This is a genomic window from Paraburkholderia piptadeniae (assembly GCF_900007165.1).
Lineage (GTDB): Bacteria > Pseudomonadota > Gammaproteobacteria > Burkholderiales > Burkholderiaceae > Paraburkholderia > Paraburkholderia piptadeniae.
The window spans coordinates 1-56,657 of record NZ_CYGY02000004.1 but is presented as its reverse complement, the minus strand read 5'-3'; the positions used below and the strand labels follow the sequence as shown (position 1 = coordinate 56,657).

The window sequence follows — 56,657 nt, the reverse complement described above, 5'->3', positions numbered from 1 at the left end:
CGTGAGGACCTGGCTGCCCACGCAACAAATGCGTTTAAGGCAGCAGTGACGAAAGCCATAAGACGGCTCCTCTGCACAGCGCCTGACGAGGCATAAGGAAATTCAATGAAATCAAAGTCGTACCATCAAGTCCGGATTGTATTTCCGGCATGCGCTCCCTATGCTTGAAAGAGAAGGCACAGGCGCCCCGGGGCGTATCCACGCAGACAGAGAGCGCGTGCGGCTCTTTCCTTGTTTGCGAGACGACCATGAGAAACAACGCACGCGTTACCGGGCTCCGTAACCTATACGCACGCTGCACAGGCTCCCTCATCGATCAGCGGCGCCGCCGCGTCATGAAGGCGGCAGCAGCAGCCGCGCTCGCCACGGGACTTGGCCCGTTGGGGCGCCCCCGCCCCGCGCGTGCCGCCCCCACGCGCACGCTCAGAATTCTCCAGTGGAATCACTTCGTGCCGGGCTACGACAAGTGGTTCGATGGCACCTACGTGAAGGAATGGGGCCAGCGCCACGATACCGAGGTCATCGTCGATCATGTCGGAATTCCGGCGTTGGCCACGCGTGCCGCCGCCGAGGTTTCGGCCCAGAAAGGCCACGATCTCTTCATGTTCCTCTCGCCGCCGCCCGTGTACGAAGACCAGGTGATCGACCACCGTGAGATCTACGAAGAGTGCCAGCGCAAGCATGGCAAACCGGTGGAACTGGCGGTGCGCAGCACCTACAACCCCAAGACCAAGAAGTACTTCGCGTTCTCAGACAGCTTCGTGCCCGATCCCATCAACTACCGCAAGGACTTGTGGGATGAAGTCGGCATGCCGCCGCCGGACAGCTGGGACGACGTGCTGAACGCCGGGCGCAAGATCAAGCAGACGAAAGGCATTCCGGTGGGCATCGGGCTGTCGGCCGAACTGGATACGGCCATGGCCATGCGCACCATCCTCTATGCCTTTGGCGGCTCCGTGCAGGACATGCACGGCAATGTGGTGTTGAACTCGCACAACACGCTGGAGGCAGTCAAGTTCGTGCGGACACTTTACCTCGACACCATGACGCCGGAAGTGTTGGCGTGGGACCCATCCTCGAACAACCGCGCGATGCTGGCGGGCTCGATTTCGCTATGCCTGAACGCCATATCGATTACGCGCGAAGGAGAAAACAAGAATATCCCCGTCACGCCCGACATCTGGCTGACACAAGCCCTGAAAGGGCCCGCACAACGCATTTGCCTCGAGCATGTGATGGACTGCTACGTGATCTGGAAATTTGCCGAGAACATTGCCGGCGCGAAACAGTTCCTGGTCGACTATATCGACAATTTCCGCCAGGGCTTCCTGGGCAGCGAGTTCTATAACTTCCCGTCCTTCCCAAGCACGGTGCCGGACCTCATGAAATTGATCGAGGTCGACTCCAAGGCCAAGCCGCGCGACAAGTACAAGGTGCTGGGCACCCTGATGCAGCAGGCCACCAATGTCGGCTACCCGGGCTACGCCAATGCCGCCATCGACGAAATTTTCAATACCTGGGTACTCAACACCATGTTTGCCAGGGCCGCAACCGGCAACGCTACGCCAGAGGACGCTATCCGCGACGCCGAAAGCGCCTGCAAGCGGATCTTCGCCAAATGGCAAGCCAGAGGGCTGGTGTGAGCGGCGCATGACGTTGCCAACGCTGCAGGGCGCGAGGCGTCCGCAGCGATTGGCACGACACCGCACATCGCTACCCGAGCGCCATGGCCACAGTGGAAACCCGCTCCCTGACGAAGCGCTTCGACGGCACCACCGCCGTCGACGGCATAAGCCTCGCCGTGCGCGAGGGAGAATTCCTGGTACTGCTGGGGCCATCCGGTTCCGGCAAGACCACCCTGCTGCGCATGATTGCCGGCCTGGAAACGCCTACCTCCGGCGATGTCCTGGTTGGCGGGCGCATCGTCACCGGCCTCCCGCCGTGGGCGCACAACATGGCGATGGTCTTCCAGAGTTATGCGTTGTACCCCCACCTCACAGTGGCGGACAATATTGCCTTCCCGCTGCAAGCGCAGCACGTGGCACACAAGACGATCGCCAGCAAGGTCGGATGGGCCGCCACGCTGTTCGGCATCGACCACCTGCTGACACGCAAGCCGCGCCAGCTCTCCGGCGGCGAACGCCAGCGCGTGGCGCTCGCTCGTGCCGTCGTGCGCGATCCGGTGGCCTTCCTGCTCGACGAACCGCTCTCCAACCTTGACGCCAAACTCCGCGCCTCTGCACGCGATGAACTTCAGCAAATCCACCGCCGCCTGGGGACCACGACCATCTACGTGACCCATGACCAGATCGAAGCACTGGCACTGGGCGACCGCGTCGCGGTGCTGGACCATGGCGGCATGCGTCAGCTCGACACACCGCAGCATGTCTACGCGAATCCCGTCGATCGCTTCGTCGCCACGTTCATCGGCTCGCCGCCGATGAACCTGATTGCCCGCGACAACGTGGAAACCGGCTTCCGTCCTGAGCATTTCCTGCCGCGTGAGGTCTTCGACGGAAATGTGCAACTCGAACTCCTGCTGCTCAACATCACCCGCATCGAAAACCTTGGCGCCGATCGCCTCGTGTACGGATTGCTGGAACCGCCACAGCCCCCCGTCAAGGTCATCTCCCGGATACCGTGTACGGTGAGCTTGACGCTGCAGGCTGGCACACGGCACCTCTTCGCCGTACGACGCGCCGATCTGCACCGCTTCGACGCGCTTTCCGGCGCCAGCCTGGGCGCGGCCCCGGATTCGCCATGAACGTGTCCCCAAGCCGGCCGCGAACTTCCCGCGCCGACGTTGCGCACGCGCCGTGGGACGAGCGCTGGCTTGGCCCCCTGCTGATGGCGCCGGCGCTCGTCTATATCGCGCTGCTGCTTGGCTTCCCGTTCCTGCTGTCGATCTGGTACAGCCTGACTGACGTAACGGTCGGCGGCCAGGTGCCTCGATTCGTCGGGCTGGAGAACTTCCGGCGCGTCGTGCAAAGTCCAACGTTCTGGCAGTCGCTGCGCAATGCGCTGGTATTTACACTCGTTTCGCAGGCATTGGTCGTGGTGCTTGCCAACATTCTTGCACTGGCGCTGGCGCGCGATTTTCCCGGCAAGTGGCTGGTGCGTCTCATGATCCTGCTGCCGTGGGTCGCGCCGATCTCACTAGGGTCGATCGGCTGGCTGTGGATCTTCGACCCGATCTACAGCATCATCAACTGGACTTTGCGCGCGCTCGGCGTGTTCGGCCCCCGTGTATGGCCTGTATGGCTCGGACAGCCCGATCTGGCGATGGCGTCCGTCATCGCGGTGGATGTCTGGCGGCTGCTTCCGCTCGCCACCGTCATCATCCTGGCCGGCATGCAAGGCATCCCGCAGGACCTGCACGATGCTGCCGCCATGGATGGCGCGGGCTTCTGGCGGCGACTTTTCCGGATCGACGTTCCGTTGCTGACGCCCGTGATGCTGGTGGCACTGTTGTTCGGCATCGTCTTCACGCTGACAGACATGATCATCATCTACGTGCTGACGCGCGGTGGCCCCTACGATACGACCCAGGTGCTCGCCAGCCTGGCCTTTTTCACCGGCATCCAGGGCGGAGACCTCGCCGAAGGCGCGGCCATTTCGCTCTTCCTGTTCCCGCTGCTGGTGGCCGTTGTCGCGCTGCTGCTAACGGTGGCGCATCGCTCCGAGGTGACCTGACATGCCCTCCGATCTGGCGACGGGAGGTTGGAAGCTCGCATGGATGAGCTCACGCTGGCGCGCACGCGGCGCGCAAATTGCCGCGTTTACCACGCTGGCTGCCTTTGCCGTCTTCTGCGCCTTTCCCTTCTACTGGATGCTGATCACCACCTTCAAAGACGTGCACGACCTGATCAACACGGCCAACAACCCCTTCCTGTTCAATCTGCCACCCACCCTGGAGAACCTGCGCGTCCTGTTCGAGGACACCCAGTACCTTCGCTGGCTGTTCAACACGCTGCTGGTGGGCGTGCTGGTGGTGGCCATCACGCTCGTGCTGGCAGTACCGGCAGGCTACAGCCTGGCGCGGCTCGCCGGGCGACGCGGGCGGCAACTGGCGATCGCCATCTTCCTGACCTATCTGATCCCGCCCACCATCCTGTTCATCCCGTTCTCACGCATCATCGGCGTGCTCGGCCTGCAGGATTCGCTGTGGTCGCTCGTCCTGGTGTACCCCGGGTTTACCGTGCCCTTCTGCAGTTGGCTGATGATGGGGTTCTTCAAGGCTGTGCCCCGCGACATCGAAGAAGCTGCAATGATGGATGGCCTGAGCCACTTCGGCGCTTTCCTGAAAGTCGTCGTGCCCCTCTCGTCGCCCGGCATCCTGACCGTCGTCATCTTCACCCTGACACTGGTCATGCAGGAATTCGTCTATGCCCTCACCTTCATTACCAGTTCCTCGCAGTACACCGTCAGCGTTGGCGTGCCGACCTTTCTGGTGCGCGGTGATGTCTACTTCTGGGGCTCAATGATGGGTGCGTGCCTGATCGTCAGCCTGCCTGTCGCGCTGCTCTACAACCTCTTCCTTGACCGCTTCGTGGCCGCTTTCACCGTCGGTGCAGTGAAGTAGGGACGCCCGCGCGGATGCAACGGGTGCAGGTGTTCGTCGGCAAGGTCATGCGCAGTCGAACGCTTCGCCATGAAGCGTTCGGCCGTGCCTGTCACATCAGCGGCATCATCGTCGGATAGCTCAGATGGGCGCACGCTTCCTTGACGCCCCTCACCTCCAGCGCGGCGATACACAGGGCTCGTTCCTCTGCTTCGGATTGAATCGCGCCCCAAAGGTGCGCCACGCCATCCTTGACGATCACGTTTTCCTTCGCCAACGCCCATCGCTTGTCACGCAATGCGGCGAAGATCGCGTCCGCGATCTCGCGGTCACTGACTGTCGAACCTTGCTGCGCCGGAGCCGGTGCGCTGGCCAGTGCGCGTATCAGGTTCGAACGCGTCACGATCCCAACCAGCTTCCCTTCGCGAAGCACGGGCACGCGCTTGACGTGGCGCTTTTCCATCACTTCCGCAATCTCGACGACGGGAGTGTGTTCATCGACGGAGATCACGGACGTCGTCATCACATCGGCAACCACGCGTCCATGCTCCTTCACAAACGTGCTGGCGAGGTCCCGCGTCGATGAAAACAGCTCGATCCATCGGGATCTTCTCGTCTCAGTCCCGGTTTCGATCCTGTGCAGCAGATCTCCCTCGCTCACGATGCCCACAAGCGCACCGCTGGCGTCAGTGACAGGCATCCCGCTGATCCTGTTTTCCACGAGACGCTTTGCAGCCTCTTGCACCGTCATCTCCGGCTGCGCACAAATCACGGACGGTGTCATGACATCGATTGCTTGCATCGTTTTCTCCTTGGCAGACGTATCCACCCTGCGCGCCCTGCCACCCAACGACCTGATGGCAATCGGCGATTCCATCGAGGAATCCCGCACGCGCACAATCACCCGACAGCAAGTCGGTCGACGACGGCCTGCACCCTCGCGTCGAACGCATAGCCCCACATGCGATCGACGGTTCGACCGGCGTACCGATGGGGTCCATCAGCGTGACCATTCCGGCGTCGATTTCTACGCCGATAACCATCAGTTTATGATCTGTACGAGCCCGTATACCCCTCTTCTGCATACGATATTCGATATCGGCGGCAATTCCGGAATCGCGGATTCTGATGTTGTTCGCCAGTCCCATGACGTCCCTCATCGATGTCAAACGGGAGAACTGGGCGACGGGTGGCCGTCTGTGGTCCGATCCTGCCTGACGAAACACACTCGCAACGCCTCGCGCGAGACCCAAGGCCTCATCTGCGACAACGGACCGCAAGTGCTTCCGCGCTTGCGGCCTTTCTGTTTTCGATCCCGCCATGCGAACCGTCGCGCAACCGTCACGCACTCGATGCTGCGACGCGGTTGATTGACGCACTTTCCGCTTGAGCGCGCGCAACAGGCGCGCCGATCGCCGCAGCAAAAACCTGATCGCGATCAACGATTTATCTCGCCAGAATGCTCGCGTGGAAGCACAGTTCCGCGCCATATCGACGCAGCCCGCGCCGCAGCAAAACCGTCCGCAATCCCCTACGCTTGCCTCACCTGCACGACGCGGTGGCACCGGCATCCGCCGACGCGCGCCGTGTCTCTTTTTCGGATTCGGACACATGAACACCGCAATCTCCGCCTTCGACCTCGCGCGCATGCAGTTCGCGTTCACGGTCTCGTTTCACATCGTCTTTCCTGCGCTCAGCATCGGTCTCGCGAGCTTCATCGCAGTGCTCGAATGGCGCTGGCTGCAAACGGGCAAGGCCTACTACAAAGACCTTTGTCTGTTCTGGTCGAAGATCTTCGCCGTGGCCTTCGGCATGGGCGTCGTGTCGGGCGTCGTGATGAGCTACGAGTTCGGCACCAACTGGTCGGGCTTTTCCGCGTTCGCTGGCCCGGTGACGGGTCCGCTGCTGATGTACGAAGTCATGACCGCGTTCTTCCTCGAAGCGGGCTTCCTCGGCATCATGCTGTTCGGCTGGCAGCGCGTGAGTCCGCGCGCGCACTTCGGCGCGACGCTGATGGTCGCGATCGGCACGCTGATCTCGACGTTCTGGATTCTCGCGTCCAATAGCTGGATGCAGACGCCGCAAGGCTTCGATATCATCGACAACCGCGTCGTGCCCGTCGACTGGTTCAAGATCATCTTCAATCCGTCGTTCCCGTACCGTCTCGCGCACATGGCGATGGCCGCGTTCATCGTGACGGCGCTCGTCGTCGCGGCCGTCGGCGCGTGGCATCTGCTGAAGGGCCGGCGCGACAACGCGGTGAAGAAGATGTTCTCGATGGCGCTGTGGATGCTGCTCGTCCTCGCGCCCATCCAGGCGTTCGTCGGCGACGCGCACGGACTGAACACGCGCGAATATCAGCCCGCGAAGATCGCGGCAATCGAAGGCCTGTGGGACACCGAGAAAGGCGGCACCGCGCTGAACCTGTTCGGCATCCCCGACATGCAGGCGGAGACCACGAAATACGCAGTGTCGATTCCGCACCTCGGCAGCCTGATCCTCACGCACAGTTGGGACGGCGAGATCCGCGGACTGAAGAGCTTCCCGAAAGAAGATCGCCCGGACTCGACGATCGTGTTCTGGAGCTTCCGCGTGATGGCGGGTCTCGGCATCGCGATGATCGGCTTTGCGGCGGCGGCATGGGTGCTGCGCCGGCGCGGCAAGCTGTATGACGCGAAGTGGTTCCACCGCATCGCGATCGCAATGGGCCCGACGGGCTTCATCTCACTGCTCGCGGGCTGGATCACAACGGAAGTGGGCCGCCAGCCGTGGGTCGTGTACGGCGTGAAGCGCACCGTCGAAGCGGTGTCGCCGCTCTCCGCGCAACAGGTCGGCATTTCGCTGATGGCGTTCGTCGTCATCTACTTCCTCGTATTCGGCACGGGCATCTACTACATGTTCAAGCTGATGCGCACGGGTCCCGCGCTGCCCGGCCACACGCCGGACGGCGTGCCCGCCTCTTCGTCCGATCTGCCCGGACGCATCGCGCGCCGCCCGCTCTCCGTTCCCATGCAAAGCCCGTCGACCAGATGATCGACGCCTGACCACCCTTCGATACCAGCGAGAGAAAAAATGGATGTGACCGTAGTCTGGGCCGCGATCATCGCACTCGGCCTCTTCATGTACGTCGTGCTCGACGGCTTCGATCTGGGCATCGGCATCGTGTTTCCGTTCTTCCCCGATGAAAAGGAACGCGACCTGATGATGAACACCGTCGCGCCCGTGTGGGACGGCAACGAGACGTGGCTCGTGCTCGGCGGCGCGGGGCTCTTTGCGGTGTTTCCCGTCGTCTATTCGACGGTGCTCTCGGCGCTTTACCTGCCCCTCGTCGGCATGCTCGCGTGCCTGATCTTTCGCGGCGTGTCGTTCGAGATCCGCGCGAAGGCGAATCGCACGAAGCATCTGTGGGATCTGGCGTTCATCGGCGGCTCGGCGGGCGCGGCGTTCTTCCAGGGCATCGCGCTGGGCGCGTTCCTGCAAGGCATTCCCGTCGTCGACGGCAGCTTCGCCGGCAACGCGTTCGGCTGGCTCACGCCGTTCTCGCTGCTGACGGGCCTCGGCCTCGTCGTCACCTATGCGCTGCTCGGCTGCTGCTGGCTCGTCGCGAAGACGGAAGGCGATCTGCAACGTCGGCTGCATCGCGTCGTGTGGCCGCTGACGATCGTGCTGCTCGGCTTCATCGTCGTCGTGAGCCTGTGGACGCCGCTGCAGGAACCGACGATCGCGCAACGCTGGTTCGACGATGGTCTCTTCTGGCGCCTCGCGCCCGTGCCGTTGCTCGTCGCGATCTGCGTGTACTTCATGCGCCGCGCGGTGCGCGGGCGGCATCACAACACGCCGTTCATGCTGGCGCTCGGCCTCGTGCTGCTCGGCTATGTCGGCCTGCTGGTGAGCCTGTGGCCGTACGCGATTCCGTCGAGCGTCACGCTCTGGGAAGCGGCCGCCCCGCGTTCTAGCCAGGTGTTCACGCTGGTCGGCGCGGCCGTCATCATCCCGATCATCATCGCGTACACGACGATGGGCTACTGGGTCTTCCGCGGCAAGGTGCGCCATGGCGACACCCACTACCACTAAGTCCGCCCGCCCCCGCTCGCGCCTGCCGGGCTGGCTCTGGTTCGTCGCGCTGTGGTGCGGCGGCGTGGGCAGCGCGATGATCGTCGGCTATGCGTTCAAGGCGCTGATGAACGCGACGCTCTTCGCGATCACCTGAACGGCTGGCGCAAAACGCCCGAGGCATGCGTGGCGCTTCGCGCAGTCGCGCACGCGTCGCTGGCCTCATGCACGAAGCCTTGCTTTCAGCGCCAGGGAACACCCATACGCCACTGCAGCGCATAGCTCGCTCCCGCCGCCTACACCCGACCGAGCCGCCGCTTCGCCTTCAAAATCCTTCCGCCCGGCTCGTCTACGTAGCAGGCCGCGACATGGACGTACGTCCGGTCACCGATGCAGTGCCGTACAAACCAGGGAAAACCACACGCGCCAACCGCGTCGACCGGACCGGAATCTCCGGCACGGCCGCAGCGGCAGCGCGAGCGAGACCAGACTGATACGCGCCGACGCCGTTGCATTCCGGGCGGCCCGCGCAAACTATGACAGGCGGATGCACGCGCATGGGCCGCGAGGCCCACGCAGGCGATCTGTGGCGAGCATGACCACGCCGACGATCAGGCATATGATCGCGGCGTAGGAAGCAAAATAAGTTGTTGCTGCATGGACGGCCCGTTGCTGACGCGGCCGCAGGGAGTGCAGCGGGTTGCGGCACGCAGCGGGCGGTTTCGCGCACGCGCGCGGCGCAGCCTTGCGGACGGATGGCGCACTTCGGGGAGCGCGCCCTCCGCTCCCGTCCCGACCGACAACGCAGGTACAACATCGGCAGGGCCGAAAGCGGAGACATGATGAAGTTTCTCGTAGCCGACGATCATGAACTGATCCGCCAGGGTGTCAAAGGGTTGTTGCGCGGACTCGATCCCGACGCCGTTTTCGACGAAGCCGACACGTGGGAAACGCTGGCCGCCATCGCCAAGCCCGACGCCGACCACGATCTCGCGATCGTCGATCTGCATATGCCCGGCATGACGGGCGCCTCGTCGCTGCAAAACCTGCTGACAGCCAACCCGGCGCTGCCCGTCGTGGTGCTGTCCGCGGAAGAGTCGCCCGACGAGATGCGCGCCGTGCTCGCGGCGGGCGCGCTCGGCTTCGTGCCGAAACGCCAGCCCGCGAGCGTGATGCTCAAGGCGATCGAACTGGTGCTTTCCGGCGGCGCGTACGTGCCGATGGAAGCGCTGAGCCTGCTCGGCAACCGCGAAGCCGCGACGGCAACGCTGGAGACGGCATCGACGGCAAGCGCCGCAATCGCCACCGCCCAGGCGACGATATCCGCGCCACCCGAAGCCGTGCCCACCGTCCGCGTCGAAGCGTTGCAGCCGCACCAGCAGCATCTGCTCGAAAACCTGTCGCCGCGTCAGCAGGAAATCATGCGCCTCGTGCATCGCGGCTGGACCAACAAGATGATCGCCCGCGATCTCGGCGTCGCCGAGGGGACGATCAAGGTCCATCTGTCCGTGATCTTTCGCGCGCTCGGCGTGCACAATCGCGCGACCGCGATTGCCGTCATCAACGGCTGGCTCGAAGCGGGCAAGACGCTTTAGCGCGAGCCGCGTCGGCGTTGGGATTCAGCGCGGGAGTTGCAGAGGACGGCGGCACCGGATGCTCATCGGATGCCGCCTTTCGGAAGGTCGCGGCCCCGCCTGGAGCCGCAAAGGCGCGTCGCCCGTTACAGCAGCTCGGTCGCGAGCGTGACGCCGAGCGCGACGCCGCCGATCACGCCGATCACGCGCCCGAGCAGCAGCGCGTTGAGGTCTTCGTCGAGCTCGAATAGGCTGCGGCGATTACGCAGGACCGTGCGATGCAGCAGCGGCACCGGGAAAAGCAGCGCACACGACAGCGCGACGGGCAGGCCGAGCCGCATCGCCATATGCGCGTGACGGCCGGACGGAATGCCGAGATACAGCATGCCGATGACGAAAGCGCTCGTCACGACCGCGCCGAGCAGGACGCCGGCGACGAGCCGGTCGGAAGGATGTGCGTTCACTTCGATACCTCGTTGATTCGATAGCCGCGCCGGCGCAAGCGGGCTGGGCGCGGAAGGTTGGCGGGAGAATTCGCTGCGCACAGCGGATCAAGCGATCAGCGCGATGCCTGCCGATCGCCTCTCGACGCCGGTGGCTCGATGGCCACCGTTATCGCGAATCGGCTTATTTCAGCAGCCAGGCTTGGGGCCGGTCGATCAGACACTTCTCAAAAAGGCGGGCGGGTGCAGAAGGGCCGCGCAGCGCGCAGCCTTCTGGCAGCGAATGAGTCGCGCGGAGAAAGTGGGGAAGAACAGAACGGACGTCGGCGCGTCGCCGACCGCTGCAAACACGGCGCCAGAGGAATCAAACGGCCGGGAAAACGCGAGCGCGAAACACGACCGCCAGCCAGTCGGAACGCCGCGATCTCAACTGCGCGACGTCACCGGCTGCGGCGCTGCGCCCTCCACGCTCGTGGCGGCGTCGGCGTTGGCGCCCGGCTGCTGCCACAGCAGTTCCAGCGTGCGGCGCAGGCGCGCCGGCGTCACGGGCTTGTGCAGCACGGGAATCCCCTGCAGCGCGAGCGCCTCCAGTTCCACCGACGCCATATCGCCCGTGATCAGCAGCGTCACGACGCGCTCGCGACCGCGCCGCCGCAGCGCGTCGCGCACGGCGCCGAGCGCCTGCGCGCCTGTCCGGTGATTCGCGAGCTGGTAATCGCAGAGCACGGCGTCGGGCATGAAGCCTTCGTCGATGGCGAGAAGCGCCTGACGCTCGTCGGGCACGCCGCGAACCACGCAGCCCCAGCGCCCGAGCAGGTTCTGGATGCCTTCGAGAATCGCCGGCTCGTCGTCGATGCACAGCACGTGGCGGCCGAGCGCCGCCGCGCCGCTCTCGCCCGAGTCGTTGAGACCGGCGACGATCCGCGCCGGATCGCCCGCCCGCACAGGAAAGCGGAACACCGAGCCGCGCCCCGGCGCCGAGCGCAGTTGCAGCTTTCCGCCGAGCATCTCGACGAGCCGCTTGACGGTCGGCAGCCCGAGGCCATGCCCTTGCCGCGCGTCGCGGTGCGGATTGGCGACCTGATAGAACTCCTCGAAGATGCGCTCCTGCTCCGACTTCGGAATGCCGATGCCCGAATCGCGCACTTCGATATAGCCGCCATCGAGCCGTCCCGCGCGCCGGTAGCCCATCCAGATCGCGCCGCCCTCCGTGTAGCGCACCGCGTTCGACAGCAGGTTGCTCAGGATGCGCTCGAGCAGCACGGGGTCGTCGTGGATGACGGCGTCCGTCGGCGCGATGCGCAGCGCGAGGCCCTTTGCGGCCGCCTGCGGCCAGTACTGGCTGCCGACGCGGTCGAACAGTTCCGAAAGCCGGAAATGCAGCTTGATCACCTGCGTGACGCCGCTCTCCAGCCGCGCGAGATCGAGCACCTGGTTGAACAGCTGGTTCAGCGCCTCGACGTTGTTGGCGATGTTGCTGGCCGTCTTCGCATGCTGCACGGACGTCGCCGTCGGATCGTTCAGCGATGCCGCGAGCAGCCCGATCGCGTGCAGCGGCTGGCGCAGGTCGTGGCTCGCGGCCGCGAAGAAGCGCGTCTTCGCGAGACTCGCCTCTTCGGCGACGAGCTTTTGCGCGGCGAGCGATTCGGCGAGCGCCTGCTGATCGACGCGCGCCTGCACGACCCGCTGGAACAGCTTGCGGTAGCTGAGCGCGTAGACGTTGATCGCGCAAAAGAAGAACGCGAGGACGATCGCGAGAATCGTGCGGTCGAACGTGTGCGTGCCGAAGTGCAGCACGATCGCGGGCAGCAGCAGGAACGGAATCGCCGTCACGAAGTTGATCACGTCGAAGCCGTTCGACATGAACACGCCCGCCGCCAACGTGACGAGCATCACCGTGTGCAGGATGGGCAGGTCCGTGTGACGGCTCTGGAACGCGAACCAGATCGCGAGCCCAGGCGCGCTATAGAGCAACGCGCCGCGCGCGGCGTGCAGGTTGATCCACGTGCGCGGCGAGACGGCATCGGGCCAGCGGCGGTTGCACATCCACAGCGCGAGGCTCGCGCAATTGGCAAAGCCGTAGAAGATGAAGCACGCGGCAAAAAGATGCGGATGCGGGATGTCATTCCAGTAGATCGCCACCAGCACCGCGATCGAAAACCAGTGCGTGAAAAAGGCAATCGGGTCCTGCGCGTACAGCACGCGCACGAGATCTTCGTCGATCGCACGCTGGATTGGATCAGCCCGCATCGTGCGGTCTCCTGTCCCATGGTTGCTTTCGAGTCCGGCTAGCCGGCCCCGCTGTTCGATGGTGTTTCTGCTTTCATCGGAGCGCCGCAGCTTGCTTCGGATCGGGAATAAAACCCGCACGACGCTCGTCTTACACCGGCACCGGGTACGACAGTCTAAAGACAGTTTACCCGTCTTGCCGGCGGTTTACCCTTCAGCTATGACTTAATCCATATAGGCGGAGCCGCGTGCAAAAAGCATACTGGTTTCAACGATTCAACAATCAAGCGCGGCCAACAGCCTCTGAAGGTTCAGCTTCACGACCTCTTTTACGCCTGTTTGTCGAGGCTCCATCGGCGGGACCACTCGCCCCTACCGCGCACCTTGCCACTTCCGATGGAGGCCTTCATGGGCGCAGTTCCGAGCCAGGTTTTCGCACGCACTCTCGACGACGCCGTACTTCCCGACCTTTGGCGCCGCCGCACGCAGCTAACCGATAACGAAATGATGTCGATGTACGACCTCGTGAAGCGCGCGCTGCGCACCTATCATCCGCTCGAATTGCACGCGCTCGGCGAAGACAAGGAAGAGCTCGTGCACCAGTTCATCTATACGAAGGTGCTGCGCCTCGCGCCCGGCCACGTCGAATCGAAGGCGGCGCCCGAAAGCGCGCCGTCCAACAGCTATGCAATCTGCGCTTACTTCCGCCGTTACCTGATCGATTGCCTGCGCAGCGCGAGTCATCAACGCAACGTGTCGATGGAGCACGAAGGCATGATGCAGGAAATCGATCTGCGCGCGCAGGCGCTCGAAGATCCCGTCGAAAGCGTGCTGATGCAATACGGCCTGAACGAGCGCCGCGTGCGCGAAGCGGCCCGCGAGTTCATCGCGTCGCTCGATTCGCCGGAGCGCATCGTGCTGGCGGGCAGCCTCGGCTGGCGCTCGGAAGCGAAAGGCGGTCTGTCCGCGGTGGCCGCGCAGCATCGTGTGCCCTCCTATCACTATCGCGCTGTGAAGCTCGGCGTCACAATGAAGAAGACGGACGACGCCAGCCAGTTTTCCAACACGAAGATTGGCCAGTGGCTGCGCGACGTGCTCGGCATCGAAATCCTCGCCGAAAACCGCGACGCGATCCTCGTCGTGTTCAACCTGCTGGCGACGGAAGCGACGGAAGCCGCCACCGCCCCGGACGACGAAATGATCGAAGTGGCTGCGTGACGAGTTGGCGTTCGACAATCGGCGTTCGGTCGGCCGGCCTCCATGGCGGCTCGATCGGCGCAGATGTTGGGATGCCGGGATGCCTGGGCGCCTTGATGCCTTTATCCCGCGCCGGGTTTGCAACCGCGTTTCCTCCCGCGCACGTTCCAGGGCACATTCCGGCGCACGGCTCCCGCGCATGTTCCTGGGCACATTCCCGCGCGGCGCTCCAGCAACCGTTGCCCGCAAGCGCCCTTTCGCGCCGGACGCATCGCGCGCCTGAAAAACACGCCATTTTTGAATTGCGCAGCCGACCGCGCGTTTTCCCCTTGCATTTCGACGCGCGCCGTCCAGGATAAATAAGCTACGAGCGCGAGCCGTCTTCATCGGGGTTCCCCCGCCCTGCTGCACACTCAAAAAGAGGTGGTCGAATGAACCGCTTGTCCAGCGCCCTTGCGGCGATGAAGGATCATTACGAAGTGGTGGTCGTGGGTTCGGGCTATGGCGGCGCGATCGCCGCGAGCCGCATGGCGCGCGCGAAACGCAGCGTCTGCCTGTTGGAGCGCGGCCGCGAATTCATGGCGGGCGACTTTCCCGCGACGCCTTTCCAGGGCGCCGAGCAGATCCAGTACAACACCAGCCTCGCACAGATCGGCTCGCCGCTCGCGCTGCTCGAAATGCACGTGAACCCGGACGTGAATGTCGTGGTCGGCTGCGGGCTGGGCGGCACGTCGCTGATCAACGCAAACGTCGCGCTCAAGCCCGACGCGCGCCTGTGGGACGATCCGCGCTGGCCCGCCGCCGTGCGCGCCGACCAGGCGAACCTCGACGTCTGCTACGAGCGCGCGACGACGATGCTCGGCGCGACGCCCGTGCCCGACGACTATCCCGATCTGCCGAAGCTCGACGCGCTCGCGCTGTCGGCGAAAAAGCTCGGCATGAGCGAGCGCTTCTACCGGCCGCCGATCACGGTGACGTTCAAGGACGGCAAGAACGCGGCGGGCGTCGACCAGCAGCGCTGCAACGGCTGCGGCGACTGCAACTCGGGCTGCAATCACGGCGCGAAGAACTCGACGCACATGAACTACCTGCCCGACGCCGTCGCGCACGGCGCGCAGATTTTCACGGGCGCGGCCGTGCATTCGGTCGTGCGCGACGAAGCGCGCGGCGTCTGGTGTGTCCGCTATCAGCCCGCCGACCTGAAGCGCGAGCTGTACGACGCGCCCGAACTGTTCGTGACGGCCGACGTCGTGATCCTGTCGGCGGGCACGCTCGGCTCGACGGCGATCCTGTTGCGCTCGCAGCAGGCGGGCCTGAGCGTGTCGAAACAGCTCGGCCAGCATTTCACCGGCAACGGCGACGTGCTCGCGTTCGCGTTCAACACCGACAAGGCGATCAACGGCGTCGGCTGGGGCACGCATCCTCCCGGCAACATACCGCCCGTTGGCCCGTGCATCACGGGCATCATCGACCATCGCGACACGGTGAACGTGAAAGACGGCTTCGTGATCGAAGAAGGATCGATCGCCGCGCCCATCGGCGCCGCGCTGATGGGCGTGCTCGGCGTCGCGGCGCCTCTCGAAGGCGTCGAGATGCCCGATCCCGAAGGCGAGCCGCCCCTCGCCGACGAAGCGCGCATCGCCGAAAGCATTCTGCGCGGCCCGTATCACGGCGCGATGCGCAACACGCAAACCTGGCTCGTGATGGCCCACGACGAAGAAAGCGGGCAAATCACGGTGGAAAACGGCCGTCCGCGCGTCAGCTGGCCGAACGCGGGCAAGCAGCCGATCTACGAGACGGTGGAAAAGGCGCTGATCGACGCGACGAGTGCGCTAGGCGGCGCCTACGTGCGCAACCCGATTTCCACCGAGGCGTTTCAGAACCGCATCGTCACCGTGCATCCGCTGGGCGGCTGCGCGATGGCCGACGACGCGACGTATGGGGTCGTCGATCAGGCGGGCCTCGTGTATTCGGATACGCAGGGTCATGAGGTGCACGACGGGCTGTATGTGATGGACGGCTCGGTGATGCCGCTTTCGCTCGGCGTGAATCCTCTGCTGACGATCTCCGCGCTCGCCGAGCGCAACTGCGCACAGCTTGCGGCGTCACGCGGCTGGCAGATCGACTACGACGCGCCGGGCGACGCGGCCCCGCCGCCCGCGCAAAAAATCGGCCTGCGCTTCACCGAGACGATGATCGGCACGTACTTCGTGGGCGATGCAAAGCCTGCGGGGCAAGCCGACGATCCCGCCGAAGGCACGCACATCAGCTTCACGGTGACGGTCGCATCGGATGACCTCGAAGACATGCTCGCGAATCCGCAACACGAAGCGCACATGGTCGGCACGTTGACGTGCAACGCGCTGTCGGCGCAACCGATGACCGTCAGCGACGGTATCTTCAACCTGTTCGTCGTGGACGAAGCGAATGTCGAGCGGCGCAACATGAAATACCGGATGACGCTCGATACCGTCGACGGCAAGCGCTTCTATCTGACGGCCGAGAAGATCATCACGCACACGTCGCTGCTCGAACTGTGGACGCAGACGAATACCGCCTATGCGAAAGTGCGCGAATCCGAGGCCGACGATGCGCCCGTCATCGGTCACGCGACGCTCATCATCACGCCGGAAAATTTCCTCAAGCAGCAGCGCACGATCGAAGTGACGAATGCGCCCGATATCGAAACGCGCCTCGCGTGGACGCTGAAATTCGGCCGCTTTTTTGCGGACGTGCTGTACACGGAATATGGCGGCGTCGCCGCGCCGTTGCAGTACTTCAATCCCGAAGCCGCGCCACGCCTGCGCCGCGCGCTGCGCGCGCCCGCGCCGCACATCACATACTTCGACACCGAGGACGGCAAGACGCTGCGACTCGCGCGCTATCACGCCGGCAACAAAGGCCCTGTGCTGCTGATTCACGGCTCGGGCGTATCGAGCCGGATCTTCTCCACGGATTTGATCGGCACGAACCTCGTCGAGTTTCTGTGCGCCGCGCGCTACGACGTGTGGCTCGTCGATCTGCGCGTGAGCATCGAATTGCCGAGCGCGACCGAGCGCACGACCGCCGACGAAATCGCGCGCTACGACATCCCCGCCGCCGTCGCGAAGGTGCGCGAACTGGCGGGCGTCGACGATATTCAGGTGTTCGGCCATTGCCTCGGCGCGCTGGCCTTCACGATGTCGCTGATGTCGGGGCTCAAGGGCGTGCGTTCGGCCGTGCTGTCGCAGGTGTCGGCGCATCCCGTGCCGGGACTCTTGCAGCGAATCAAGGCGGGCCTGCATACGCCGCAGATTCTTCAGCATCTGGGCATCAAGGATATGACCGCTTACACGCAGCATGAAAAGTGGCCATACAACCTGCTCGACGAAGCGCTGAAGTTCTTCCCTGTCGAGCACGGCGAAACCTGCAACAGCCCCGTTTGCCACCGCGCGACCTTTCTGTATGGCCTGCTGTACGAACACGCGCAACTCGACGAGCAGTTGCACGCGAATCTGCAGGAGCTATTCGGCATTCACGACGTCGAGCTGTTCAATCAGCTCGCGGCGATGGTGCGCGCGGGGCATCTGGTCGATGCGAACGGCGACGACGTGTACATGCCGAACGTCGAAGGGATGAAGCTGCCGATCGCGTTCATTCATGGCTCGGAGAATCTCTGCTATCTGCCGACCAGCACGCAGATGACGTTCGACATGCTGGTCGAGCGGTTCGGGCCCGAGCACTACGAACGGCACATTATCGACGGCTATGGGCATATCGACTGCGTGTTCGGCAAACGCGCGGCGCTCGATGTGTTTCCGAAGATCGTCAGGCATCTGGATGCGCATGGCCGCGCCGACGTCGCGTGACGAATGCCCAGGCATTCGTCACGCACGCGTCATCGCGAGTCAGAACAGCTTGCCCGGATTCAAAATGCCGTTCGGATCGAGCGCATGCTTGATCGCTTTCATCGCGGCCAGTTCTTCCGCCGAGCGCGAGACAGGCAGAAACTCGCGCTTGAGCAACCCGATGCCATGCTCCGCCGACACCGAGCCGCGCAACGGCGCGAGCATGTCATACACGAGCGCATACACATCGTGATGATCGACGCCGGGCACCGAGCGCCCGTCGACGGTGACATGCAGATTCGAATCGCCGATATGGCCGAAGAAATACGATACGTTGCCCGGCCACGCGCGGTCGAGCGCTACGCGACAACGATCGACGAACGCACCGATCTCGCCGATCGGCAGGCTCACGTCGAAGTTGATCGGGTCCAGCTTGACGGGGAATTCCGCCGTGCATTCGCGGATCGCCCACAGCGCGCGCGTGTCCGCGACCGACTGCGCGATCACGGCATCGCGGATCGCTGATTCGTCGAGCGCATCCGTAAGCGCATTCGAAAAGCGCGCGCCGTCGTCATCGGCGTCGAAGCTCGCGTGCTCGATCAGCGCATACAACGGGTGCGGCTCGGCGAATGGCGAGCGCGCGCCCGTCAGCTTCACGCCGAAATCGAAGAAGTCCGGCCACATGATTTCGAATGCGCCGATGTCGTTGCCAAAGCGCGTCGAAAGCCTTCGCAGCAGAGCGACCGCCTGCTCGTAGCCGTTCAATGCAACGAGCGCCGTATGTCGCGACGCGCGCTGCGGCTGAAGCTTCAGCACGGCGCGCGTAATCACGCCGAGCGTGCCCTCGGAGCCGATGAACCAGTGCTTCAGGTCGTAGCCCGTGTTGTTCTTCACCATCTTGTTCAGCGAACTCAGCACCGCGCCGTTCGCCAGCACGACTTCGAGCCCGAGCACCTGGTCGCGCGCCGTGCCCGATTGAATCACGCGATTGCCGCCCGCATTGGTCGCGAGATTGCCGCCGATCTGACACGAGCCACGCGCGCCGAGATCGAGCGCCAGCTCGAAGCCCGCTTGCGCCGCCGCTTCCTGCGCCGTCTGCAACGTCGTGCCCGCGCGCACCGTGATCGTCGCGGCCGCGCTGTCGATTTCCTCGACGCCCGCAAGACGGTCGAGCGACAACGCAATGTCGCCAGCGCGTGGAATCGAGCCGCCCGCAAGGCCCGTCATGCCGCCTTGCGGCACCACGGGCTGACGCGCGTCGTTGCAGATCATCAGCGCGCGCGCAACCTGCTCCGTCGTGCGCGGCAAGAGCAGCGCGGCGGGCCGCGTCGGCTCGTGACGCGTCCAGTCCGTCATCGGGCGCTCGCCGATCGCGTCGCCGACGCGCACGGCGTCGTCGCCCAATGCGTCGCGCAGTGCAGCCAATGTCGCGGCTAAAGTCGATTCAAGCGACGCCGTTTTTTTCGCTGTCATGCGGCTCCTTAACCCGTTGTGCCTTGTGCCGCCGCGAGCTTCTTCCGGTAGCCCATCGAGCTGTTGATGCGGCCCAGAATGTAGTCGCCCGCGGCGACGGGCTCATATTTGCTGTCCGCCGATGCCGTGCCGAGATCGCGCGGATCGACGGTCGACGTATAGGTCGGATCGTAGAACGTCGCAATCGAATAGCGCTCGCGGCCCGATGCGTTGATCACGCGATGCAGCGTCGAACGAAAACGATCATTGGTCCAGCGCGCCAGCAGATCGCCGACGTTCACGACGAAGCTGCCTTCGATGGGCGGTGCTTCGATCCACGTTTCGTTCGCGATCTCACGCACCTGCAATCCGCCGACGCGATCCTGCCACAACAACGTGATGCAGCCATAGTCGGTATGCGGCGCGACGCCGAACTGGTCTTCATCGGATTGCGGCGGCTGCGGCGGATAATAGACCATCTGCGTGCGCTGCATCCGCTTCGTATAGCGCGATGCGAAGAAGCGCTCGTCGACGCCGAGGCCCACGGCGACGGCGCGTAACAGATCGGCGCCGCATGCGCCCACTTCCTCGTAATACCCGTACAGCACGGGCTGCAATTCCGGCATGAAGTCCGGCCAGTTGTTCGGCCCGCGCAACGCCTGTCCCGCGAGCACATCGGGATCGTCCTCGGGCAATTCCAGGCCGATGCTGAAGAACTCCTTGTAGTCGGGGCGCTTCGCCTGATACATCGTCGCGTCGCCGAGCGCATTGAAGCCGCGATGCCGATGATTCACCGCCGCGCGCCGCTTCGTGTCGACGGGAAACGCAAAGAACGTGCGCGCGGCCTGTTCCGCACGATCGATCACCGCTTGCGGTACGCCGTGATTGACGATGTAGAAGAAGCCGATCGTCGTGCACGCGTCGCGTATCTCGCGGCCCGCGCGCATCAGCGCGTCGCGGTCGCCGGCACGCACGCCAGCCAGATCGACGATCGGAATGCGAGTGACTGGCTGCATCGCGAGGCTCCTTCATCATGAAGATTGAACGGACGATTCGACATGCCGCTTGCGCCGCTCGCAGCACACGAACCGGCTTGCGAATCGGCTCGCAAAGCAGCGAGCGATTTCACGTTGTATATACCGCCAAAAGAGCAATCGCAAGTTGCGCTGCACGCGCCTTCATTCATCTGTAGAAGGAACGGCCGCGGCATTAGGGTTTGACAGCATGCGAATATTTTTTTCGCGCAAAAGCAGCGGTATATACTGCCCCGCATGACTCGCGCCCCAATCGCTTTCGAGCGCGACGCCGCTTTGCCAACGGGAGAATCTCATGGGTATCTTTGCAGGCTGGAAGTGTCGTCTCGCGATGGTGGCCTTCTGCGCCACCGCATCGGTAGCGAGCGTGAGTGCGCACGCGGAAGACCAACTCGCGAAGGTCAAGAAAGCGGGCGAACTGGTCGTCGGCACGGAGATGCAATTCGCGCCGTTCGACTTCCTCGAAAACGGCCAGCAGGCCGGCTTCAACAAAGACCTGTTCGCCGAAGTCGGCAAAGAACTGGGCGTGAAAGTGCGCTTCATCGATCTGCCGTGGCCGAGCGTGCTGCCCGGACTCGAAGCGGGCAAGTTCGACATGGTCGGCGGACCGCTCACCGTGACGAAGGCGCGCATGGAACGCTACACGTACACGCTGCCCGTCGCCGATGCCACCGACGCGCTGCTCAAGCGCGCGAGCGATACGTCGCTCAAGCAATCGTCGGATATCGTCGGCAAGACGGTGGGCGCGGGCAAAGGCTCCGCGCAGCTCGATCAGCTCAAGGCGTACATCGCCACATTGCCGAAGCAGCCCGAAGTGCGCGAATACGTCGACAACAACCAGGCGTATGCGGATCTCGCAGCGGGCCGCATCGCCGCCGTCGCCAACTCGATGACGAATATCGCGTACGTCGCGAAGCAGCGGCCCGAAACGTTCGCCGTCGTCACGCCGCCGTTCGGCGCAAAGGTGTACTTCGCGTACTGCTTGCGCAAGGACGCGGACAGCAAGCCGCTCGCCGATGCGTTCAACACCGCGCTGGTCAAGATGCACAACGACGGCCGCCTCGCGTCGCTGCAAAAGAAATGGTTCGGCGTGACGATGGACGCGCCGACCACGATGCCCTCGCCCAACTATTGATGCCCTGAATCGCGCGGCGCGTCGGCGTTAACCACAAACGCGACGCGCCGCCCACATGTCCTTTGTTGCAGGTATCAGGCCATGTTCAGCGCCCACGTTTTCGTACAAGGTTTTCCGCTGCTGTTGCAGGCCGCGCTCGCGACCATCGGCATTTCGCTGACGGGTCTCGTGATCGGCTTCTTTGTCGCGATCGGCGTGTGCTCGGCGCGGCTGTCGTCGAATACATTCGCGCAACGCTTCGGCGGCGCGTACGTGTTCTTCTTTCGCGGCGTGCCGATGCTCGTGCAACTGCTGCTCGTCTATTACCTGCTGCCCTTCGTCGGCATCAACGTATCGCCGATCGTGGCCGCGATCAGCGCCGTGTCGTTGTGCTCCGCGTCGTATATCGCGGAGATATTGCGCGGCGGCTTCATGAGCATTCCGCCAGGACAGATCGAAGCGGCGCGCATGCTCGGCCTCTCGCCCATCGATATGCTCCGGCGCATTCAGGTGCCGCAAGCGTTCCGGATGACGCTGCCTTCGCTCGTCAACGAAATGGTGCTGCTGATCAAGGCGTCGTCGCTGATCTCCGTCGTCGGCGTGGCCGAACTCACGCGCACCGCGCAGAACATCGCGGCGAGCACGTACCGGCCGCTCGAAGCGTATCTCGCGGCGGGGCTCATCTACTTCGCGATCTGCGGCGCGCTCGCGCTCGTTGCGCACGCCGCCGAGCAGCGCCTCGCGCAGACCTGAGGGCCGAACGATGCAGCAATTCGATCCCACCGTCATCACGCACAATCTGCAACCGATCGCCGCCGGACTCGCGACGACGCTCGGCACATGGCTCGTCGGCGTCGCCATCGGTATCGTGCTCGGCTTTCTGATCGCCGTGCTGCAACTGTTTTGCGGCCGCTGGGTGCGCGGCATCCTGCGCGTGTATATCGAACTCTTTCGCGGCACGCCGTTTCTCGTGCAACTCTTTTTGCTGTACTACGGCGGCCCGTCCATCGGACTGACGCTCGAACCGTTGACTGCGGGCGTGCTCGGCCTCGGCCTTTACGGCAGCGCCTATTTCGCGGAAGCGTTCCGCTCCGGATTTCAGTCGATACCGCGTGGCCATCTCGAAGCCGCATCGTGTCTTGGCCTCACGCGCTGGCAAGCAGTGCTGCGCATCCAGGTGCCGCAAATGCTCGTGCTGATCGTGCCCGCGCTGACCAACCTGATCATCGTCCTCAGCAAGGAAACGGCCGTGCTGTCGATCGTCACCGTGCCCGAGCTCACGTTCGTCTTGACGGGCATCGGCTCGGCGACGTTCGCGTTCGTCGAAACGCTGCTCGTGTTGTGCGTGTGCTATCTCGCGCTCGTCGAGCTCACGTCGCGCGTGGGCATGTGGGCCGAGGCACGCATCGCCCGCTTCATGGCCTGAACGTCAATCGCAAGCGTGAACGGAAATCAAGGTTCATCATGAATGCACTCGTCGACATGCCTGCTTCTTCCAATCTCCGTTCGATGCGAACCGGCAATGCGCCGCTGATCGAAGTGCGCGATCTGCGCAAGCGCTTCGGCGACGTCGAAGTGCTGCGCGGCGTCGATCTCGACATCAACCGCTCGGAGGTCGTCTGCATCATCGGGCCATCCGGGTCGGGCAAGAGCACGCTGTTGCGCTGCCTCGCCGCCCTGGAGACTTACGACCACGGCGATGTGCGCATCGAAGGCGAACTGCTCGGCTATACCGAACGCAACGGTAAGCGCGTGCGCGCTTCGCAAGGCGAGATCAACCGCGTGCGCCGCAACGTCGGCATGGTGTTTCAGCAATTCAATCTGTGGCCGCACATGACGGCGCTCGGCAACGTGATGGAAGCACTGCTGCGCGTGCGCCATCTGTCGCACGACGCCGCGAAGCAGCGCGCAAACGCGATGCTCGAAACCGTTGGCCTCGCGCACAAGGGCGATGCCTATCCGGCGAAGCTGTCGGGCGGCCAGCAGCAGCGCGTGGCGATTGCGCGCGCGCTCGCGATGGAGCCGCACATCATGCTGTTCGACGAGCCTACATCCGCGCTCGACCCCGAACTCGTCGGCGAAGTGCTGCAAGTGATGAAGCAGCTTGCGCGCGACGGCATGACGATGGCCGTCGTCACGCACGAAATGGGCTTTGCGGCGCAGGTCGCGGATAAGGTCGTCTTTATCGACCAGGGGCGCATCGCCGTGCAAGGCAAGCCGCACGACGTCTTTCACGACGCGAACCAGCCACGCCTTCGGCAATTCCTGCAAAACTACTTCGACCGCAATGCATTCTGGTCGCGCGGCGGCGATAGCGCCGAGCCGGTATGACTACGCTTTGACGAGGCGCCACGATGCCCGCCCCTGCCGTCCGCGACAAACTCCGCGCACGCGCGCTTGCGAAGACGCGCAAGCCTCGCGGGCCGAATGCGCGCGCGGCGAATGCGGTGTCGGGAATCGCGACGGCTTTCGCGTCCGATGCGAAGAACGCGCAACCCGCCGCGCGATACGAGCAGGTCAAGCAATACATCCGTCACACGATCGAATCGGGCGAGCGCCGCGCGGGCGAGCGCATTCCATCGGAACTCGATCTCGTCGCCTCGCTCGGCGTATCGAGAATGACGGTGAATCGCGCGCTGCGCGAACTCACGAATGAAGGACTGTTGACGCGCGTGTCGGGCGTCGGCACGTTCGTAGCCGAAACGAAGCCGCAATCGACGCTGCTGATGATCGCGCATATCGGTGATGAGATCCGCTCGCGCGGTCATGAATACAGCTATCAGACGGTGCTCATGCGACGCGAAGTGGCGCCCGTCAACGTGTCGAATGCGTTGGGCTTGCCGCCCGGTGCTTCGGTGTTTCATGTGATCTGCGTGCATCGCGAGAACGGTTTACCCGTGCAACTCGAAGACCGTTACGTGAACCCGGCCATCGCGCCGGATTTCATCGAGCAGGACTTCTCGACGGTACGTCCTTCCGAATATCTGTTCAGCGTCGTGCCCGCGCACGATGTCGAGCACATCGTCGATGCCGGCCTGCCGACGCGTTCCGAAGCCGACCTGCTGCAAATCGCGCCCGAAGAGCCGTGCCTCACGCTCATGCGCCGCACGTGGACGAGCGGCGTCGCGGTGACGTTCGCGCGCTTCGTGCATCCGGGCTCGCGGTATCGGCTGGGCTGCCGGTTCGCGCCCGATACGTCGCAGCGGCAGGGCTAGCGCGGAGAAAAGAAGCGCGTCAGACGTTCCCTGCAAGATGAAAGCGCGACGCCGGATGCCACAGCTGCACCGATGTGGCGACATGCTCACCCACCCAGGTCCTGCGCCACAGCATCAGACAAGGCTCGCCGATCTCCATCATCAGATGGCGTCGCACATGCGCATCCGGCTTCTGTGCATAGATGCGAAACTCCGCGCGTTGGATCGGCGCAAGGCGCACCATGTAGTGATTCGGCGTTTCGGCCGTGAAGTCCTGATTCAGATACTCGGGAAATACGCGCGGATTCACGTAGCGGTCTTCGTACTGAATCGGCTCGTCCTCTTCGTAGTGCACGATGCGCGAATGAAAGATAGGACCTTTCGCGAGCCCCAGCGCATCGACGGCCAACGGGTCGTCGCTCGATTCGAGCGCGAGCACGCGCGCCGAATGCCGGTGCCCGCGCGCGGCAATTTCATCGGCGATATTGCGGATTTCGAGTACCGTCGATTCGTAACGCTGCGGCGCGACATATGTGCCTGAACCCTGCACACGCGTCAACACGCGTTCAGTCGTGAGCTCACGCAGCGCGCGCGAAACCGTCATCCGCGCGACGCCAAACTCCTTCACCAGCTCCGCTTCCGAAGGGATCAATCCGCCCGGCTTCCACACGCCCTCTTCGATCTGCGCGATCACATAGCGCTTGATCTGCTCATACGCAGGCATCGCTTTGGCTGGCGTCGTGCGCATAGCTGCCGTTCTACTACCCTCTGTCTCCAGGTGCCCGTTTATCGTCATGTTCTCATCACCTCGTGGGTTGACCTCGCGAGCTTGACGCATCAGTTCAATGCGGCAGCCCACGTCTCGTTGCGGCACACCGATACGCGCGCCGCCGAATCTTCCATGTGCCTCGCTGCGCCCTCATCATGCGGCCGACTGCGGCGCCTGTTGCGCGATGGCAGTCGGATCGTTCGCTGCATGCGCGACAAAGCCGCCGTGATCGTCGAGTGCAGCGCGTTTGCCATGCGTCGCCGTTGAATGCAGATCGCCCGAGTTCGGCGGCAGCGGCGGCGCCGCTTCGCCGATCATCCGGAATGCGGCAGCCATGTCGTCGGCAAGCGGCCGGTCGTCGCGATACGTCGGCACGACTGCGCGCACGCGGCGCCACAATGCGTCGGTATGCGGCGCGCGCGGCGCATCGACGGATTGCAGATCGTACGCTTGCGCCGCCGCCAGCAACTCGATCGCGACGATGCGGCCCGTGTTGTCGACGATCTCCAATGCCTTCAGCGCGGCAGGCGTCGCGTGACACAGATGATCTTCCTGCAAGCCCGACGTGATGCCGCCGTCCAGGCTCGCGGGCGCGGCCAGCCGCCGGTTCTGCGCGACGAGCGAAGCGGCCGTGTACTGCGCGATCATGAAGCCCGAACACGTGCCGCCCGGTTCCGCGAGAAACGCGGGCAAGCCGCTCACGAGCGGATTCACGAGCCGGTCGAGGCGCCGCTCGGCCATCGCCGCGACCTGTGCGATCGCCGTCGCGAGGCCGTCCATCGCGAGCGCGATCGACGCGCCCACGGCATGCGCCTGCGAATACACACGCGGCGCATCCGGCGTGCCCGCGACGATCGGGTTGTCCGTGATCGATGCCAGCTCGCGATTCACGACATCGGACGTTGCGTCGAGCACGTCGCGCGCCGCGCCGTGCACGTGCGGAATCGTGCGCATCGACAGCGGGTCTTGCGTGCGCTGCCCCACGACGGAAGCAAGAATGCCGCTATCAGCGAGCGCGTTGCGCATGCGTTCGCCGACGAGATTCAAACCCGGCGACACGCGCAACGCGAGCGAATCGGCATCGAACGCGGCAAGTTGTCCGCGCAGGTTTTCGAAGCTCATCGCGGCGATCGCGTCGGTCCAGTCGAGCACGCGTTCGGCGCGCGCCAGCGCGAGCGCTGCGAGGCCCGTTACGCACGGCGTGCCGTTGACGAGACTCAGCCCTTCTTTCGCTTCGAGCACGAGCGGCTCGCGCTTCAGACGCCTGAGTGCCTCGCTTCCCGTAAGCCGTTCATTGCCGCAACGCACATGTCCTTCGCCGATGCACACCAGCGCGATATGCGCCATATGGCTCAGATAGCCGACCGAGCCGAACGCCGGCACTTCGGGGATATAGCCGGCATCGAGCAGCGCGACGAGCTGATCGACGACTTCGGGACGAACGCCCGAGTGCCCGTGCGCAAAGTTGTTGATGGCGGCCGCGATGATCGCGCGCGTTTCCGCGACACCGAGCGGCGCGCCGACACCGACGGCATGGCTCATCAGAATGTTGCGCGACAGCGTGCGCTGCTCGGATGGCGACACGATCACATCGCACAGCGCGCCCACACCCGTATTCACGCCATATGCCCGAATGCCGCGCTCGACGATCTGCTCGACGAGCACGCGAGCCGCCGCGATGCGTTCGCGCGCTGCATCGGAAAGCACGAGCGGCTCACCGGCCGCAACCGCGGCCAGTTCGCGCCAGTTCAAGGGACGGTCGGTACGAGTGATAGCCATGATGTTGCCTTTGTCGTGCGTATGCGTTTGCTTTTTCTCTTCTGTATGTCTCAGGTTCCGGCGCGGCGCTCGCCCTAGTTGGTCGTGCGCGAATGATGGCTCGACACGAATTGCCTGAAGCGCTCGGACTTCAGTTCGCCGAACACTTCGTCGGGCGTGCCGTCGCATTCCGTCTGCCCTTGATGCAGGAACATCACGCGATTCGACACGTGCCGCGCAAAGCCCATTTCGTGCGTGACGACGAGCATCGTGCGCCCTTCTTCCGCGAGCGAGCGCATCACGCGCAACACTTCGCCGACCAGTTCGGGATCGAGTGCGGAAGTCGGCTCGTCGAACAGCATGACCTTCGGATGCATCGCGAGCGCGCGCGCAATCGCGACGCGCTGCTGCTGACCGCCCGACAGATGCGCCGGATAGTGCCCGCGCTTTTCGGCAAGACCCACTTTCGCGAGCAGCGCTTCCGCCTCTTCGACAGCTTCCGCGCGGCTGCGCTTCTGCACGCGCATCGGCCCTTCGATCAGGTTTTCGAGCACCGTCATGTGCGACCACAGGTTGAAGTTCTGAAACACCATCCCGAGTTGCGAGCGGATGCGATCGACCTGCTTGCGGTCGCCCGGCTGTAGCTTGCCGTCCTTGCGGCGCTTCATCGCCAGCGTCTCGCCGGCGAGCGCGACGCTGCCGTCATCGGGTGTCTCGAGCAGGTTCAGGCAGCGCAGAAACGTGCTCTTGCCCGAGCCGCTCGCGCCGAGAATCGAAATGACATCGCCTTCGTGCGCGTCGAGCGAAATGCCCTTCAATACGTGATGGTCGCCGAACGACTTGTGGATGTTCTTGACCGACAATGCAACGGGTGCCGTAGCGTTCATGTGATTCTCCGGAATGGGCCGTCAGGGTGCGGCACGACGTGCTTCGGTAGCGGGCGGCATCGCGCGCGGCGCGCTTTGCATGGGCATCGCGCGCAGATGGCGCGACAGGCGCCGTTCGAGCAAGCCGAGCAGGCGCACGACGACGAAGTTCAGGAACAGATAGATCAGCGCAGCGCAGATGAACACTTCCGTCGTGCGGTACGTCTGCTGGATGATCTGCTGCGCGACGCCCGTCACTTCCCACACGGTGACGAGACTCGCGAGCGCCGTCGACTTGACGAGCAGCACAGCCTCCGTCGAATACGCGGGCAGGCACTGACGCAATGCAATCGGACCGATGATCCGGCGCAGAAGCGCAAAGCCGGACAGGCCGATCGAATAGCCCGCCTCGATCTGTCCGACGGGCACAGCCATCAGGCCGCCGCGAATGATCTCCGCCGTATAGCCCGCCGTGCACAGCGCGAGCGACATCACCGCGCACACATACGGCTCGCGCAGCACGGGCCACAAGAAGCTCTCGCGGATCACGCCAAACTGGCCGAGCCCGTAATAGACGAGAAACATCTGGATCAAGAGAGGCGAGCCGCGAAACACGAGAATGTACGCGCGCGCGAAGCGGTTCGGCAGCCAGTGCGGCGACACGCGCATCGTGACGATCACGAGCGACAGCAGGCCGCCCAGCACCAGCGACGAAAAGAACAGGCCCAGCGTGGTCGGCACTGCGGCGAGCAACTGGCGCAGCGTGTCGAACAGAAAGTCGAAATCGAAAGACATGTTGGCGCTCCGTCGTCAGTTGCGCGCGAAGTTGCGCCGGAAGGATCGGCCCACGCGTGCCTCCGCGTGATTGAAGACACGGTTCGAGATGCCCGTCATCACGAGATACAGCGCGCCGCCCACGACAAAGAACAGGAAGTATTGATGCGTCGAGCCGGCTGCAATCTGGCTTGCGCGCAGCAGTTCGGCGAGACCCGTCACCGAGATCAGCGCGGAGTCCTTCAGGCTCAGTTGCCATACGTTGCCGATGCCCGGCAATGCGAAGCGCAGCACTTGAGGAATGAGGATGCGGCGCGCCATCGTCATGGTCGGCATGCCGATCGAACGCGCGGCTTCGAGTTCGCCTTTCGATACGGCGAGCACGGCCGCGCGATAGACCTCTGCCTGATACGCGCCCGAGATCATGCCGACGGCCAGCGCGCCGATCACGAACGGCGGCACGCCGACGAAACCTTCGGCGCCGAACCATTGGCCCACCGTGGTCACGAGCGTCGAGCCGCCGAAGTAGAACAGATAGATGACGAGCAGTTCGGGCACGCCGCGAAACACGGTCGTGTACAGATCGCCGAGCACGCGCGCGGTGCGAAAGCGCGACAGCTTCGCGGCCGCGACGATCGCGCCGAATACCGCGCCGACCGCGAGCGCCGCGAGCGTCAGCGCGACGGTCATCAATGCCGCGAGCAGCAGTACGCCGCCCCAGCCTTCCTGCCCGAAGCCGAGCGTCTCGATCAGAGCCATGCTCTACCCCTCATCCGTGCTTCCGTTGACAGATCCGCTTCGTCATATCGACGAAGCGGATCGCTCCAGCGAGTGCGCGCGCCGCTTGTCAGCGACGCGCAGCCGTCGTCGATCAAGGCGTAACGTCGGTCTTGAACCACTTGTTCGAGAGCTTCTTCACGGTGCCGTCGGCGAGCGCCGCTGCAATGGCCGTGTCGAACTTCGCCCGCAGATCCGCATCCTGCTTGCGGAACGCGAGGCCTTCGCCCGGACCCCAGATCGGGCCGCCGATCTTCGGGCCCGCCATCGCGATCTGCGCGGATTCCTTCTTGTCGGCGTTCGCGGCGTAGTAGGTCACGTCGTCGAACGATGCGTCGATGCGGCCGTTCGCGAGGTCGAGATCGCGCTCCGGCGAGGTCTTGTACACGCGGATCGTCGCGATGTCCTTGAAGCCGTCGTTGATGAACTTCGTATAGACCGTGCCCGACTGGATGCCGATCGTCTTGCCCTTCAGCTGCTTGCGCAGCGCGTCGACAGTCGGCTGGTCGGCCTTCGCGTCGCCCGTCAGCTTGACGACGGGTGCCGTCGGCGACGCCTTAGGCAGGACCTTCGTATCGGAGACCGCGAACGTCGCGGGCGTCGCCGCATACGGACGCGAGAAGGCGATGATCTTTTCGCGCTCGGGCGTGATCGAGATCGCGTCCATCAGCACGTCGAACTTGCCTGCCTGCAGGCCCGGAATCATGCCGTCCCAATCCTGCGCAACCAGGTTGCACTGCAGCTTGATGCGCTCGCACAGGTTCGCCACCAGCTCGGGCTCGAAGCCGCCCAGCTTGCCGCCCGGCAACGTGAGATTCCACGGCGCGTAGCCGCCTTCCAGCGCGATCGTCACGGACTTCCATTCCTTCGCCTGGGCAGGCGCACCGATCAATGCCGCGGCGCTCAGAACCGCGCCCAACACTGCCTTCGACAACGTAGTGCGGTTTGACTTGTTCACCTTCACGTCGAATCTCCTTTTCGTTTGAGCGGATGCCGTCGCTTCCCGCGTGCCGGACATGTATAGACAAGTCTGCATGAGGACAAAAATCATCGCAACGGGATTCGCTGAAAATAATTGAATTATTCGGGTAAGCCCCTACGAACATGGGCTTCACAGGCGAACATGGACACCGGAACGTGCATGAAGGGTTCGCGTCAGCTTGGTGCAGCTGACTAGACAGGTTCGCGAATTGTGCGGTGCGCGCATGCACCGCGAGCGTGCGCCCATAGCGAACCGCCGCGCCCTTGGGCACAACACGAACGATCGGTCATGCCTTCGCATGACGACTCCCCACATCGAGGCTGGCCTGCTCATCTCCAGAGCGCTGCGCGCGATCGGCCGTGTCCGCAAGACAAAAATTTCCGCGTATCGGGAATGAAATTCGAAGCCGCTGTGTTTGTGTGGATGTAGCAAGCAGATTCGAACCAGAACTCATCGCAGGGACAAAGAGCCGACAGCCGTACGCAGCAGTTGATTCATCAGTTCAAGCAGCACGTTTGTAGCCAGATTGTAGCCGGACCCTGGCCTTATCCGACGGTCCAAATCGAGCCTTTTTACTTAAGGATACCGAACTATTTTTCGGTCAATACTTTCAAGGAGTCTCATCATGAAGAAAATCTTCGTTTGTCTCGCAGTCGCAGCCGGCGCACTGGCCGCTCCCGCTCTGAGCTTCGCGCAGTCGAACGGCCCCCTCACACGCGCAGAGGTTCGCGCCGATCTCATTCGCGTCGAACAGGCTGGCTATCAGCCGGGCCGCGCGAACGACATCGACTACCCCGCCGACATCCAGGCCGCCGAAGCGAAAATCGCCGCACAAGACAACCCGAAGCCGGATAACGAAGCCGTCGGCGGCGTCGCGCAGACGGGCACGTCGTCGGGCAAGCCGGCGCGCACCGAGATGGGCAACAGCAACTGTGTGGGCCCGGTGAGCTATTGCAACATCTTCTTCGGCAGCTAAATGGCGCGCACATGACCCTGCGCCGCCACTGTCAGGCGCAGGGCCGCGCCGCGCAGATTCTCACGGCCGCGAAGGTGGAGGACGCCGCAAGGCACGCGCGGCAGTAATCGATGGGATCGAAGCAATCGCAGCCGGCGCTTCATGCACGTCGTGCAACATCGCGCGCCGGCCTGCGCATTGCCTGGGGAAGTCAATGAGGTTGCGGGTTATATCGCCTCAGTCGCCGCTCAATTGCCAAAGTAGATGTCGCATTGCGTGCCCGTCGAGCACTTGCGCGAATGTGGCATCGCCTTGCCCGACGACGTCATGCCCGTATCTTTCGAGCCCCCGTACGACATATCCGTCGTCGCCTGCGCCGACGCATTCGCGTTGTTCTGCATCGTCGCTTTCGATGCGTCGCTGCTCTGCGCCACTTCATCCGCCATTGTCGCGACAGGCACGGCCAGCAACAGCGCGCCCGCCATCGGTAACGCCATCAGGATCTTCATGTCGAACTCCTTCCATGCAGACGGAACGCGACAGTCGTCCATCGCGATCCGCCGGACGCTCATGCACCGCTCGCGTGACCAGCATCGTTTCGATCGGTTCGCGCGAGCGCGAATCCGCGCGCAGCAGCCATCCGCGCCGCAGCGTGCCATCTGTTTGTACGCGATTGATCGGACAGCCCCCGAGTCTGTCGGGCGGCGCAGCACGGCGCGAAAAGGCCGGGATGGAGTGGTTCGAATGCCGGCTGCGCAGAGAAGATCCGCGCTGCTGCTTCTGTTATAGACCTTCGCCGCGAGACTGCAATGCTGTGTCGCTGCATTGCAATGCGACGCGCATCGGCAAGCGTTGCGCGCCGCGTTGGCTCTTTTTATCGCAGGTTCGTCTTTGCCAGCTCGACGATTTCATCGCCGCGTCCGTTGAGAATCGCGCGCAGCATGTAGAGGCTGAAGCCCTTGGCCTGCGAAAGCTCGATGGTCGGCGGCATGGCGAGCTCATGCTTGTCGGTGACGACATCGACGAGCGCCGGCCCCCGATGCGCGAATGCCTGCTTCAGCGCGCCTTCGAGTTCTTCCGAATCCTCGACGCGAACCGAGAAAATGCCCGCACCTTTCGCGATTTGCGCAAAATCGGTCTTGCTCAGATCGACGTTCGTGTCGAGATAGCCGCCCGCTTTCAGTTCCATCGACACGAAGCCAAGCAGACTGTTGTTGTACACAACGACCTTGATGGGCAGATCGAGCTGGCGCGCGGTAAGCAGATCGCCGAGCAGCATCGACAGGCCACCGTCGCCCGACAGCGACACGACCTGCCGCCCCGGATGCGCCGCCTGCGCGCCGAGCGCCTGCGGCATCGCATTCGCCATCGACCCGTGATTGAACGAGCCATGCAGTTGCCGCTTGCCGTTCATCGTCAGATAGCGCGCGGCCCATAGCGTCGGCGTGCCGACGTCGGCGGTGAAGATCGCGTCGTCGCTGGCGGCTTCGTCGATCATCCGCGTCAGATATTGCGGATGAATCGGGCGGCCCGGGTCGGAAGGCGTCGCGAGCTCGTCGAGGTCGCGGCGCGCTTCCTGGTAGTGCGCCGTCGCCATGTCGACGAACGTGCGGTCGTCCTTGCGCTTGAGTTTCGGCAACAGCGCGGCGACCGTTTCCTTCACCGTGCCGACGAGCCCCATCGCGAGCGGCGCGCGCCGCCCGAGCTGCGAGCCCTTCCAGTCGATCTGCACGACCTTCGCATCGGGCGGATAGAACGGCCGGTACGGAAAATCGCAGCCGAGCAGCAGCAGCACATCGCACGACATCATCGCGTGATAGCCGGAGCTGAAGCCGAGCAGCCCCGTCATGCCGACGTCGAACGGATTGTCGTATTCGATGAACTGCTTGCCGCGCATCGCATGGACGATGGGCGCGCCCAGCGTGTCCGCGAGCTTCACCACTTCGTCGTGCGCGCCCGCGACGCCGCTGCCGCACATGATCGTCACCGCTTCGCAGTCGTTGAGCATCGTCGCGAGGCGCGCGAGTTCGCTGTCGGGCGGAAGGACTGCGGACGGCACAGTGGGATTCCACACAGGCGCCTGCGATGGCCCTTCGCTCAACGCGATATCGCCCGGCAGCACGATCACGGCGACGCCGCGCTGCTCGATCGCCGTGCGCATCGCGCGTTCGAGCACGCGCGGAAACTGCGATGCGTTCACCACCAGTTCGGCGAAGTAGCTGCACTCCTTGAAGACTTCCGTCGGATGCGTTTCCTGAAAGTACCCGAGGCCGATTTCCGTCGACGGAATGTGCGCGGCAATCGCGAGCACTGGCTGATGGCTGCGGTGGCAGTCGTAGAGCCCGTTGATCAGATGCAGGTTGCCGGGGCCGCAACTGCCCGCGCACACGGCAAGCTGCCCGCTCGAAGCCGCCTCGGCGCCCGCGGCGAATGCGGCCGCTTCTTCGTGACGGGTGTGCATCCAGCGGATCGAGCCGACCTGATCGAGACTGAACGCCAAACCGTTGAGACTGTCGCCTGTCACGCCCCAGATGCGTTTGACGCCTGCTGCGGCGAGCGTCTTTGCGAGGTAATCCGCAATCGTGTTCCTGGCCATGAACGTTCCTCGTTTGCGATGAGTTTGCGATGGCTGCTGCTACTTCGGTTCGCCATGTTTTTCGTCGGCACGCGAGCGGAGCTTGCAACGGCCTGACAAAGCGGGATCACCAGACATGCGGCAAGAACCGATAGCGCACGCGTGCCGCGTATTGCGCATAGCCTTCGAGCTGCGCGCACAGCATGCGCTCTTCGAGCACCGCGCGATAAGCAAGCGCCGCGACGAGCAGCGGCACGCATGCGAGGCCCCACCACGAGCCGAGCATCAGCGGCGTGCCGGCGAGAAACAGAATGGCCCACGCGTACATCGGATGACGCACGTATGCATACGGCCCGCTGTCGCTGACCTTGTGGCCGCGCTCTGCCTGGATCTTCACGACGGGCGCCGCAAAGCTGTTCGCGCGAAACACGGCCCGCATCGCGACCATGCTGACCAGAATAGCAAGCGCACCGGCGGCCTGCAGCCAAGGGCCCATCGACGACCAGTGAAAGCGCCGCGCGTCGAGTCCCATCAGCACGAGCCACGCGCACCATACGATCGCGACACACACGAGAAAGACCTTATCCCATGCGCTCTGGCCGCGCTGCGAGAACGAGCCGAGCCGCTCCGCGAGCAGCGCCGTGTCGTAGCCCGCGAGCCACACGCCGATCCACAAGCCGAGTCCGCCGAGTTCGGTCAGATAGCACCACGCGGCCGGCCACGCGAGCGTATGCGCCGCGCCCAACAGCAGCACGCCCATGAAGGCGATCCACAGTACGTTCTGGATGACGAGACGCGCGATCATCGTTGGTGCCCGTTCGAATGTCAGACGGGAGTCAGACGGATGTCAGGCGGGCTGGCCCGCCGTCGACACGCGCCTGTAGATGTCCGCGACGTCGATATCGCCGAGTTCGATCAGGAACGTGTCGCGCAGGCACGTCTCGAGTTCGTGCGCGCTCTCGATGTGTCGCTCGATGGCTTCGCCGTCTTTCGAGCGCGCGGTGAGCCGGTCGTTGAACAGCGTGAGCCGCCCTTCCGGCGTCACGCGGCACACGACAAGACTCGTCGTGAAGAACGACGCGGGATGCGTCGACGTGTACCAGTTCGACACTTCGTAATCGATCCACTCCGCGCGCTGCAGATCGAAGCGATAGGTCTTGAGCCACGTCTCGCCCGATTGCACTTCGAGATCGAACGAGCCTTGCGACGCATCGGCGAGACGGAACGGCTCGTGCGTCGTCTGTTGCGCGACGCCTGTTTGCAGGCGCAAGGGCGCTGTCAGCGTGACGGCGCCGAAGCCGACGTCGGCGATCCACGGCTGATCGCCGACGCTCACGCGCAGCACCATATGCGTGCGCGGCGTGATCGCATCGGGCTCGCGGTTCCATAGCACGCGCGCGATCATCGGCGTCACGTCGAAGCCGAGCTGCATCAGCACGCGCGCGAACAGGCCGTTCTGCTCGAAGCAATAGCCGCCGCGCCGACGTTCGATCAACTTGTCGACGATCGCGGGTAGTCCGAGCTCGACGCGGCGGCCCGTCAACGGGTCGAGGTTTTCGAACGGAATCGACTGCGGATGCAAGCGTTGCAGATCGCGCAACACGTCGAGCGTCGCGGCCTTCGGGCCCGTGTAGCCGATACGTTTGAAATAGCGGTCGAGATCGAGTGTGGTGGACATCGGGTTCTCCTTGTCGAGTTGGCGCTTTAGCTGTCGGCTGGAGTTAGTGCTTTAGCACTTACTCTGGTCCCATGCAGAGCGGTCGGCTGGAGTTAGTGCTTTAGCACTTACTCCGGCCCCATGCAGAGCACACATTCCGGTCCCATCCAGGATGGTTGCTGTTGTTGCCTGTCGCGTTGCCCATCGTGCGCATGCTGTGTGAAGCGCATGCCTCACGCAGCGCGATGCGTCGTGCGGCATCGAATCGAAAGCGTACCTTCATTGCAGCGTGCGATGCGTAAAGTCCCTAAACGCATACGCCCATTAGCACCCGATCGATCGTCGCTAAGCGGTGTCCACTCGCAACGACCTCGCCCGTCACACACCTCAAAAGCCCTTGAGCGCCGAAGTCGCGATGGACGGCACGCTGATGCCATGGCTCGTCGCGTACTGCACGGCCGCGCTCAGCGTCGACGCGAGCGACTGCAACTGCCCCGGCGCCGACTGCGCGATATACGACGCCGCTTGCGCGGACTGCGGATTCATGCCCGATTGCAGCAGCGACGAGGGGCTCATCTGCCCGATGCTGCCGAGACTCGACTGCAGGCTCGAATACTGGCTCACGCCCTGCCCGAGCGACGCGAGGCCGTTGGAGAACGCCTGCTTGTCGACGGGCTTTGACGATCCCGATGACGACTGGTTCGCGAATGCCTGCGTGAGCGTCTGCGACAGCGACTGCTGCGTGCTGCCGACCTGCGACAGCTGACTGACGGAAGGCGTGCCGCCGCTCAACAGGCCCGATGCCTGCTGCGCCCGGCTGGCCGCGCTCGACAGCCCCATCGCCGATGCGAGGCTCGACTGGCCGCTCAACACCTGCTGGTTCGCGCCGACGTAGTTCTGCAGAAGCTGCGATATGCCTCCCGACGAAGCGGCCGCTCCCGCGTTGCCACCGGCATTGCCCGATGAATTGCCGCCGCCGATGCCGAACTGTTGCAGGTTTAGCTGCGCAAAAGCGGCGCTGCTCACGAGCAGGCCCGTAGCGAGTAGCGCCGTGGAAAGAATGCGTGTCTTCATGGAAGGCCCTCCTGTCATGTGATCGATGCGTGACGTACGTCGCGGATGCGTGTCGAGTTCGTTCCGACGAGTTCGGCCCGACGAGTTCGTCCTGAGTGTGTCGCTTCGACACGCGGACCCGGCTCGCGTTCGCGTTTTCGTCAGACCCAAGGCCGCGTGGCAAATCGCGGGCCTGCTCCTGGAAAGCCTCACCCAATGCGAGCGACAACACCCGTGACACGCATATGGCGTAAGCGCAGCATGTAATCGCGGATAGCGACACACAACGCGAATAGCACGTCACGCCCTGACACGCGCCTCTCGCGGCTCGCGGGCCGGCGCGCGCACCGAGAGGTCCTGCACCATCTGCGCGGCGAGATAGTCGCAGGTCGGACGGTCCGACTTCGCGCTGCGCGCGACGACGATGTCGAGCGGCTCGATCGTCGGCAAGCCCTGCTCGGCGCCGAGGATCGCGAGCCGCGACGGCACGCTGCAACGTGCGAGCGCGATCACCGAGAGGCCCGCATCGACCGTCGCGACGAGACCGCTCAGGCTCGCGCTGCTGTACGCGGCGCGATAACGGATGCGGGCGCGGTCGAGCGCGGCCAGCGTGTTCGAGCGCGCGACGCAGCCGGGCTCGTAAAGGCCCACGGGCAACGGCGAGACGTTCAGCACAGGCGTATCGGCGGACGCGCCCACCCACACCATCGGCTCGCTGCGCACGAATTCGCCGCGCAGCTTGCGGTCGCGCGTGACGAACGCGAGATCGATCTTGTTGTCCGCGAGCATCGGCGCGAGTGCCGTGCTCTGCGCGCAGACGATCTCGATCTCCACATGCGGATACAGGTTCGAAAAGCGCCTCAATACCGGCGACAACAACGACGACACGTAATCGTCCGGCGCGCCGAGCACCACGCGCCCCGTCACTTCGGGCCGCACGATGGCCGACCACGCCTCCTCGTGCAGATCGATCACGCGCCGCGCGTATTCGAGCAGCGTGTTGCCCGGACGCGTCAGCGAAAGATTGCGCGTGTCGCGCGCAAAAAGCGTCGTGCCGAGCATGCGCTCCAGCCGCTTGATCTGCATGCTGACGGCCGCCTGCGAGCGATGCACGGAAACGGCCGCCTTCGTGAAGCTGCCCGCCTCGACGACGGCGACGAAGGTGCGCAACAGATCGACGTCGAACTCGGGATGCATGATTCATCAATCCGGCTTATGGAATTTCTCAATTTTATTCGTTTGTCACGCGAAGGCAAACACACCGATACTCGGACGCATCCGACCACTCAATGCCGTTCAAAGCAAGGAGCCGTTTGCCATGCCGTCCCTGTCGCCGCTATCGCTCAGCCGAAGCCAGCAAGGCGCGCTCACGCTCGCGAGCGGCGGCCTGTTGATGGGCACGATCGGCGTGTTCGTCGAGGAAGCGCGGCTCGGCGCACTCACGCTCGTGTTCTTCCGGTGTCTGTTCGGCTTCATCTCGCTCGCCGCGTACTGCGCGTGGCAAGGCTATTTCGCGCGCCGCCATTTCACGCGGCGCACCGTGCTGCTCGCGATGCTGTCGGGCGTGCTGATGGTCACGCAATGGGTCTGGTTCTTCGATGCGATTCATCGCACGAGCATCGCCGTGGCGACCGTCGTGTTCCACGTGCAGCCGTTCTGGGTCGTGCTGATCGGCGCGGCGCTGTTCAACGAGCGGCTCGGCATCGACCGGCTCGGCTGGATCGCGACGGCGTTCGTCGGGCTCGTGCTCGCGTCGGGCGTCGCGGCAACGGGCGCGCTGCAAGGGCATGCGAGCTACCTGATCGGCATCGGCGAGGCGCTCGCGGGATCGGTGCTGTATGCAAGCGTCACGCTCATCGCGAAGAGTCTCGGCGAGCTGCGCCCGCATCTGCTGACGCTCGCGCAATGTGCCGTCGGCGTCGTGTGTCTGCCGTTCATCGCGCCGCTGGGCGCCGGGCATATCGCGCCCGTCCAATGGTTCTGGCTGATCGGCATGGGCGTGCTGCATACGGGGCTGTCGTACGTGCTGATCTACGGCGCGCTGCCGAAGCTCACGACGCCCGTGATCGCCGTGCTGCTGTTCGTCTATCCGCTGACGGCGATCGCCGTCGATGCGATCGTCTACGGACGCGCGCTCAGTGTTCCGCAGATGGGCGGCATGGCGCTGATCGTGGTCGCGAGCCTGGGCGTGAATCTCGGCTGGCCGCTGCTGTCGGCGTTGCGCATCCAGAAGCCGGGGCACGCGCGGCGCTGAGCGTCGCGAGCGAAGGCAGAAAAACGAAACGCGGCGCATCGAGGCGCCGCGTTTGCATGGAGAGACCGACCGATAGAAGAAAACCTGTTACTGCGGCAGATCCTCTCCCTTCGTTTCCGGCGCAGTTTGCATGGACAGGCCGATCGTAAGAAGAGACGCCGTTACTGCGGCAACTCTTCACCCTTCGTTTCCGGCGCAAGCGGAATGATGAACAGGCCAACGATGAACGCAACCGCCGTCAGCGCGACGGGCACGCCGAGCGTGTGCATGTTGAGCACGGCGGCGCCGAGCAGGAAGTTCACGCCCGCGCCGACGAAGCGGCCGAACGACGTGCAGAACGCAAACGCCGTCGCGCGCACGCGGGTCTCGAATTGCTCCGGCAGCCACAGGCTGAAGAGCGCGAAGTTGCCGCCGAAGAAGCCGAGCACGAAAAGCCACGCGATGAACGGCGCGAGCCCGTTCGGCAGATAGAACGCCCAGCCGAAGCTGCCGACGATCGACACGGCCATGCCCGCGAAATAGACGGCAAGCGTCTTCTTGCGGCCGATGCGTTCGGCGAGCGGCGGCAGCGCGAGGCAGCCGAGAATCGTGCCGATCGACAGCAGGCCCGTCGCCATCGACGCCATCTTCGTCGCTTCGGGCTTTGACATGCCGGCGCGCGCCGCGAGCTGGATCACAGCCGACGGCTCATACACGGCGCCCGCCCACAAGCCGATGATCGCGATGGTCAACAGCGCGCAAGCGACCCACGTGCGGCGGCGATAGGTCCGCCCGAAGATTTCGCGCATCGGCTTCACGTGCACCACGTCGCGCGCTTCCGCCCTCTTCCACTTGTCCGACTCCTTCACGCGCGTGAGGATCATGATCGCGACGAACACGGGCACGGCGCCCGTCAGGAACATCGCGCGCCAGCCGAAGTGCACGCCGACCGTGTAGTTGAGCGCAGCGGCCAGAAAGAAGCCCGCGTAATAGCCCGTCTGCAGGTAGCCCGCGCCCATCTTGCGCCGGTCCTCGGGCCACGACTCCGCGACGTAGGTGCCCGCCAGCGCCCACTCGCCGCCGATGCCGACGCCCGCAATGAAGCGGAAGATGCCCAGTTCCCACACGTTGTGCGCCGTCGCCGACAGCCCGGTAAAGATCGCGAACGTGAAGATGGTGCCCGCCAGCACTTTCGTGCGGCCGAAGCGGTCCGCGAGCGGCCCCCAGATGAACGACAGACCCCACCCGACAAGGAAGAGCGCAAACAGGATCGAACCGGCCAGGCCGACGTTCGCGGGCGTTGCCGCATAGCCCGAGCGCGGCAGCAACTCGGTGAGCGCGGGCGTCAGCACCAGCGCGTAGATGAACGAGTCCATCCCGTCCAGCGTCCAGCCCGCCCAGGCGCCCCAGAATCCGGCAATCTGCGACCGGTTGAGCGGTGTACGCTGCCGGAGGGTTCCTGCCCGGTCCGATATCGATGAATTCATGCTCCTGCTCCTCCAAGTGCTACGGTTGGATTGGGTGACCGTCACGACGCAGCGGCTCCCCCTGCATGCCGGGAAGCCGCATGCGCGAGTGGAAGCGCGTCAGCGCCGTGCCTCTTGAAAACCCCGGGTTTGTCCCGCTGGAAATTGTTCATTTTTATATATAATATTTGATGTCATGAACGACGCAACCGATGGTTTTCCCCTGGAGAGCGCTCCGTGCGCTCCTCTTCTGCCGACGGCGTACACGCCGCGGGCCAGCACGCCGCGCGTGATCGCGGAAGCGCTGCGCGCGGCGATCATCGACGGCACGCTCGCGCCCGGCGCGCCGCTGCGCCAGGACGCGATCGCGCGCCATTTTTCGGTCAGCGCGATTCCCGTGCGCGAAGCCTTGCGTCAGCTGGAAAGCGAAGGCTGGGTCAAGGTCGAGATGAACAAGGGCGCGACCGTCGCGCGACTGACGCCCGACGAAGCACGCGAGATCTATGAGATCCGCTCGGCGCTCGAAAGCCTCGCGATCGCGCTCGCGATTCCGAATCACACGGCCGCGACGCTCGCCGAAGCGGCGGCGCTCTGCAAAGCGGCCGAGAGCGAGCCGGACCCCGCGCTTTACGTGACGCGCAACGAGGCGTTCCACACCTGCCTGTACGCGCCCGCGAACCGCCCGCAACTGGCCGAGATGATCTCGTCGCTGCACCGGCGCGGCGAGCGCTATCTGCGACTCAAGTTCGGCATGCCCGAGTACAAGGGCGCGTCCGATGCCGAGCACGCCGAGATCCTCGCGGCCGTCGAGCGCAAGGATGTCGCGGCCGCGCAAGCGCTCGTATCGGCGCACCTGCTGGGCACGGGCGAGTTTGTCTATCGTTTCTTGACGGAGCGCGCGCAAGCCGAAGCCGCCGAGGCGGCCCCGCGCCGACGGCGCGGACGGCCCGCGCGCACTCCATCCATTATCGGGAGTTGAAGCGCCGATGAATCAACGAGTCGAGTCAGCCAAGCTCGAATTGGCACAGGCAACGGAAGCGCCTGCCGCGCGCTCATGGACCACCAGGCGCGACGAGAAAAGACGCCGGCTCGCCGCGATCGAGCCCTGGCTCGAAGACGGGATTCTTCCCGCCGCGCGCATCGTCGATGCGCTCGAAACGCTGATCCGTCCCGGCGACCGCGTCGCGCTCGAAGGCGACAACCAGAAGCAGGCCGACTTCCTGTCGCGCTCGTTCGCGAAAGTCGATCCGCAGAAGGTGCACAACGTGCATCTGCTGATTTCGAGCATCAGCCGGCCCGAGCATCTGACGCTCTTCGAAAAGAACATCGCGCACAAGGTCGATTTCTCGTTTGCCGGTCCGCAAAGCCTGCGCGTCGCGCAACTGCTCGAAGACGGCCAGCTCGAAATCGGCGCGATCTATACGTACGTCGAACTGTATGCGCGCATGTTCGTCGACCTCACGCCGCACGTCGCGCTGCTGTGCGCGGAAAAGGCCGACCGTCACGGCAATCTCTACACCGGCCCGAATACGGAAGACACGCCGACCATCGCCGAGGCCGCTGCGTTCCGGCATGGCATCGTGATCGTGCAGGTCAACGAGATCGTCGATGAACTGCCGCGCGTCGATATTCCGGCGTCGTGGGTCGACGTGGTCGTGCAGGCCGACCGCCCGTTCGCCGTCGAGCCGCTTTTCACGCGCGATCCGCGCCACATCGGCGACTTGCAGGTGCTCACCGCGATGATGGTCATCAAGGGCATCTACGCGCCGTATGGAATTTCGTCGCTGAATCACGGCATTGGCTTTGACACCGCCGCGATCGAACTGCTGCTGCCCACCTATGGCGAATCGCTCGGCCTCAAGGGCAAGATCTGCCGCAACTGGACGCTCAATCCGCATCCGACGCTGATTCCCGCGATCGAGTCCGGCTGGGTCGAGAGCGTGCATTGCTTCGGCAGCGAAGTCGGCATGGAGGCGTATATCGAAGCGCGACCCGATGTGTTCTTCACGGGCAACGACGGCACGCTGCGCTCGAACCGCGTGCTGTGCCAGCTCGCGGGGCAGTACGGCGTGGACCTCTTCATCGGCTCGACGCTGCAGATCGACGGCGACGCAAATTCGTCGACGGTCACGCGCGGGCGTCTCGCGGGCTTCGGCGGCGCGCCGAACATGGGACACGATCCGCGCGGCCGGCGTCATTCGAGCGAAGCGTGGCTCAAGCTGCTGAAGGACCAGGGCCCCGTGTCGCGCGGCAAGAAGCTCGTCGTCCAACTGGCCGAAACGTACAAGAAAGGCGGCGAGCCGACCTTCGTCGATGAACTCGATGCCGTCGCCGTCGGCGCGAAAAGCGGCATGCCCGTCGCGCCCGTGATGATCTACGGCGACGACGTGAGCCACGTCGTCACGGAAGAAGGCATCGCGCATCTGCACAAGGCGGAAGGCATCGATGAGCGGCGCGCTGCCGTTGCCGCCGTCGCGGGCGTGACGCCCATCGGCTTGCGCGCGAAGCCTGAAAAGACGGCCGAGCTGCGCCGCCGGGGCATCGTCGCGTATCCGGAAGACCTCGGCATCCGGCGCGGCGAAGCGAAGCGCTCGCTGCTCGCGGCGCGCAGCATCGACGATCTCGTCACCTGGTCGGGCGGACTCTATACGCCGCCAGCGCGCTTCCGTAGCTGGTGACGCGATGGGCTTGCTTTCCACCTTGCGTTCGGAAGCGGCTGCTGTTCGCCGCGCGCGCGTCGAAGATTTCGGCCGCCGGTGCGGCGCGCTGTCCGACACGACGCTCGCTGATCTCGCCGTCGCTTCGCTGATCGAAGAAGCGCAACTGACACCGAAGCCCGCGCTCGTCGATGCGCGCGGCAGCGGCGCGCATCGCGATCTCGACTTGCCGCTGATGCTGCGCTCGGCGCGCGCGCTCGAACCGACGTTCGCGGCGCTCGCGCGCGCCTCGCGTGGCCGCATGCCGTCCGCGACGCTGCGCACGGAACTCGCGCAGCTCGGACGCGCGGGCGAACAGGACATGATGCGCGCGACGGACGGCAGCAATGCACATCGCGGCGCGATATGGATCGTCGGCCTGCTGGTCGCGGGCGCGGCCATCGTGTTCGACGAAGACGCTCAGCTTGCAACGCCGGCGCTGACGCCGTACGCACATGTCCACGCGCATGCGCATGCACACTCGCATGCTGCACGCGTCTGCGAACTCGCCGCGCAGATCGCCTGCTTTCCCGATCGCTTCGCCTCGCCCGCCGACAGCCACGGCGAGCGAGTGCGTCGGCGGTATGGCGTCGGCGGCGCACGACAGGAAGCGCAGGACGGCTTTCCGCATGTGATCGGCGTCGGTCTGCCCGCACTGCGCGCGGCGCGCGCGAAGGGCATCCGCGAGGACGACGCGCGTCTTGACGCGCTGCTCGCGATCATGGCCTCGCTCGACGATACGTGCCTGCTGCATCGCGCGGGTCTCGCCGGTCTGCGCGCGGGTCAGCGCGGCGCGCACGTCGTGCTCGCGGCGGGCGGCACATCTACGGCGGCGGGACGCGCGGCGCTCGATGCGCTCGACTCCGAGCTGCTGTCGCTCAACGCTTCTCCCGGCGGAGCGGCCGATCTGCTCGCCGCCACCCTCTTCATCGACAGGCTGGCCCATCGCGCGGCCAGCGGGAGCTGAAACTGATGGAACAGATGACATTCGACTATCCGGCGCAACGCGCGATCACGACACGCGCGCATGTGGGCGTCGTCGGCTCGGGGGATCTCGAAGTGCTGCTGTCGCCCGCCGACGCGATGAAGGCGTCGGTGACGGTACGCACCAGCGTCGACGGTTACGGGCATATCTGGAAGAGCGTGCTCGACCGCTTCTTCACGCGCTATGACGGCGCCGCGCACATCGAAATCAACGACTTCGGCGCGACGCCGGGCGTCGTCGCGCTGCGTCTCGCGGAAGCAGTCGAAGCCGCCGAAGCGAACGACCAGGGAGCGAGCGCATGAGCACGACGATGACATCCGTCGCGCCCGCGCCGGCGCTGCGCGACAGCTTCATCGAGCTGCCCGCGCGCGAGCGGGCGCGCGCGCTCCTCGACGAAGGCACGTTCCGCGAACTGCTCGGTCCGTTCGATCGCATCGGATCGCCGTGGCTGCCGTTGCAAGGCATCGTCTGTCAGGCCGACGACGGCGCCGTGATCGCGCGCGGCACGATCGACGGCGAGCCCGCCGTGATCGCCGCGATCGAGTCCGCGTTCCAAGGCGGCAGCATCGGCGAAGTATCGGGCAGCAAGATCGCAGCAGCGCTCGAGCTCGCGCTGCGCGATTGCAAGCGCGGCAAGATCGTGCGGCCCGTCGTGCTGTTCGAAACGGGCGGCGTGCGCTTGCAGGAAGCGAATCTCGGGCTCGCCGTGATCGCGGAAATCCAGGCGGCGATCGTCGCGTTGCGGCGTCATGTGCCCGTCGTCGGCGTGATCGCGGGGATGGTCGGCTGCTTTGGCGGCATGTCGCTCGCGGCCGGGCTGTGCTCGTATCTGATCGCGACGAAACAGGGGCGGCTCGGCATGAACGGCCCCGAAGTGATCGAGCAGGAAGCGGGCATCGAAGAGCTCGATGCAAGCGACCGGCGCCGCGTGTGGCAGATGATCGGCGGCGAGCAGCGCGTGGCGACGGGACTCGCCGACGCGCTCGTCGACGACGACGCGCACGCGATCCGCGCAGCGATTCGCGATGCGTTCGCGCGCGGCGTGCCCGCGGCGCATCGCAGCGAGCAGGTGTCGGTGTATCTGGAGCGGCTTGCGCGGATCGATCCCGCGAACGTATCGCCGGACACGATGCGTGAGGTGTTCGAACCAGACTCGACGGCCGCGCCGCGCAAGGAGCAATGATGAGCCCAACGAGCAACAACGAGACCCTCACACGCGGCATGCGCTGGTTCAAGGCGCTCGCGGGCGACACAGCCGTTGCCGCGCCCGTCTGGTCCGCCGATGGCGCGCTTGGCAGCGAAGCGGCACGCTTCATCGCCGTCGTGCCCGATCCGGACAACCGCTTTCCGCGCGCAACCGACAACGTCGTCGGCCTCGAACAGGGCTGGCGGCTCGCGCAAGCGGTGCGCGATGTCATCGCGTGCGATGCGTCGTCGGACCGCAAGCGCCCCATCGTCGCGATCGTCGATGTGAAGAGCCAGGCGTACGGCTATCGCGAAGAGACGCTCGGCATTCATCTCGCGTGCGCGTCGGCCGTCGATGCGTATGCGAGCGCGCGCGATGCCGGGCATCCCGTCGTCGCATTGATCGTCGGACCGGCGATGTCGGGCGCGTTCCTCGCGCACGGCTATCAGGCGAACCGGATCGTCGCGCTCGACGCGCCGGGCACGATGGTGCACGCGATGGGCAAGGAAGCGGCCGCGCGCGTCACGCGACGCACCGTCGAGGAACTCGACAAGCTCGGCGAAACGATCACGCCGATGTCGTACACGATGGCGTCGTTCGCGAAGCTCGGGCTGCTCGACATGCTGATCGAAGGCGTCGATGCCGACGCGCCGACCGATGCACAGATCGAACGCGTGCGCCGCGTGCTGGCCGAATCAGTGCAGAGCGCGCGGTCCGATGAACGCGGGCTGTCGCGGCGGCTGCAATCGGATACGGCGAAACAGACGCGCGCGGCGTCGATCGAAGTGCGGCGTCGGCTCGCCGAGCAGTGGGATGCTGCGTGATGCGTGAGAGCGCGGTTGCTCCGTTTGCGCTCGACGATGCGGCCGCTTCAGGCGACCCGCGTTGGCAGCCACATGACATTCTGCGTTTGCATCGACTCGAAGCGTTCGACAACGAGCCGGCGTGGGTCCGCGATGCATTCGCGCGTGCGCCGTTCGTCGTCGTGAGACGGGCGCAAGTCGCGCCGGGTTTTGTCGCAGTGGGCGTGCGCGGCGCGGCGCGTAACGAGCGGTATGGAACGTGGGCGCGCTCCGACGATATCGAGGCTGTGGTGAAGCCCGAAGGGTTGCCGTCGCCTTCGACGCTCGGTGCGGATCGCCGCGCATTGTCTGCGCTCGTCGCGCTGGATGCGTTGCGCCGTGATTCGTCTTCGACGCTCGACACATTCGCATGGGGACCGACGGGAAGCGTCGGCTTCGAACTCGCGACCTTCACGCCGACCGTCACTTCGACGAGCGATCTCGATCTGTTGATACGGATGCCGAATCATTTTCCACGCGACGAAGCGCAGCGACTGCAAACCCTGCTCGACACGCATGCGATGCGCGCCGGCATCCGCATCGACGCGCAACTCGAAACGCCAGCGGGCGGCGTCGCGCTCGTCGAATATGCGTCCGGCAAGGCGCGCGTGATGGCACGAGACGCGAGCGGTCCACGGCTCGTCGCCGATCCGTGGGCGCGGGTTCACACGCAGGCGGGTCGCTGATGCTCGCGTTTCTCTTTCCTGGTCAGGGCGCGCAATCCGAAGGCTTCTTGCATCGTCTCGGCGACCATGCCGCGATTCGCACGACGCTCGATGAGGCATCGCAGACGCTCGGCGTCGATGTGCTCACGCTCGACACGCCGACGGCGCTCGAATCGACCGTCGCCGTGCAGACGGGCTTGCTGATCGCAGGCGTCGCGATGCAGCGCGCGCTCGAAGCCGAAGGACTCGCGCCGGAGATCAGCGCGGGCCTGTCGGTGGGCGCGTATGCTGCGGCTGTCAGCTGCGGCTCGATCGCGTTCGCCGATGCGCTGCTGATGGTCCGCAAGCGCGCCGAGCTGATGGAAGACGCCTACCCCAGCGGCTACGGACTCGCGGCGATTGCGGGAATGACCGAGCACGAAGTCGAACGGCTCGCCGATGCGCAAGCGCGTGACAGCAATGAGCGCGTGTACGTCGGCAACGTGAATGCGCCGCGCCAGATCGTCGTCGCGGGATCGAACCGTGCGCTCGATGCGTTCATCGAGCGCGCGCTGGCGACAGGCGCGCGCAAGGCGACGCGGCTTGTCGTCAGCGTGCCGTCGCATTGCGAACTGCTAGCCGCAGCCGCCGACGCGCTGACCGACTATGCGCGCAGCGTGCCGTTTCGCGCGCCTTCGAGTCTCTACGTCGGCAATCGCGGCGGCCGCGCGCTGCATACGGCCGACGCCATCCGCGACGATCTGGCGACCAACATGCGCTACACGGTCCGCTGGTTCGACGCGTTGACGCTGATGGTCGAAATGGGCGCAACGGTGTTCGTCGAAGCGCCGCCGGGACAGGTGCTGACCGATATCGTCCGCGAGCAGTATCGGGATGTGGCCGCCATCGCGGCGAGCACGCTGCCGTTCGATCGGCTCGCGCCGACCATTCATCGCCGCATCGAATCCGCTGGCTGAAACCGGTTCCTTATGCGCATAAATTTCTTCTAATTTTTAATGCGCGTGTAGCAATCCGGCGGGGCTACTTTCCGGGCGTAATGAAGCGGAACGTCAGATTCACGCGCTCGCCCTGCACCTTTGGCTCTTTCGGCACGCGATGCCGCCATTCGGCCTGGGTCCTTCCGCGCATCACGAGCAGGCTGCCGCCCTTCAGCCGATACGACTGCACGACGCCCGTCCTGTTGTGCTGCAGATCGAACCGGCGCGCCACGCCGAGACTCACCGACGCGATCACGGGCTCCTTGCCGAGTTCGGGCTCGCGGTCCGCGTGCCAGCCCATGCTGTCCGCGCCGCTGCGGTAGCGGTTGAGCAGCACGCTGTTGAACGGCGCATCGCAGGTTGCCTCGACGGCCGACCTCAGTTCCGCGACCGCGGGCGTCCACGGCTGCGGCACGTTGCGGATGCCTGAGTACATGTAGACGGCATCCCGCTCGCCTTGCCACGCGGTCAGGCGCGGCAGCGGCACGCGGCCCGCGGGCGTGAACATCGAGTCCTGCCGCCAGGCCACTTCCTCGACGACGCGCGCGAGCAACTGCGCGGCGGCGGCGGGCGCGAGCCACTCGGGGAACCACGCGACATCGGGGGTCGGCAAATCGTCGAACAAATCGGCGGACATCATATTGCGATCGCGAGCCAGCGCTCGCGAAGCCTCTCTTTCAAGGGAACAGCGTTATTATCGGACGTGCCGCTGCGACGCGTCAGGTGTCGACCGGAGTTAGCGCTTTAGCACTTACTCCGGTCCCATGCAGAGCACTTACTCCCGTCCCATGCAACACGGTTGCCGTCCAGCTTGCGCTTTCATCCGCATTCCAGAAACCCCGTACTGCCCATCATCATGACTCTTTCCGACGACGCACTCGATCAACTGTTCCGCACCGCCCGCACGCACAACGGCTGGCAGCCACGGCCCGTCGACGATTCGCTGCTCAGGCAACTGGTGGAACTCGTGCTGCTCGGCCCGACATCGGCCAATTCGAGCCCGGCGCGCTTCGTGTTCGTTAAAACGCCCGAGGGCAAGGCGCGGCTGCTTCCCGCGTTGTCCGAAGGCAATCTGGAGAAGACGATGTCGGCGCCCGTCACGGCCATCGTCGGCATGGACATGGCGTTCTACGATCATCTGCCGAAGCTCTTTCCGCACGCCGATGCGCGCAGCTGGTTCGCCGGCAACGAGGCCGCGATCGCCGATACCGCGTTTCGCAACGCGACGCTGCAAGGCGGCTATCTGATCATGGCCGCGCGTGCGCTTGGCCTCGATACGGGGGCGATGTCGGGCTTCGACAAGGCGAAGGTGGATGCGGAGTTTTTCGCCGGCACGACCATCAAGTCGAACTTTCTGATCAATCTCGGTTACGGCGATCACTCGAAACTTTTTCCGCGCAGCCCGCGCCTTTCGTTCGACGAAGCGGCGCGGATCGTTTGATTGCGGACGGTGCAAATCGACGTTTGCTGATCGCGGCGCGCTGATACGCGTCGCACGCGGAAGGCGGCTTCAGCTGGTCAGCATCGCGACGTAAAACACGATCGCGCCGACCAGCGCGCCGACAAAGCAGAAGCCCTCTTCGGCCTCGTCGCCTCGCGAGCGCAGCCATGCGGCGGCGACGCCGAAGAGCCCCGCCACGCCGAGCGCGACGAACACCATCACGACATAGAAAAGCGCGGTGCGGCCCAGCTCGGAAAAGTCGATGCTGCGCACGCCGTAGTAGACGCCGAGCGCCATCAGCGACAGCACGACCATCGGGAGCATCACATGGCTGCCTTCGTAGCCGATGTGATGCTCGCGATGCGTGATCTTTGTCGTTTTCATCTTTGCCCCCCACCTCGATCCGATATGGCGATCAAGCGCGCGGCTGTCGCTGGCAGGGTATCTATCGCGTTCGTTCAGGCCGGAAACGGAACGCGGTGACTGCAGACGACAGTGCGCTCATTTTCAGAATAGTCCGTTCATGTCCGCAACTCAATACCCATTTAATAGGCATGACGAAGAACTTGTCGCGTCCATCGTGCTGCATCGCAGCGCGTGGACAGCGCCTGCGCCGCGGCACGGCGGCGAGCCTTCGGCAAGCGCGCAAAACTGCTTGTAGAATGACTGGCCGCCTTCCGTCTGTCTCTCCTGGTCTGTCGGCGTGCTCCCTGCGACTCGTATCCCGCGCTGCGCCAGCGCCCTGCTTCCACCTATGCGCCGCCTATCGTTTCTTGTCCGGATCATCGCCATCGGCATTCTGCTGCACGTGTACGTGGGCATCCGGATCATTCCCGAACTGCCCGTCGATAACGCCGTGAAGTGGCTGTGCGCGCTATGGCTCGTGCTGTCCGTGCTGCTGATTCCGCTCGGCATGATCGCGCGCACGATCGAACGGCAGCCACTCGGCGACCGGCTCGCGTGGGCGGGCTTGCTTCCGCTCGGCTTCTTTTCGTCGCTGCTCGTGCTGACGTTCGCGCGCGAGCTGATGCTGCTCGTCGTGCTGATCGTCGAGATGCTCGCGCCGCAAGCCGTTCACGTCGCGCAGTGGGAGACCGACAGCGCGATCGCGGTGCCACTGCTCGCGCTGATGTCGACGGCCGTCGGCTTCGTCAATGCACGGCGCCGCGCGCGTATCGTGTCGATCGACGTGCCGATCGACGATCTGCCGCGCGCGCTCAATGGCTTCACGATCGTGCAGATCAGCGATATTCACGTCGGCCCGACCATCAAGCGCGGTTACGTCGATGCCATCGTCGATGCCGTGAATCGACTGGAGCCCGATGTGATCGCAGTGACCGGCGATGTCGTCGATGGCAGCGTCGAGCGGCTGTCCGAGCACACGCGGCCGCTGTCACGCCTGAGCGCGCGTCATGGCGCTTACCTGGTGACGGGGAATCACGAATACTATTCGGGCGCCGATGCGTGGATCGCCGAGTTTCAGCGTCTGGGCCTGCGTGTGCTGCTCAACGAGCATGTCGTCGTCGAGCACGACGGCGCGCAGGCGGTGATCGCGGGCGTCACAGACTATACGGCGGGGCACTTCGATCCCACGCATCGGAGCGACCCGGCCGCGGCGCTCGAAGGCGCGCCCGGCGACGTGCTGATCAGAGTGCTGCTCGCGCATCAGCCGCGCACGGCCGAAGCCGCTGCCGACGCGGGCTTCACGCTGCAACTGTCCGGCCACACGCACGGTGGCCAGTTCTTTCCATGGAATTTCGCTGTGCGGCTGCAACAGCCGTTTGTCGCCGGGCTTTCGCGGCTCGATAACCTGTGGGTCTATACGAGCCGCGGCACCGGGTATTGGGGACCGCCCAAGCGTCTGGGCGCGCCGTCGGAAATTACGCGATTGCGTCTGGTCGGCAGCGGCGCCTGAGCATCAACTGATGGATCAACTGAGCTTCGACTGGGCCTCGGCCGTGACGCTCCGATCCCGTTTCTATCACGCCGTGACCTTTTGGCCCGGCAGCATCGATCCCGTTTCCTGAAACCGCGCGTGCCATGCAAACGCTTCGCGCAGCACGTGCGGCGTCTGTCCGCCGAAGCGCAGCGCGTCGCGATAGTAGTCGCGCAGCAGATCGCGATAGAGGGGATGCACGCACTTGTCGATGATCAGCGACGCGCGCTCGCGCGGCGCGAGTCCGCGCAGATCCGCGAGGCCGATTTCCGTCACGACGATATCGACGTCATGTTCGTTGTGATCGACGTGCGGGACCATCGGCACGACGCTCGAAATCGCGCCGTCCTTCGCAATCGACTTCGTCGCGAAGATCGCGCACGATGCGTTGCGCGCGAAGTCGCCCGAGCCGCCGATGCCGTTCATCATGTGCGTGCCGCCGACATGCGTCGAATTCACGTTGCCGTAGATGTCGAACTCGAGCGCCGTGTTCAGCGCGATCAGGCCGAGTCGGCGAATCACTTCCGGATGGTTGCTGACTTCCTGCGGACGCAGCACGAGACGGTCGCGATAGCGCGCGAGTTCGCCGAACACCTGCGCCTGGCGCTTCTCGGACAACGTGATCGACGCGCCCGATGCGAACGTGACCTTGCCCGCGTCCATCAGATCGAAGGTCGAATCCTGCAGGACTTCCGAGTAGATCGTGAACGGCTCGAACGGCGACTCGACGAAGCCGGCCAGCACAGCATTCGCGATCGTGCCAATGCCAGCCTGCAGCGGCGGCAGCGGAGAGGGCATGCGCCCATGCGACACCTCATGCTGGAGAAATTCGATCAGATGACCCGCGATCCGCGCAGTATCTTCGTCGGCGGGCAGCACGGTCGACGGGCTATCGGGCTTGTCCGTGATGACGATCGCGGCGATCTTCTCGGGCGGAATCCCGATCGCGGTTGTGCCGACGCGGTCGCCCGGACGCACGATGGGCAGCGGCTCGCGATGCGGGCGGCGGCCCGGAATCCAGATGTCGTGCAAGCCCTCGAACGCGAGCGGCTGCGCGAGATTGATTTCGACGATGACCTTGTCCGCGAGAATCGCGAAGCTCGCCGAGTTGCCGACGGAAGTGGTCGGCACGATGCCGCCCGTCTCCGTGATCGCAACGGCTTCGATGATCGCCACGTCCAGCTTGCCGAGCTGGCCGGCGCGCAGCATTTCGACCGTCTCGGACAGATGCTGATCGACGAACATCACGTCGCCGCGATTGATCGCGCGGCGCAAAGTGTTGTCGACCTGAAACGGCAAACGGCGCGCGAGCACGCCGGCATCCGTCAACAGGCTGTCGACGCCGTGACCGAGCGAAGCGCCCGTCATCAGCGTGATGCGCAGCGGCTTGCCTTCGTTACGCGCGCGTTCGGCCAGCGCGACGGGCACAGCCTTCGCGTCGCCCGCGCGCGTAAAGCCGCTCGCGCCGACGTGCATGCCATCGTGAATCAGCAGCGCTGCCTGCGCCGCCGACGTGATCTTGCCGCGCAACGCGGCACAACGAATCCGGTCTTCGTACATGAATGAAAGTCTCTCCGATGTCACGCTCGCGGCAGCCGAAGTGCACGTCTTGTTGTCGGTGTGCGTCGTCCGGTTGCCGCCTGATGCCAGTTGATGCTGTGTTGCAGGTGCTTCGCCGTGCCGTTCGGGTTAGCTGCCGAAGTACATCACGCAGTAGCTCACGGGACCGACACAGTCGTTGGCCTTCTTTGCCGGTGCCGTGGCGGGACGCTGCGCTTCGGGTTGAGCGACGCGTGCTGCGCTCGACTGGGCAACCTGTTGCGCGCTTTCGTCCGCCGGCGCTGTCTGCGCGTGCGCGAGGGCAGCAGCAGACAACGAACAGGCAATCAGGACCAACTTCAGCGCTTTCATTTCAATCTCTCCATTCGGTTCAGTGACTGCGGGAGCAGTGGCTCCAACTATAGGGCTGGGATCGGCGCGGATTAAGAGGGCCAGGCGGAAGGCATTCTTCCAGGTTGCGGCAAGATCGATGTTCGCCGCGGCTAACCGGGCTAACGCGCGCCGAATGGCGCATCCTTGTCGAGCAGCGTCGTGCGGATGAAGTGCAGGCAACTGAGGATGCGCTGCTGGTCGTGGCGCTTCTCGCGATCCGTATGGACGGCATCGAGCACCTGCTGCACGACACGCATCGCGGCGCGCACGGCGATTTGCGCGCGCTGTGCATTCGCCTTGTCGGGCCGCTCGAAAAGTCGCGCGAGCTCGCGCGTGACGCGATCGAGTGAAGGGTTCCAACGCGTGTGCAACTGCGTCGCGTAGGCCGCGCGCTCGGCGTCGGCGCGCAGATCGATGACGGCGTGACCGACTTCGAGCGTCACCAGCATCCATCTGAGCGCATAGCGGTGACGTCGCGAGCGCCTGGGCAACAGCATGCGCAACTGGTGCATCAGGTCGTGCGTGCTCGACTGGAAGCGTTGCGCAAGACCCGTGAGCGGCGCCGTGCAGGCGAGCGTGATCTGACTGCGCAGATCGCCTTCGATGCGCGCGATCAGCCATGGCATCTGCACGGGGAAGACGATCGCGGCGCCCACCGCCGTCACGAGCATCGATACGACGATCGCGATGCCGTTGTTGATCAACAGGTCCGGTGCGTACACGACGACGTTGTCGGGCGCGGCGAGCAGGCAGAAGAACACCGTGAAGCCGACGCCGTAGCCTGAAGTCTTCGCGCGCGACGCGAGAAACGTCCCCGCAGCGAGCACAGGCGCGAGCATCACGCATAGCAGCGGAAAGCCATCGATGACGGGATACACGTAGCACGTGACGAGATAGCCGACGATCGTCGCGCACGCCGCGCCGACGGACATCTGCAGTGCGAGCTTGACTGGGTTCGGCGCGGACGACGTCAACGCGCAAGTGAGCGCGGCGCCGATCACGGCCATGCCGCCGCTCGGCCAATTGGTCGCGATCCAGAACCCGCTGATCGAGCCGACGACAACCGCCGTGCGCGCAAACGTGCACGCGACGACAAACCCATTGGTCCGGCTCGCGTAACGCACGGGCGGGCGCTCGCGCGCCGGGTTGTTATTGGTCTCGAGCGACGCGTACGTATCGATGTATCGAATGAACTCGCCGACGAAGCGATACAGCAACTCTCCCGCTGTATCGAAGTCCGGCAGGCATCGAGGCTCGCTCGATTCCAGCGGACGCCGCGTCGCGCGCATTCTTGCGGGCAGCGTCGCCTGAAAGCTCTTGAGTCTGATCGCGATGCGGGCAGCATCGGACGAATCGAAGCGTCGTTCGGTGTGTGCCACGAGCAATCGCGACAGTTCGCGAAAATACGGCGTTGTCGATTGCAGAACGAGAATCGACTGGTTGTCTCGCAGACGCTTCCTCAACTGATGCAATGCATGCAGACGCGCGCAAACGTCCATAAACTCGTGGTTCAGCCTTGCAAGCACCTGACTGCGCGAACGCATGCCGGGGTCCTCGAAGGCAGCGAACGCGCGTGTCGCTTCGAAGCCCACCACTTCGTCGACGAGATCCGCGAAATAGCGCTCCGACGTGCCTCGCTCGACCGCCCCATCCAGCACTTTCACGGCGAAGGCAGTAAAATCGAGATGCCTCAGTTGCAGTGCGTTTTGCAGCGCCAGGCTCGAACGGCGCGGCACGATCAGCGCGCTCACTGCGGCCGAGCAGATGATGCCGATCGCCACTTCCGCGGCGCGCGTCAACGCGGCGAGGAACAGGCCGTTCGGCTCCATGACGGTCGGAATGCCGATCAGCGCAGCGGTATAACCCGCAAGCACGAAGCCGTACCACCGAAAATGCCGATATCGGACCGCCGCCGCCACGCAGGCGCCCATCCAGGCCGTAATGCCGAGCATGTAAAGCTCGGGCTGCTGCGCGAACAATGCGCCGAGCAGCAGCGCGGCCAGCATCCCGACGAACGTCCCGACAATCCGATAGAAGCTCTTTGCGAGCACCATTCCGCTGAACGGCTGCATCAGGACGAACACGGTCGTCATCGCAGTGCGCGGCTGCTGCAATTCGAGCAGCATCGCGATACCCAGCGCGAGCAGCGCTGCCATCACCGTTTTGAAGAGATGAAGCCAGACGAGGCCGTCGGTGGTCGCCCACTCTTCGCTCGCGTCGGTGATTGCCCGCAACATGCCGGCTCGCCATCCGAGAGTGGCATCGGACGACACTTGCTTCATCGCATGCTGGGGTTTCATTCGTTGAGACCGCGCTTGGCTATTGTCGGAGGAGCGCGGCATCGAACATGCACACTCCCGCCCTGAAGGCGCCGATTGTAGGAGCCTGCGTTGTACGAATTAATGCGAGGCGTAGGGAACATCCCTTGCAGAACACTCAACAATGGCGGCATGCAATAGGCGGACAATAACGGCTTGATGTCAGTCAAGAAGAATTGATGGATACGTTACAAAACATGCGGGTGTTCGTGCGCGTTGTCGAGGCGGGCAGTTTCACGGCAGCGGCGCAATCGCTCAATACGACGACGGGCGCGATGTCCCGCGCGGTTTCAGAACTCGAGGCGCATCTACGGACGCGTCTGCTGAACAGATCGACGCGACGCCTCGCGTTGACAACCGCTGGTGAGAGATATCTGAAGCGATGTCAGCAGATTCTTGCTGATGTCGATAATGCTGAAGAAGAAGCAAGTGGCGCGCATGAGCGGCCGTCGGGCGTGCTGCGAATGCATAGCTTTGCAAGCATCGGCCAGCACTACGTGCTGCCTGCGATCTCGCGATATCGCGAGATTTATCCCGAAGTTGCCGTCGAACTCACGCTTTCGCAGCAGATGCCGGATCTGTTCGAAGGCAGCGCCGATGTCGCTGTCGTGGGAGCGTCGACGTTGCCCAATTCCGATCTCGTATCGCTTCTGCTCGGGACGACATTCAGCATCTTGTGCGCGTCGCCCGCTTACATTCACGCGCACGCAGCGCCCCAAACACCCGCCGATCTGCTGCATCACGACTGTCTGTTGCTCAAGACGCCGGCCTTTCCGACCAGCGAGTGGACACTCGATGGTCCGAACGGCAGCGAGGCGCTGGAAGTGAGCGGGCCCGTGCAGGTGAATATCGCCGAATCGCTAATCGTGGCGATTCGCGAAGGCATGGGTATCGGGATGCTGCCGCTGTACGCGGCCATCGACGGACTGCGAACGGGATCTCTCGTCCGCGTGCTGCCGGAATACACGCTGCAGAAGATGAATGTTTATGCGCTGTATCCGTCGCGCAAGTTCATCGACGCGAAGACGCGGACGTGGGTGGAGTTTCTGCGGACGCATCTGCCACAGGTCATTGCCCGCGACGTCGCGTTGCTGGTTGAGACCGGCTGTCAGAGTGTGATCAGCGATGCCCTGCGT

At 64.4% G+C, this 56,657-nt stretch carries 51 protein-coding genes; 28 read left to right on the top strand and 23 right to left on the bottom strand.

Going from position 1 to position 56,657, the window contains the following annotated elements; genetic code table 11:
* Positions 1–248: 248 nt before the first annotated feature.
* The 4 genes from BN2476_RS01420 to BN2476_RS01405 all read left to right on the top strand — a co-directional run bounded on the left by BN2476_RS01420 (position 249) and on the right by BN2476_RS01405 (position 4,582).
* Positions 249–1,643, top strand: coding sequence for an ABC transporter substrate-binding protein (locus BN2476_RS01420; protein WP_087732373.1), 1,395 nt, complete (start codon positions 249–251; stop codon positions 1,641–1,643).
* A gap of 83 nt (positions 1,644–1,726) precedes the next feature.
* The gene (locus BN2476_RS01415) at positions 1,727–2,764 is read left to right on the top strand and encodes an ABC transporter ATP-binding protein (RefSeq protein ID WP_087732372.1); all 1,038 of its coding nucleotides are present in this window, start codon (positions 1,727–1,729) and stop codon (positions 2,762–2,764) included.
* A gap of 83 nt (positions 2,765–2,847) precedes the next feature.
* A complete protein-coding gene (locus BN2476_RS01410; RefSeq protein ID WP_235850658.1) occupies positions 2,848–3,693 on the top strand; it encodes a carbohydrate ABC transporter permease in 846 nt (281 codons plus the stop codon).
* Position 3,694: 1 nt separating this feature from the next.
* Positions 3,695–4,582, top strand: a complete 888-nt coding sequence (locus tag BN2476_RS01405) for a carbohydrate ABC transporter permease (RefSeq protein WP_235850657.1) — start codon at positions 3,695–3,697, stop codon at positions 4,580–4,582.
* Positions 4,583–4,673: 91 nt separating this feature from the next.
* On the opposite strand, the gene BN2476_RS01400 is transcribed toward BN2476_RS01405, so the two are convergent.
* Complete coding sequence (locus BN2476_RS01400) at positions 4,674–5,363, bottom strand: CBS domain-containing protein (protein ID WP_087732404.1); 690 nt, start codon at positions 5,361–5,363, stop codon at positions 4,674–4,676.
* Positions 5,364–6,172: 809 nt separating this feature from the next.
* On the opposite strand from BN2476_RS01400, the gene BN2476_RS01395 reads away from it, so the two are divergent.
* From BN2476_RS01395 to BN2476_RS01385, 4 genes are all read left to right on the top strand, one after another.
* Positions 6,173–7,594: a cytochrome ubiquinol oxidase subunit I gene (locus BN2476_RS01395; protein ID WP_087732403.1), complete on the top strand. Its 1,422-nt coding sequence runs from the start codon at positions 6,173–6,175 to the stop codon at positions 7,592–7,594.
* A 39-nt stretch (positions 7,595–7,633) separates the two neighbouring features.
* Positions 7,634–8,635: a cytochrome d ubiquinol oxidase subunit II gene (cydB, locus tag BN2476_RS01390; RefSeq protein ID WP_087732370.1), complete on the top strand. Its 1,002-nt coding sequence runs from the start codon at positions 7,634–7,636 to the stop codon at positions 8,633–8,635.
* Positions 8,613–8,771, top strand: a complete 159-nt coding sequence (locus BN2476_RS47120; RefSeq protein WP_162849220.1) for a hypothetical protein — start codon at positions 8,613–8,615, stop codon at positions 8,769–8,771. Before cydB ends, BN2476_RS47120 begins: the two co-directional genes overlap by 23 nt.
* A 685-nt stretch (positions 8,772–9,456) precedes the next feature.
* Entirely contained in the window at positions 9,457–10,209 is a 753-nt protein-coding gene (locus BN2476_RS01385; protein WP_087732402.1) for a response regulator transcription factor, read from the top strand.
* A 125-nt stretch (positions 10,210–10,334) separates the two neighbouring features.
* Here BN2476_RS01385 and BN2476_RS01380 read toward each other — a convergent pair whose 3' ends face one another.
* A complete protein-coding gene (locus BN2476_RS01380; RefSeq protein WP_087732369.1) occupies positions 10,335–10,652 on the bottom strand; it encodes a hypothetical protein in 318 nt (105 codons plus the stop codon).
* Positions 10,653–11,057: 405 nt separating this feature from the next.
* The gene (locus BN2476_RS01375; protein WP_087732368.1) at positions 11,058–12,881 is read right to left on the bottom strand and encodes an ATP-binding response regulator; all 1,824 of its coding nucleotides are present in this window, start codon (positions 12,879–12,881) and stop codon (positions 11,058–11,060) included.
* A 387-nt stretch (positions 12,882–13,268) separates the two neighbouring features.
* On the opposite strand from BN2476_RS01375, the gene BN2476_RS01370 reads away from it, so the two are divergent.
* Together BN2476_RS01370 and BN2476_RS01365 are read left to right on the top strand one after the other, a co-directional pair.
* Positions 13,269–14,078, top strand: a complete 810-nt coding sequence (locus BN2476_RS01370) for a hypothetical protein (protein WP_087732401.1) — start codon at positions 13,269–13,271, stop codon at positions 14,076–14,078.
* Positions 14,079–14,488: 410 nt separating this feature from the next.
* On the top strand, positions 14,489–17,905 hold the full coding sequence (locus tag BN2476_RS01365; RefSeq protein ID WP_087732367.1) for an alpha/beta fold hydrolase: 3,417 nt from the start codon (positions 14,489–14,491) through the stop codon (positions 17,903–17,905).
* Between the two features lie 39 nt (positions 17,906–17,944).
* On the opposite strand, the gene BN2476_RS01360 is transcribed toward BN2476_RS01365, so the two are convergent.
* Entirely contained in the window at positions 17,945–19,357 is a 1,413-nt protein-coding gene (locus BN2476_RS01360; protein ID WP_087732366.1) for an FAD-binding oxidoreductase, read from the bottom strand.
* An 8-nt stretch (positions 19,358–19,365) separates the two neighbouring features.
* A complete protein-coding gene (locus BN2476_RS01355; RefSeq protein WP_087732365.1) occupies positions 19,366–20,352 on the bottom strand; it encodes an isopenicillin N synthase family dioxygenase in 987 nt (328 codons plus the stop codon).
* A gap of 313 nt (positions 20,353–20,665) precedes the next feature.
* On the opposite strand from BN2476_RS01355, the gene BN2476_RS01350 reads away from it, so the two are divergent.
* The 5 genes from BN2476_RS01350 (at position 20,666) to hutC (BN2476_RS01330) (ending at position 24,699) form a co-directional block, all read left to right on the top strand.
* A complete protein-coding gene (locus BN2476_RS01350) occupies positions 20,666–21,505 on the top strand; it encodes a transporter substrate-binding domain-containing protein (protein ID WP_087732364.1) in 840 nt (279 codons plus the stop codon).
* 81 nt (positions 21,506–21,586) lie between these two features.
* Positions 21,587–22,237: an amino acid ABC transporter permease gene (locus BN2476_RS01345; protein WP_087732363.1), complete on the top strand. Its 651-nt coding sequence runs from the start codon at positions 21,587–21,589 to the stop codon at positions 22,235–22,237.
* 10 nt (positions 22,238–22,247) lie between these two features.
* Positions 22,248–22,910, top strand: a complete 663-nt coding sequence (locus BN2476_RS01340) for an amino acid ABC transporter permease (protein ID WP_087732400.1) — start codon at positions 22,248–22,250, stop codon at positions 22,908–22,910.
* Between the two features lie 38 nt (positions 22,911–22,948).
* A complete protein-coding gene (locus BN2476_RS01335) occupies positions 22,949–23,815 on the top strand; it encodes an amino acid ABC transporter ATP-binding protein (RefSeq protein WP_087732362.1) in 867 nt (288 codons plus the stop codon).
* 23 nt (positions 23,816–23,838) lie between these two features.
* Entirely contained in the window at positions 23,839–24,699 is an 861-nt protein-coding gene (gene hutC / locus BN2476_RS01330) for a histidine utilization transcriptional repressor HutC (protein WP_235850656.1), read from the top strand.
* Between the two features lie 19 nt (positions 24,700–24,718).
* Here the strand turns inward: hutC (BN2476_RS01330) and hutC (BN2476_RS01325) are convergent, their stop codons facing one another.
* From hutC (BN2476_RS01325) to BN2476_RS01300, 6 genes are all read right to left on the bottom strand, one after another.
* The gene (gene hutC / locus BN2476_RS01325; protein WP_087732361.1) at positions 24,719–25,474 is read right to left on the bottom strand and encodes a histidine utilization transcriptional repressor HutC; all 756 of its coding nucleotides are present in this window, start codon (positions 25,472–25,474) and stop codon (positions 24,719–24,721) included.
* Positions 25,475–25,600: 126 nt separating this feature from the next.
* Complete coding sequence (locus BN2476_RS01320) at positions 25,601–27,226, bottom strand: HAL/PAL/TAL family ammonia-lyase (protein ID WP_087732360.1); 1,626 nt, start codon at positions 27,224–27,226, stop codon at positions 25,601–25,603.
* A 74-nt stretch (positions 27,227–27,300) separates the two neighbouring features.
* A complete protein-coding gene (locus BN2476_RS01315; RefSeq protein WP_087732359.1) occupies positions 27,301–28,092 on the bottom strand; it encodes an ABC transporter ATP-binding protein in 792 nt (263 codons plus the stop codon).
* A gap of 21 nt (positions 28,093–28,113) precedes the next feature.
* Entirely contained in the window at positions 28,114–28,866 is a 753-nt protein-coding gene (locus BN2476_RS01310; protein WP_087732358.1) for an ABC transporter permease, read from the bottom strand.
* A 15-nt stretch (positions 28,867–28,881) separates the two neighbouring features.
* Positions 28,882–29,604, bottom strand: coding sequence for an ABC transporter permease (locus tag BN2476_RS01305; protein ID WP_087732357.1), 723 nt, complete (start codon positions 29,602–29,604; stop codon positions 28,882–28,884).
* Between the two features lie 112 nt (positions 29,605–29,716).
* Positions 29,717–30,586: a transporter substrate-binding domain-containing protein gene (locus BN2476_RS01300; protein WP_087732398.1), complete on the bottom strand. Its 870-nt coding sequence runs from the start codon at positions 30,584–30,586 to the stop codon at positions 29,717–29,719.
* A gap of 643 nt (positions 30,587–31,229) precedes the next feature.
* Between BN2476_RS01300 and BN2476_RS01295 the strand changes: the two genes are divergently transcribed.
* Positions 31,230–31,580 carry a DUF4148 domain-containing protein gene (locus BN2476_RS01295; RefSeq protein WP_087732356.1) on the top strand — a complete coding sequence of 117 codons (351 nt, stop codon included), beginning with the start codon at positions 31,230–31,232 and terminating at the stop codon, positions 31,578–31,580.
* A 227-nt stretch (positions 31,581–31,807) separates the two neighbouring features.
* On the opposite strand, the gene BN2476_RS01290 is transcribed toward BN2476_RS01295, so the two are convergent.
* The 6 genes from BN2476_RS01290 to BN2476_RS01265 all read right to left on the bottom strand — a co-directional run bounded on the left by BN2476_RS01290 (position 31,808) and on the right by BN2476_RS01265 (position 38,041).
* Entirely contained in the window at positions 31,808–32,068 is a 261-nt protein-coding gene (locus BN2476_RS01290; RefSeq protein ID WP_087732397.1) for a hypothetical protein, read from the bottom strand.
* Positions 32,069–32,433: 365 nt separating this feature from the next.
* Positions 32,434–34,155: a ubiquinone-dependent pyruvate dehydrogenase gene (poxB, locus tag BN2476_RS01285; protein ID WP_087732355.1), complete on the bottom strand. Its 1,722-nt coding sequence runs from the start codon at positions 34,153–34,155 to the stop codon at positions 32,434–32,436.
* 106 nt (positions 34,156–34,261) lie between these two features.
* Positions 34,262–34,939: a methyltransferase family protein gene (locus BN2476_RS01280; protein WP_087732354.1), complete on the bottom strand. Its 678-nt coding sequence runs from the start codon at positions 34,937–34,939 to the stop codon at positions 34,262–34,264.
* A 42-nt stretch (positions 34,940–34,981) separates the two neighbouring features.
* Positions 34,982–35,812 carry an arylamine N-acetyltransferase family protein gene (locus BN2476_RS01275; protein WP_087732353.1) on the bottom strand — a complete coding sequence of 277 codons (831 nt, stop codon included), beginning with the start codon at positions 35,810–35,812 and terminating at the stop codon, positions 34,982–34,984.
* A 366-nt stretch (positions 35,813–36,178) separates the two neighbouring features.
* Positions 36,179–36,865, bottom strand: coding sequence for a hypothetical protein (locus tag BN2476_RS01270; protein WP_087732352.1), 687 nt, complete (start codon positions 36,863–36,865; stop codon positions 36,179–36,181).
* Between the two features lie 279 nt (positions 36,866–37,144).
* Positions 37,145–38,041, bottom strand: a complete 897-nt coding sequence (locus BN2476_RS01265; RefSeq protein WP_087732351.1) for a LysR family transcriptional regulator — start codon at positions 38,039–38,041, stop codon at positions 37,145–37,147.
* 121 nt (positions 38,042–38,162) lie between these two features.
* Between BN2476_RS01265 and BN2476_RS01260 the strand changes: the two genes are divergently transcribed.
* Positions 38,163–39,098: a DMT family transporter gene (locus tag BN2476_RS01260; protein ID WP_087732350.1), complete on the top strand. Its 936-nt coding sequence runs from the start codon at positions 38,163–38,165 to the stop codon at positions 39,096–39,098.
* A gap of 161 nt (positions 39,099–39,259) precedes the next feature.
* Here the strand turns inward: BN2476_RS01260 and BN2476_RS01255 are convergent, their stop codons facing one another.
* Positions 39,260–40,564, bottom strand: coding sequence for an MFS transporter (locus BN2476_RS01255; protein WP_087732349.1), 1,305 nt, complete (start codon positions 40,562–40,564; stop codon positions 39,260–39,262).
* Between the two features lie 175 nt (positions 40,565–40,739).
* On the opposite strand from BN2476_RS01255, the gene BN2476_RS01250 reads away from it, so the two are divergent.
* From BN2476_RS01250 to mdcH, 8 genes are read left to right on the top strand one after another with little or no spacing between them, the layout of a single operon-like run.
* Positions 40,740–41,522 carry a GntR family transcriptional regulator gene (locus tag BN2476_RS01250; protein WP_087732348.1) on the top strand — a complete coding sequence of 261 codons (783 nt, stop codon included), beginning with the start codon at positions 40,740–40,742 and terminating at the stop codon, positions 41,520–41,522.
* 7 nt (positions 41,523–41,529) lie between these two features.
* Entirely contained in the window at positions 41,530–43,221 is a 1,692-nt protein-coding gene (mdcA, locus tag BN2476_RS01245) for a malonate decarboxylase subunit alpha (RefSeq protein WP_087732347.1), read from the top strand.
* Positions 43,222–43,225: 4 nt separating this feature from the next.
* Positions 43,226–44,206 carry a triphosphoribosyl-dephospho-CoA synthase gene (locus tag BN2476_RS01240; RefSeq protein ID WP_087732346.1) on the top strand — a complete coding sequence of 327 codons (981 nt, stop codon included), beginning with the start codon at positions 43,226–43,228 and terminating at the stop codon, positions 44,204–44,206.
* 5 nt (positions 44,207–44,211) lie between these two features.
* Positions 44,212–44,526 carry a malonate decarboxylase subunit delta gene (locus BN2476_RS01235; protein WP_087732345.1) on the top strand — a complete coding sequence of 105 codons (315 nt, stop codon included), beginning with the start codon at positions 44,212–44,214 and terminating at the stop codon, positions 44,524–44,526.
* Complete coding sequence (locus BN2476_RS01230) at positions 44,523–45,407, top strand: biotin-independent malonate decarboxylase subunit beta (protein ID WP_087732344.1); 885 nt, start codon at positions 44,523–44,525, stop codon at positions 45,405–45,407. Before BN2476_RS01235 ends, BN2476_RS01230 begins: the two co-directional genes overlap by 4 nt.
* The gene (mdcE, locus tag BN2476_RS01225) at positions 45,407–46,234 is read left to right on the top strand and encodes a biotin-independent malonate decarboxylase subunit gamma (RefSeq protein WP_087732396.1); all 828 of its coding nucleotides are present in this window, start codon (positions 45,407–45,409) and stop codon (positions 46,232–46,234) included. Before BN2476_RS01230 ends, mdcE begins: the two co-directional genes overlap by 1 nt.
* Positions 46,234–46,938 carry a malonate decarboxylase holo-ACP synthase gene (locus BN2476_RS01220; protein WP_087732395.1) on the top strand — a complete coding sequence of 235 codons (705 nt, stop codon included), beginning with the start codon at positions 46,234–46,236 and terminating at the stop codon, positions 46,936–46,938. The genes mdcE and BN2476_RS01220 overlap by 1 nt, the downstream gene beginning before the upstream one ends.
* Entirely contained in the window at positions 46,938–47,873 is a 936-nt protein-coding gene (gene mdcH, locus BN2476_RS01215) for a malonate decarboxylase subunit epsilon (RefSeq protein WP_087732343.1), read from the top strand. Before BN2476_RS01220 ends, mdcH begins: the two co-directional genes overlap by 1 nt.
* A 64-nt stretch (positions 47,874–47,937) precedes the next feature.
* Here the strand turns inward: mdcH and BN2476_RS01210 are convergent, their stop codons facing one another.
* Positions 47,938–48,531: an alpha-ketoglutarate-dependent dioxygenase AlkB family protein gene (locus tag BN2476_RS01210; protein ID WP_087732394.1), complete on the bottom strand. Its 594-nt coding sequence runs from the start codon at positions 48,529–48,531 to the stop codon at positions 47,938–47,940.
* Between the two features lie 219 nt (positions 48,532–48,750).
* Here BN2476_RS01210 and BN2476_RS01205 point away from each other — a divergent pair, with 219 nt between their 5' ends.
* Positions 48,751–49,335 (top strand): malonic semialdehyde reductase, encoded by a 585-nt coding sequence (locus BN2476_RS01205; RefSeq protein ID WP_087732342.1) that lies wholly within the window; start codon positions 48,751–48,753, stop codon positions 49,333–49,335.
* A 69-nt stretch (positions 49,336–49,404) separates the two neighbouring features.
* Here the strand turns inward: BN2476_RS01205 and BN2476_RS01200 are convergent, their stop codons facing one another.
* Positions 49,405–49,719, bottom strand: a complete 315-nt coding sequence (locus BN2476_RS01200; protein WP_087732341.1) for a hypothetical protein — start codon at positions 49,717–49,719, stop codon at positions 49,405–49,407.
* A gap of 370 nt (positions 49,720–50,089) precedes the next feature.
* Between BN2476_RS01200 and BN2476_RS01195 the strand changes: the two genes are divergently transcribed.
* On the top strand, positions 50,090–51,250 hold the full coding sequence (locus BN2476_RS01195; RefSeq protein ID WP_087732340.1) for a metallophosphoesterase: 1,161 nt from the start codon (positions 50,090–50,092) through the stop codon (positions 51,248–51,250).
* Between the two features lie 66 nt (positions 51,251–51,316).
* Here the strand turns inward: BN2476_RS01195 and scpC are convergent, their stop codons facing one another.
* The 3 genes from scpC to BN2476_RS01180 form a co-directional block, all read right to left on the bottom strand.
* Positions 51,317–52,831 carry a succinyl-CoA:acetate CoA-transferase ScpC gene (gene scpC / locus BN2476_RS01190; RefSeq protein WP_087732339.1) on the bottom strand — a complete coding sequence of 505 codons (1,515 nt, stop codon included), beginning with the start codon at positions 52,829–52,831 and terminating at the stop codon, positions 51,317–51,319.
* Positions 52,832–52,960: 129 nt separating this feature from the next.
* Complete coding sequence (locus BN2476_RS01185) at positions 52,961–53,182, bottom strand: hypothetical protein (protein WP_087732338.1); 222 nt, start codon at positions 53,180–53,182, stop codon at positions 52,961–52,963.
* Positions 53,183–53,322: 140 nt separating this feature from the next.
* A complete protein-coding gene (locus tag BN2476_RS01180; RefSeq protein WP_087732337.1) occupies positions 53,323–55,503 on the bottom strand; it encodes an FUSC family protein in 2,181 nt (726 codons plus the stop codon).
* A gap of 197 nt (positions 55,504–55,700) precedes the next feature.
* Between BN2476_RS01180 and BN2476_RS01175 the strand changes: the two genes are divergently transcribed.
* A partial coding sequence (locus BN2476_RS01175; RefSeq protein ID WP_087732393.1) for a LysR family transcriptional regulator occupies positions 55,701–56,657 on the top strand: 957 nt, incomplete at its 3' end.

What these genes read in the sequence shown, in the direction of transcription:
- BN2476_RS01420 (WP_087732373.1), top strand. Translation starts at nt 249, where the DNA reads ATGAGAAACAACGCACGCGTTACCGGGCTCCGTAACCTATACGCACGC.
- BN2476_RS01415 (WP_087732372.1), top strand. Translation starts at nt 1,727, where the DNA reads ATGGCCACAGTGGAAACCCGCTCCCTGACGAAGCGCTTCGACGGCACC.
- BN2476_RS01410 (WP_235850658.1), top strand. Translation starts at nt 2,848, where the DNA reads ATGGCGCCGGCGCTCGTCTATATCGCGCTGCTGCTTGGCTTCCCGTTC.
- BN2476_RS01405 (WP_235850657.1), top strand. Translation starts at nt 3,695, where the DNA reads ATGCCCTCCGATCTGGCGACGGGAGGTTGGAAGCTCGCATGGATGAGC.
- BN2476_RS01400 (WP_087732404.1), bottom strand. Translation starts at nt 5,363, where the DNA reads ATGCAAGCAATCGATGTCATGACACCGTCCGTGATTTGTGCGCAGCCG.
- BN2476_RS01395 (WP_087732403.1), top strand. Translation starts at nt 6,173, where the DNA reads ATGAACACCGCAATCTCCGCCTTCGACCTCGCGCGCATGCAGTTCGCG.
- cydB (WP_087732370.1), top strand. Translation starts at nt 7,634, where the DNA reads ATGGATGTGACCGTAGTCTGGGCCGCGATCATCGCACTCGGCCTCTTC.
- BN2476_RS47120 (WP_162849220.1), top strand. Translation starts at nt 8,613, where the DNA reads ATGGCGACACCCACTACCACTAAGTCCGCCCGCCCCCGCTCGCGCCTG.
- BN2476_RS01385 (WP_087732402.1), top strand. Translation starts at nt 9,457, where the DNA reads ATGAAGTTTCTCGTAGCCGACGATCATGAACTGATCCGCCAGGGTGTC.
- BN2476_RS01375 (WP_087732368.1), bottom strand. Translation starts at nt 12,881, where the DNA reads ATGCGGGCTGATCCAATCCAGCGTGCGATCGACGAAGATCTCGTGCGC.
- BN2476_RS01370 (WP_087732401.1), top strand. Translation starts at nt 13,269, where the DNA reads ATGGGCGCAGTTCCGAGCCAGGTTTTCGCACGCACTCTCGACGACGCC.
- BN2476_RS01365 (WP_087732367.1), top strand. Translation starts at nt 14,489, where the DNA reads ATGAACCGCTTGTCCAGCGCCCTTGCGGCGATGAAGGATCATTACGAA.
- BN2476_RS01360 (WP_087732366.1), bottom strand. Translation starts at nt 19,357, where the DNA reads ATGACAGCGAAAAAAACGGCGTCGCTTGAATCGACTTTAGCCGCGACA.
- BN2476_RS01355 (WP_087732365.1), bottom strand. Translation starts at nt 20,352, where the DNA reads ATGCAGCCAGTCACTCGCATTCCGATCGTCGATCTGGCTGGCGTGCGT.
- BN2476_RS01350 (WP_087732364.1), top strand. Translation starts at nt 20,666, where the DNA reads ATGGGTATCTTTGCAGGCTGGAAGTGTCGTCTCGCGATGGTGGCCTTC.
- BN2476_RS01345 (WP_087732363.1), top strand. Translation starts at nt 21,587, where the DNA reads ATGTTCAGCGCCCACGTTTTCGTACAAGGTTTTCCGCTGCTGTTGCAG.
- BN2476_RS01340 (WP_087732400.1), top strand. Translation starts at nt 22,248, where the DNA reads ATGCAGCAATTCGATCCCACCGTCATCACGCACAATCTGCAACCGATC.
- BN2476_RS01335 (WP_087732362.1), top strand. Translation starts at nt 22,949, where the DNA reads ATGAATGCACTCGTCGACATGCCTGCTTCTTCCAATCTCCGTTCGATG.
- hutC (WP_235850656.1), top strand. Translation starts at nt 23,839, where the DNA reads ATGCCCGCCCCTGCCGTCCGCGACAAACTCCGCGCACGCGCGCTTGCG.
- hutC (WP_087732361.1), bottom strand. Translation starts at nt 25,474, where the DNA reads ATGACGATAAACGGGCACCTGGAGACAGAGGGTAGTAGAACGGCAGCT.
- BN2476_RS01320 (WP_087732360.1), bottom strand. Translation starts at nt 27,226, where the DNA reads ATGGCTATCACTCGTACCGACCGTCCCTTGAACTGGCGCGAACTGGCC.
- BN2476_RS01315 (WP_087732359.1), bottom strand. Translation starts at nt 28,092, where the DNA reads ATGAACGCTACGGCACCCGTTGCATTGTCGGTCAAGAACATCCACAAG.
- BN2476_RS01310 (WP_087732358.1), bottom strand. Translation starts at nt 28,866, where the DNA reads ATGTCTTTCGATTTCGACTTTCTGTTCGACACGCTGCGCCAGTTGCTC.
- BN2476_RS01305 (WP_087732357.1), bottom strand. Translation starts at nt 29,604, where the DNA reads ATGGCTCTGATCGAGACGCTCGGCTTCGGGCAGGAAGGCTGGGGCGGC.
- BN2476_RS01295 (WP_087732356.1), top strand. Translation starts at nt 31,230, where the DNA reads ATGAAGAAAATCTTCGTTTGTCTCGCAGTCGCAGCCGGCGCACTGGCC.
- BN2476_RS01290 (WP_087732397.1), bottom strand. Translation starts at nt 32,068, where the DNA reads ATGAAGATCCTGATGGCGTTACCGATGGCGGGCGCGCTGTTGCTGGCC.
- poxB (WP_087732355.1), bottom strand. Translation starts at nt 34,155, where the DNA reads ATGGCCAGGAACACGATTGCGGATTACCTCGCAAAGACGCTCGCCGCA.
- BN2476_RS01280 (WP_087732354.1), bottom strand. Translation starts at nt 34,939, where the DNA reads ATGATCGCGCGTCTCGTCATCCAGAACGTACTGTGGATCGCCTTCATG.
- BN2476_RS01275 (WP_087732353.1), bottom strand. Translation starts at nt 35,812, where the DNA reads ATGTCCACCACACTCGATCTCGACCGCTATTTCAAACGTATCGGCTAC.
- BN2476_RS01270 (WP_087732352.1), bottom strand. Translation starts at nt 36,865, where the DNA reads ATGAAGACACGCATTCTTTCCACGGCGCTACTCGCTACGGGCCTGCTC.
- BN2476_RS01265 (WP_087732351.1), bottom strand. Translation starts at nt 38,041, where the DNA reads ATGCATCCCGAGTTCGACGTCGATCTGTTGCGCACCTTCGTCGCCGTC.
- BN2476_RS01260 (WP_087732350.1), top strand. Translation starts at nt 38,163, where the DNA reads ATGCCGTCCCTGTCGCCGCTATCGCTCAGCCGAAGCCAGCAAGGCGCG.
- BN2476_RS01255 (WP_087732349.1), bottom strand. Translation starts at nt 40,564, where the DNA reads ATGAATTCATCGATATCGGACCGGGCAGGAACCCTCCGGCAGCGTACA.
- BN2476_RS01250 (WP_087732348.1), top strand. Translation starts at nt 40,740, where the DNA reads ATGAACGACGCAACCGATGGTTTTCCCCTGGAGAGCGCTCCGTGCGCT.
- mdcA (WP_087732347.1), top strand. Translation starts at nt 41,530, where the DNA reads ATGAATCAACGAGTCGAGTCAGCCAAGCTCGAATTGGCACAGGCAACG.
- BN2476_RS01240 (WP_087732346.1), top strand. Translation starts at nt 43,226, where the DNA reads ATGGGCTTGCTTTCCACCTTGCGTTCGGAAGCGGCTGCTGTTCGCCGC.
- BN2476_RS01235 (WP_087732345.1), top strand. Translation starts at nt 44,212, where the DNA reads ATGGAACAGATGACATTCGACTATCCGGCGCAACGCGCGATCACGACA.
- BN2476_RS01230 (WP_087732344.1), top strand. Translation starts at nt 44,523, where the DNA reads ATGAGCACGACGATGACATCCGTCGCGCCCGCGCCGGCGCTGCGCGAC.
- mdcE (WP_087732396.1), top strand. Translation starts at nt 45,407, where the DNA reads ATGAGCCCAACGAGCAACAACGAGACCCTCACACGCGGCATGCGCTGG.
- BN2476_RS01220 (WP_087732395.1), top strand. Translation starts at nt 46,234, where the DNA reads ATGCGTGAGAGCGCGGTTGCTCCGTTTGCGCTCGACGATGCGGCCGCT.
- mdcH (WP_087732343.1), top strand. Translation starts at nt 46,938, where the DNA reads ATGCTCGCGTTTCTCTTTCCTGGTCAGGGCGCGCAATCCGAAGGCTTC.
- BN2476_RS01210 (WP_087732394.1), bottom strand. Translation starts at nt 48,531, where the DNA reads ATGTCCGCCGATTTGTTCGACGATTTGCCGACCCCCGATGTCGCGTGG.
- BN2476_RS01205 (WP_087732342.1), top strand. Translation starts at nt 48,751, where the DNA reads ATGACTCTTTCCGACGACGCACTCGATCAACTGTTCCGCACCGCCCGC.
- BN2476_RS01200 (WP_087732341.1), bottom strand. Translation starts at nt 49,719, where the DNA reads ATGAAAACGACAAAGATCACGCATCGCGAGCATCACATCGGCTACGAA.
- BN2476_RS01195 (WP_087732340.1), top strand. Translation starts at nt 50,090, where the DNA reads ATGCGCCGCCTATCGTTTCTTGTCCGGATCATCGCCATCGGCATTCTG.
- scpC (WP_087732339.1), bottom strand. Translation starts at nt 52,831, where the DNA reads ATGTACGAAGACCGGATTCGTTGTGCCGCGTTGCGCGGCAAGATCACG.
- BN2476_RS01185 (WP_087732338.1), bottom strand. Translation starts at nt 53,182, where the DNA reads ATGAAAGCGCTGAAGTTGGTCCTGATTGCCTGTTCGTTGTCTGCTGCT.
- BN2476_RS01180 (WP_087732337.1), bottom strand. Translation starts at nt 55,503, where the DNA reads ATGAAACCCCAGCATGCGATGAAGCAAGTGTCGTCCGATGCCACTCTC.